This window comes from Wenyingzhuangia heitensis, from assembly GCF_011762155.1.
GTDB lineage: Bacteria > Bacteroidota > Bacteroidia > Flavobacteriales > Flavobacteriaceae > Wenyingzhuangia > Wenyingzhuangia heitensis.
The window spans coordinates 1-57,671 of the sequence record NZ_JAASQL010000006.1 but is presented as its reverse complement, the minus strand read 5'-3'; the positions used below and the strand labels follow the sequence as shown (position 1 = coordinate 57,671).

The 57,671-nt window shown below is 30.7% G+C and carries 47 protein-coding genes and 1 tRNA gene (1 of these 48 running past the window's edge); 24 read left to right on the top strand and 24 right to left on the bottom strand.

Features of this window, described 5'->3' with window-relative positions; translation table 11 throughout:
* The 4 genes from FHR24_RS14235 to guaB all read right to left on the bottom strand — a co-directional run.
* On the bottom strand, nucleotides 1-2,142 hold the 5' portion of the coding sequence (locus FHR24_RS14235) for a M1 family metallopeptidase (protein WP_167190405.1). Its footprint begins 330 nt before the window's first position; 2,142 of the gene's 2,472 nt are visible here — the first part of the coding sequence; the start codon lies at nucleotides 2,140-2,142; its stop codon lies off the left edge, out of view.
* A 3-nt stretch (nucleotides 2,143-2,145) separates the two neighbouring features.
* Entirely contained in the window at nucleotides 2,146-2,679 is a 534-nt protein-coding gene (locus FHR24_RS14230; RefSeq protein WP_167190402.1) for an adenine phosphoribosyltransferase, read from the bottom strand.
* Nucleotides 2,680-3,852: a GlmU family protein gene (locus tag FHR24_RS14225; RefSeq protein ID WP_167190399.1), complete on the bottom strand. Its 1,173-nt coding sequence runs from the start codon at nucleotides 3,850-3,852 to the stop codon at nucleotides 2,680-2,682.
* A gap of 126 nt (nucleotides 3,853-3,978) precedes the next feature.
* Complete coding sequence (guaB, locus tag FHR24_RS14220; protein ID WP_167190396.1) at nucleotides 3,979-5,442, bottom strand: IMP dehydrogenase; 1,464 nt, start codon at nucleotides 5,440-5,442, stop codon at nucleotides 3,979-3,981.
* Between the two features lie 150 nt (nucleotides 5,443-5,592).
* Between guaB and FHR24_RS14215 the strand changes: the two genes are divergently transcribed.
* Nucleotides 5,593-6,423, top strand: a complete 831-nt coding sequence (locus FHR24_RS14215; RefSeq protein ID WP_167190393.1) for a universal stress protein — start codon at nucleotides 5,593-5,595, stop codon at nucleotides 6,421-6,423.
* A gap of 137 nt (nucleotides 6,424-6,560) precedes the next feature.
* Nucleotides 6,561-7,394, top strand: coding sequence for a universal stress protein (locus FHR24_RS14210; protein WP_167190390.1), 834 nt, complete (start codon nucleotides 6,561-6,563; stop codon nucleotides 7,392-7,394).
* A 9-nt stretch (nucleotides 7,395-7,403) separates the two neighbouring features.
* Here the strand turns inward: FHR24_RS14210 and FHR24_RS14205 are convergent, their stop codons facing one another.
* The 4 genes from FHR24_RS14205 to FHR24_RS14190 are packed head-to-tail and all read right to left on the bottom strand — an operon-like array spanning nucleotide 7,404 to nucleotide 11,021.
* Nucleotides 7,404-8,687, bottom strand: a complete 1,284-nt coding sequence (locus FHR24_RS14205; protein ID WP_167190386.1) for a dicarboxylate/amino acid:cation symporter — start codon at nucleotides 8,685-8,687, stop codon at nucleotides 7,404-7,406.
* A gap of 14 nt (nucleotides 8,688-8,701) precedes the next feature.
* Nucleotides 8,702-8,827 carry a FeoB-associated Cys-rich membrane protein gene (locus FHR24_RS14200; RefSeq protein ID WP_167190383.1) on the bottom strand — a complete coding sequence of 42 codons (126 nt, stop codon included), beginning with the start codon at nucleotides 8,825-8,827 and terminating at the stop codon, nucleotides 8,702-8,704.
* The gene (gene feoB, locus FHR24_RS14195; protein WP_167190380.1) at nucleotides 8,827-10,791 is read right to left on the bottom strand and encodes a ferrous iron transport protein B; all 1,965 of its coding nucleotides are present in this window, start codon (nucleotides 10,789-10,791) and stop codon (nucleotides 8,827-8,829) included. Before feoB ends, FHR24_RS14200 begins: the two co-directional genes overlap by 1 nt.
* Nucleotides 10,788-11,021 carry a FeoA family protein gene (locus FHR24_RS14190; RefSeq protein ID WP_167190377.1) on the bottom strand — a complete coding sequence of 78 codons (234 nt, stop codon included), beginning with the start codon at nucleotides 11,019-11,021 and terminating at the stop codon, nucleotides 10,788-10,790. The genes feoB and FHR24_RS14190 overlap by 4 nt, the downstream gene beginning before the upstream one ends.
* Nucleotides 11,022-11,373: 352 nt before the next feature.
* Here FHR24_RS14190 and FHR24_RS14185 point away from each other — a divergent pair, with 352 nt between their 5' ends.
* From FHR24_RS14185 to FHR24_RS14170, 4 genes are all read left to right on the top strand, one after another.
* Nucleotides 11,374-11,721, top strand: a complete 348-nt coding sequence (locus tag FHR24_RS14185; RefSeq protein ID WP_167190374.1) for a hypothetical protein — start codon at nucleotides 11,374-11,376, stop codon at nucleotides 11,719-11,721.
* Between the two features lie 69 nt (nucleotides 11,722-11,790).
* Nucleotides 11,791-13,017: an imelysin family protein gene (locus tag FHR24_RS14180; protein ID WP_167190371.1), complete on the top strand. Its 1,227-nt coding sequence runs from the start codon at nucleotides 11,791-11,793 to the stop codon at nucleotides 13,015-13,017.
* Nucleotides 13,018-13,101: 84 nt separating this feature from the next.
* Nucleotides 13,102-14,520, top strand: a complete 1,419-nt coding sequence (locus FHR24_RS14175) for a di-heme oxidoreductase family protein (protein WP_167190367.1) — start codon at nucleotides 13,102-13,104, stop codon at nucleotides 14,518-14,520.
* A 1-nt stretch (nucleotide 14,521) separates the two neighbouring features.
* On the top strand, nucleotides 14,522-15,580 hold the full coding sequence (locus FHR24_RS14170; RefSeq protein ID WP_167190363.1) for an imelysin family protein: 1,059 nt from the start codon (nucleotides 14,522-14,524) through the stop codon (nucleotides 15,578-15,580).
* 87 nt (nucleotides 15,581-15,667) lie between these two features.
* Here FHR24_RS14170 and FHR24_RS14165 read toward each other — a convergent pair whose 3' ends face one another.
* The 11 genes from FHR24_RS14165 to FHR24_RS14115 all read right to left on the bottom strand — a co-directional run bounded on the left by FHR24_RS14165 (nucleotide 15,668) and on the right by FHR24_RS14115 (nucleotide 32,487).
* On the bottom strand, nucleotides 15,668-16,060 hold the full coding sequence (locus FHR24_RS14165) for a heavy-metal-associated domain-containing protein (protein ID WP_167190360.1): 393 nt from the start codon (nucleotides 16,058-16,060) through the stop codon (nucleotides 15,668-15,670).
* 19 nt (nucleotides 16,061-16,079) lie between these two features.
* Nucleotides 16,080-17,798 (bottom strand): efflux RND transporter periplasmic adaptor subunit, encoded by a 1,719-nt coding sequence (locus tag FHR24_RS14160; RefSeq protein WP_167190357.1) that lies wholly within the window; start codon nucleotides 17,796-17,798, stop codon nucleotides 16,080-16,082.
* Between the two features lie 4 nt (nucleotides 17,799-17,802).
* Entirely contained in the window at nucleotides 17,803-20,295 is a 2,493-nt protein-coding gene (locus tag FHR24_RS14155; protein ID WP_167190355.1) for a heavy metal translocating P-type ATPase, read from the bottom strand.
* 70 nt (nucleotides 20,296-20,365) lie between these two features.
* The gene (locus tag FHR24_RS14150) at nucleotides 20,366-20,929 is read right to left on the bottom strand and encodes a helix-turn-helix domain-containing protein (RefSeq protein ID WP_167190352.1); all 564 of its coding nucleotides are present in this window, start codon (nucleotides 20,927-20,929) and stop codon (nucleotides 20,366-20,368) included.
* On the bottom strand, nucleotides 20,929-22,146 hold the full coding sequence (locus FHR24_RS14145; protein WP_167190349.1) for a TolC family protein: 1,218 nt from the start codon (nucleotides 22,144-22,146) through the stop codon (nucleotides 20,929-20,931). The genes FHR24_RS14150 and FHR24_RS14145 overlap by 1 nt, the downstream gene beginning before the upstream one ends.
* Nucleotides 22,136-25,891: an efflux RND transporter permease subunit gene (locus FHR24_RS14140; protein ID WP_167190346.1), complete on the bottom strand. Its 3,756-nt coding sequence runs from the start codon at nucleotides 25,889-25,891 to the stop codon at nucleotides 22,136-22,138. The genes FHR24_RS14145 and FHR24_RS14140 overlap by 11 nt, the downstream gene beginning before the upstream one ends.
* Before the next feature lie 115 nt (nucleotides 25,892-26,006).
* Nucleotides 26,007-26,420, bottom strand: coding sequence for an HYC_CC_PP family protein (locus FHR24_RS14135; protein WP_167190343.1), 414 nt, complete (start codon nucleotides 26,418-26,420; stop codon nucleotides 26,007-26,009).
* A gap of 45 nt (nucleotides 26,421-26,465) precedes the next feature.
* The gene (locus FHR24_RS14130) at nucleotides 26,466-27,320 is read right to left on the bottom strand and encodes a YihY/virulence factor BrkB family protein (protein WP_167190340.1); all 855 of its coding nucleotides are present in this window, start codon (nucleotides 27,318-27,320) and stop codon (nucleotides 26,466-26,468) included.
* Between the two features lie 130 nt (nucleotides 27,321-27,450).
* Nucleotides 27,451-30,429 (bottom strand): glycoside hydrolase family 31 protein, encoded by a 2,979-nt coding sequence (locus FHR24_RS14125; RefSeq protein WP_167190337.1) that lies wholly within the window; start codon nucleotides 30,427-30,429, stop codon nucleotides 27,451-27,453.
* A 69-nt stretch (nucleotides 30,430-30,498) separates the two neighbouring features.
* Nucleotides 30,499-32,172: a hypothetical protein gene (locus FHR24_RS14120; protein ID WP_167190334.1), complete on the bottom strand. Its 1,674-nt coding sequence runs from the start codon at nucleotides 32,170-32,172 to the stop codon at nucleotides 30,499-30,501.
* Nucleotides 32,173-32,413: 241 nt separating this feature from the next.
* Nucleotides 32,414-32,487 (bottom strand) — tRNA-Arg (locus tag FHR24_RS14115).
* Nucleotides 32,488-32,736: 249 nt separating this feature from the next.
* Here FHR24_RS14115 and FHR24_RS14110 point away from each other — a divergent pair.
* The 4 genes from FHR24_RS14110 to FHR24_RS14095 all read left to right on the top strand — a co-directional run bounded on the left by FHR24_RS14110 (nucleotide 32,737) and on the right by FHR24_RS14095 (nucleotide 35,123).
* The gene (locus FHR24_RS14110; RefSeq protein ID WP_167190331.1) at nucleotides 32,737-33,678 is read left to right on the top strand and encodes a calcium/sodium antiporter; all 942 of its coding nucleotides are present in this window, start codon (nucleotides 32,737-32,739) and stop codon (nucleotides 33,676-33,678) included.
* A 67-nt stretch (nucleotides 33,679-33,745) separates the two neighbouring features.
* Nucleotides 33,746-34,165, top strand: a complete 420-nt coding sequence (locus FHR24_RS14105) for a hypothetical protein (protein ID WP_167190328.1) — start codon at nucleotides 33,746-33,748, stop codon at nucleotides 34,163-34,165.
* A gap of 44 nt (nucleotides 34,166-34,209) precedes the next feature.
* Nucleotides 34,210-34,653 carry a hypothetical protein gene (locus tag FHR24_RS14100; RefSeq protein ID WP_167190325.1) on the top strand — a complete coding sequence of 148 codons (444 nt, stop codon included), beginning with the start codon at nucleotides 34,210-34,212 and terminating at the stop codon, nucleotides 34,651-34,653.
* A gap of 65 nt (nucleotides 34,654-34,718) precedes the next feature.
* Nucleotides 34,719-35,123 carry a group III truncated hemoglobin gene (locus FHR24_RS14095; RefSeq protein WP_167190322.1) on the top strand — a complete coding sequence of 135 codons (405 nt, stop codon included), beginning with the start codon at nucleotides 34,719-34,721 and terminating at the stop codon, nucleotides 35,121-35,123.
* Between the two features lie 42 nt (nucleotides 35,124-35,165).
* On the opposite strand, the gene FHR24_RS14090 is transcribed toward FHR24_RS14095, so the two are convergent.
* Nucleotides 35,166-36,713: an SDR family NAD(P)-dependent oxidoreductase gene (locus FHR24_RS14090; protein ID WP_167190319.1), complete on the bottom strand. Its 1,548-nt coding sequence runs from the start codon at nucleotides 36,711-36,713 to the stop codon at nucleotides 35,166-35,168.
* Nucleotides 36,714-36,781: 68 nt separating this feature from the next.
* Nucleotides 36,782-37,897, bottom strand: coding sequence for a peroxiredoxin family protein (locus tag FHR24_RS14085; protein WP_167190316.1), 1,116 nt, complete (start codon nucleotides 37,895-37,897; stop codon nucleotides 36,782-36,784).
* Nucleotides 37,898-37,993: 96 nt separating this feature from the next.
* Between FHR24_RS14085 and msrB the strand changes: the two genes are divergently transcribed.
* From msrB to FHR24_RS14055, 6 genes are all read left to right on the top strand, one after another.
* Nucleotides 37,994-38,434: a peptide-methionine (R)-S-oxide reductase MsrB gene (gene msrB, locus FHR24_RS14080; RefSeq protein WP_167190313.1), complete on the top strand. Its 441-nt coding sequence runs from the start codon at nucleotides 37,994-37,996 to the stop codon at nucleotides 38,432-38,434.
* 1 nt (nucleotide 38,435) lies between these two features.
* Nucleotides 38,436-38,972: a peptide-methionine (S)-S-oxide reductase MsrA gene (msrA, locus tag FHR24_RS14075; RefSeq protein ID WP_167190310.1), complete on the top strand. Its 537-nt coding sequence runs from the start codon at nucleotides 38,436-38,438 to the stop codon at nucleotides 38,970-38,972.
* A 2-nt stretch (nucleotides 38,973-38,974) separates the two neighbouring features.
* Nucleotides 38,975-39,244, top strand: a complete 270-nt coding sequence (locus FHR24_RS14070; RefSeq protein WP_167190307.1) for a GNAT family N-acetyltransferase — start codon at nucleotides 38,975-38,977, stop codon at nucleotides 39,242-39,244.
* A gap of 11 nt (nucleotides 39,245-39,255) precedes the next feature.
* Complete coding sequence (locus FHR24_RS14065) at nucleotides 39,256-40,797, top strand: protein adenylyltransferase SelO (RefSeq protein ID WP_167190304.1); 1,542 nt, start codon at nucleotides 39,256-39,258, stop codon at nucleotides 40,795-40,797.
* A gap of 172 nt (nucleotides 40,798-40,969) precedes the next feature.
* Nucleotides 40,970-41,704, top strand: coding sequence for a hypothetical protein (locus FHR24_RS14060; RefSeq protein WP_167190301.1), 735 nt, complete (start codon nucleotides 40,970-40,972; stop codon nucleotides 41,702-41,704).
* Nucleotides 41,705-41,981: 277 nt separating this feature from the next.
* The gene (locus tag FHR24_RS14055; protein WP_167190298.1) at nucleotides 41,982-42,908 is read left to right on the top strand and encodes an aldo/keto reductase; all 927 of its coding nucleotides are present in this window, start codon (nucleotides 41,982-41,984) and stop codon (nucleotides 42,906-42,908) included.
* A gap of 1 nt (nucleotide 42,909) precedes the next feature.
* Here FHR24_RS14055 and FHR24_RS14050 read toward each other — a convergent pair whose 3' ends face one another.
* Both FHR24_RS14050 and FHR24_RS14045 read right to left on the bottom strand, forming a co-directional pair.
* Complete coding sequence (locus tag FHR24_RS14050) at nucleotides 42,910-43,767, bottom strand: hypothetical protein (protein WP_167190295.1); 858 nt, start codon at nucleotides 43,765-43,767, stop codon at nucleotides 42,910-42,912.
* 119 nt (nucleotides 43,768-43,886) lie between these two features.
* Nucleotides 43,887-46,520 (bottom strand): valine--tRNA ligase, encoded by a 2,634-nt coding sequence (locus tag FHR24_RS14045; RefSeq protein WP_167190291.1) that lies wholly within the window; start codon nucleotides 46,518-46,520, stop codon nucleotides 43,887-43,889.
* Nucleotides 46,521-46,644: 124 nt separating this feature from the next.
* On the opposite strand from FHR24_RS14045, the gene FHR24_RS14040 reads away from it, so the two are divergent.
* On the top strand, nucleotides 46,645-47,046 hold the full coding sequence (locus tag FHR24_RS14040) for a DUF1573 domain-containing protein (RefSeq protein ID WP_167190274.1): 402 nt from the start codon (nucleotides 46,645-46,647) through the stop codon (nucleotides 47,044-47,046).
* Nucleotides 47,047-47,109: 63 nt separating this feature from the next.
* On the opposite strand, the gene FHR24_RS14035 is transcribed toward FHR24_RS14040, so the two are convergent.
* Complete coding sequence (locus FHR24_RS14035) at nucleotides 47,110-47,367, bottom strand: hypothetical protein (RefSeq protein ID WP_167190271.1); 258 nt, start codon at nucleotides 47,365-47,367, stop codon at nucleotides 47,110-47,112.
* A 147-nt stretch (nucleotides 47,368-47,514) separates the two neighbouring features.
* Between FHR24_RS14035 and FHR24_RS14030 the strand changes: the two genes are divergently transcribed.
* The 7 genes from FHR24_RS14030 to FHR24_RS14000 all read left to right on the top strand — a co-directional run bounded on the left by FHR24_RS14030 (nucleotide 47,515) and on the right by FHR24_RS14000 (nucleotide 57,493).
* Nucleotides 47,515-48,723, top strand: coding sequence for a pyridoxal phosphate-dependent aminotransferase (locus FHR24_RS14030; protein WP_167190268.1), 1,209 nt, complete (start codon nucleotides 47,515-47,517; stop codon nucleotides 48,721-48,723).
* A 47-nt stretch (nucleotides 48,724-48,770) separates the two neighbouring features.
* The gene (gene proC / locus FHR24_RS14025; RefSeq protein WP_167190265.1) at nucleotides 48,771-49,568 is read left to right on the top strand and encodes a pyrroline-5-carboxylate reductase; all 798 of its coding nucleotides are present in this window, start codon (nucleotides 48,771-48,773) and stop codon (nucleotides 49,566-49,568) included.
* Nucleotides 49,569-49,662: 94 nt separating this feature from the next.
* A complete protein-coding gene (locus FHR24_RS14020) occupies nucleotides 49,663-50,559 on the top strand; it encodes a YitT family protein (protein WP_167190262.1) in 897 nt (298 codons plus the stop codon).
* Between the two features lie 125 nt (nucleotides 50,560-50,684).
* On the top strand, nucleotides 50,685-51,803 hold the full coding sequence (locus tag FHR24_RS14015) for an efflux RND transporter periplasmic adaptor subunit (RefSeq protein ID WP_167190259.1): 1,119 nt from the start codon (nucleotides 50,685-50,687) through the stop codon (nucleotides 51,801-51,803).
* Nucleotides 51,803-55,000 carry an efflux RND transporter permease subunit gene (locus tag FHR24_RS14010; RefSeq protein WP_167190256.1) on the top strand — a complete coding sequence of 1,066 codons (3,198 nt, stop codon included), beginning with the start codon at nucleotides 51,803-51,805 and terminating at the stop codon, nucleotides 54,998-55,000. Before FHR24_RS14015 ends, FHR24_RS14010 begins: the two co-directional genes overlap by 1 nt.
* Entirely contained in the window at nucleotides 54,981-56,303 is a 1,323-nt protein-coding gene (locus FHR24_RS14005) for a TolC family protein (protein WP_167190252.1), read from the top strand. Before FHR24_RS14010 ends, FHR24_RS14005 begins: the two co-directional genes overlap by 20 nt.
* A gap of 38 nt (nucleotides 56,304-56,341) precedes the next feature.
* Nucleotides 56,342-57,493: a tyrosine-type recombinase/integrase gene (locus tag FHR24_RS14000; protein ID WP_167190250.1), complete on the top strand. Its 1,152-nt coding sequence runs from the start codon at nucleotides 56,342-56,344 to the stop codon at nucleotides 57,491-57,493.
* The last annotated feature ends 178 nt before the right edge of the window (nucleotides 57,494-57,671 follow it).

The following is a 57,671-nucleotide window of genomic DNA, read 5'->3' as shown; positions in this document are numbered from 1 at the left end:
TTTAAGTAATGGAACATAAATAACATCTTTAATGTCGTTAGGTAATTTGTTAGCGTATTCTTTAGCTGTTTGCTTATCTACATAATACATGGCTAATAAACTATTTCCTTTTACTTTGGGAGATATACTTTCTATGCTTTCTTTAAAAATAGGCAAATACTCAACATTAATTAATTTTCCTAAAGTAGAAATTGCAGCTGCTGCAACATTAGGATTTTTATTTTTTGCTAATTTCTCTATTTTAGAAATGGTTTTCTTTTTTGTGTATTTAGCCGATAGATTAATGTTTTCTATTGCATATACTTGAATTACATCATAAGAATCTTCCATAGCTTCTTCAAATGTTTTAAAGACATCTTTTTCTTCTTGTTTGTCTTTTAATAACTCTAAAGCTTCTTTTCTATCTACAAAATGTTCTACGTTTTTATATTGGTAAATCAACTCATCTGTGGTTAATTCCGGTGTTTCAATTTCTGCTAATAACACATAGTCTGAATTTATTTTAATCAGTTTGATATCATCGCTATATGGAAAACCGAATGTTTTTTCTTTTTGATCTACAAACACTTTGTAATTTTGTTTCCCCTTTTTGGTATATACATCAATTGATAAAGGAAAATCAAATATTTTTTCTAACTGAGTAATTTTTACTTTTTGTTCTCCTGCTAATAAATCTTTTTCTAACGTTACTTTTAATTTTGGATGTCCGCTATTGTAGTACCATTGGCTAAAAAACCACATTAAATCTTCTCCTGTTACTTCTTCAAAAGCCAAACGCAATTGGTGTGCTTCTGCAGATTTAAATTTATTGATGGTTAAATAATGCTGTAAACCTGCAAAAAATTTCTGATCTCCTAAGTAGTTTCTTAACATATGCAAAATCATCCCTCCTTTGTTGTAGCTAATCACATCAAATACATCATCTTTTTTTGTGTAATTGTATCTTACCAAATGTTTTTCATAGTTTTCATTTAGTCTATCAGGGTTTTTATTTAAGTATGCATCTTTGGTTTTTAGCATATGCTCCTCTGCTCTATCTTTTCCGTACTTATGCTCTAACCACAAGTATTCTGAGTAATTTGCAAAAGATTCGTTAACTGTAATATTTGCCCAGCTTTCTGTAGTTACCAAGTCTCCAAACCAATGATGAAACAATTCGTGAGCAATTACGGTTTCCCAAGTATTTCTTTCAGACAATTCTCCTTTGCTTAACATAGCTTGCTCTGCATGTATTACAGCTCCAGTATTCTCCATAGCTCCACTTACATAATCGCGAACAATCATTTGACTATACTTATCCCAAACGTATTCTATTCCTGTTATTTTAGAAAAGAATTCAATCATTTCGGGAGTGTTTTTAAACAATTCAGCAGCAGTATCTTTATAAGAAGGCTCTACATAATAACTTACCTCTTTACCATTCCACTCTTCTTTAATCACTTCAAATTCTCCAACTCCTACAAAAAACAAATATGGAGCATGTGGTAATTTCTGTTTCCATACATCTGTTCTAGTACCGTTTGCATTTTCTTTCTGAGAAATTAACAAACCATTAGACAATGTTTTGTATTTGGCAGGAACTGTTAATGTAATTTGTTGGGTAGATTTTTGGTTGGGTTTGTCTATAGTAGGAAACCAAGCGCTATTTTGTTCAGGCTCTCCTTGTGACCAAATTTCTGTAGGTTTTGTTTTATCCAATCCGTTTGGATTTATAAAATACAATCCTTTATTGTCTGTAATGGCAACTCCTCCTTTATTCTGTATTTTATTAGGGTTTCCTTTGTACTTAATGTAAAGATTGATAGTGTCGTTCTTCGTATACACTTTGCTAAAATCAATATTTAAATGTTCTCCAGAATTGTAAAACTTTAAATCTTTATGATCAGATTTAACTTCGTAGATATTCATTTTTTTAGCATCTAATTGCAAACTATTAGCACTGTCAAAATGTGGTTTTAATTGGATCCATGCTTCCCCATCTACTGTTTGATCCTTAAAATTAAAACTTAAATCTAACTTTGTATCGATTAAATCAAACTCTTTGGTACTTGTTTTTCCATTATCATTGTATCTATAAATACGTTGAGCATTTGTATTTAAAACAATAACTAACAACAATGTAAATAATAAAATTCTCTTCATAAATTAATATTTAATTAATGATTTTGTATGTGTGTTAATTTTATTTAGGTGATCTATTCCTTTTAAAAATTCTAATTCTATAACAAAACTAAATCCCACAACTTTTGCTTTTTGTTGTATTAATTTAGCCGCAGCTATAGCGGTTCCTCCAGTTGCCAATAAATCATCGTGAATTAATACATTACTGTTAGGAGTAATTGCATCTTCATGCACCTCAATAGTTGCAGATCCATATTCTAAATCATAAGATTCTTTTATGGTTTTGGCAGGAAGTTTACCCTCTTTACGAATCATAATAAAGGGAACTTGTAGTTTTTGAGCTAACAAAATTCCAAATAAATATCCTCTTGATTCAATTCCAGCAACGGCATCAATCTCATCGTTTTTAAATTGATCTGCCATTGCAGCAACCAATTCATTCACCAATGTAGGGTTTAATAAAATTGGAGTAATATCTTTAAAAAGAATTCCTTCTTTTGGAAAATTAGGAACATCTCTAATTACTGATTTTATTTTTTCTTGTATAGATAAACTCATTTATTTCTTTCTGTATTTTTCTGTTAAAGTGTTTACGTGTTCTAAAATAGATATGTCTTGTTCTGAAATTTCTACATTAGACAATTCCATCATTTTTGTAGCTGTTCTTATGGCTTTTTTAAAAGTGTAAACGTCTATAATTTTATTTCCACTCCAACTAAAAGATGGAATAAATTTTTCGGGCAAATCAGATCCAAAAATATTGGCACTTACTCCAACAACTGTACCAGTATTAAACATGGTGTTTATACTTGTTTTAGAGTGATCTCCCATCATTAAACCACATAATAATTGGTTGGAATCTTCGTATATTTCATCTTCATAACTCCACAATCTTACTTTGCTGTAAGTGTTTTTTAAGTTAGAAACATTGGAGTCTGCTCCAAAATTACACCACTCTCCTATTATGGAATTTCCTAAATAACCTTCGTGACCTTTGTTAGAATTTGCAAAAAGGATGCTGTTTTTTATTTCTCCACCTACTTTACAATTTGGACCAACAGTAGTAGCTCCATATATTTTGGCTCCCATTTTAACCAAAGCTTTTTCTCCTAAAGCAAAAGGACCTCTTATTAAGGCACCATCTAAAACAACAGCATCTTTCGCTATATAAATTGGACCTGATGATGCGTTTAAAACACAAGGATTAATTACAGCTCCTTCTTCTATAAAAATATTTTCTTTATTAATAGCTTGCACAAATTCTGGAATATCAGCAGAAATTTCATCAGCTGTAAGCATTTCAAAATCTTGTCTTATTGCCAAATCATTTAACAAAAATAAATCCCATTTATGCTCTATTGCTTTTACTCCCTCAATTTCAATAACCTCATATGTTGAAAAATCAATCTCTTCTTGATCCCGAGTACTGTAAAAGGCAATCATTTCATCATTACAAAAAACAGCTTGATTTTGCTTTAAGCTTTTTACCGCTTTAAAAAACTCCATATTAGGAAGATATCCTGCATTTATAAAAATGTTTTCTTCCATTTCTAACATTGGATACTTGTTTTCTAAATAATCTTCGGTTAATGTAGTGGTTGTTAGTCGTAAAAATCGTTCCCATTTTTCACGAATAGTCAAAATTCCAATTCTAATATCTGCTACAGGTCTTGTAAAAGTAAAGGGCAACAACGCATCTCTAAAAGCACCATCAAAAAGTATGTAATTCATAGTTTTAAATAATAAACGGGGTTAATTTTCTGTTTAATTTTTCAATTTTTTTTAAGGCTAAAAGATATAAAAAAACCACCTAACAATAATTGTAGGTGGTCTTGTTTATTTTATGTTGTAAATATCTTATCTAGAGTAGTTTGGGGCTTCTTTAGTGATCGTAACATCATGCGGATGACTTTCAGCAATTCCCGAAGCTGTAATTCTAACAAACTCAGCATTCTTTTGATCTTCTATAGTACCTGCACCACAGTATCCCATACCTGCACGTAGCCCACCAATAAACTGGTGCATTGTTTCGTACAACTCTCCTTTGTAAGGCACACGACCTTCAATCCCTTCTGGAACTAATTTTTTACTGTTGTCTTCATCTCCTTGAAAATATCTATCCTTAGAACCTTTTTTCATCGCTTCTACAGACCCCATTCCTCGGTAAGATTTAAATCTTCTTCCGTTAAATAAAATAACTTCACCAGGAGCTTCTTTAGTTCCTGCTAATAATGAACCTAACATTACAGAATCTGCACCTGCAGCTATTGCTTTAGGAATATCTCCAGTATAACGAACACCACCATCTGCAATTACAGGAACACCCGTTCCTACTAAAGCTTCGGCTACTTGCATAACAGCAGATAATTGAGGGTAACCTACACCTGCAACTACACGTGTGGTACAAATAGAACCAGGTCCTATTCCTACTTTTACACCGTCTGCTCCAGCAGCTACTAAATCTAAAGCAGCTTTTGCTGTTACAATATTTCCTGCAACAACATCTAAGTTAGGATAAGCCTCTTTTACTTCTTTTAACTTATTCAAAATATTTACAGAATGACCATGAGCAGAATCTAAAACAACAGCATCTACACCCTCTTTTACCAAAGCCGACACACGTTGTAAACAATCATCTGTTACACCAATTGCAGCCGCAACTCTTAATCTACCGTATTCATCTTTATTTGCTTCTGGGTTTTCTCTTACTTTAACAATGTCTCTAAAAGTGATTAATCCTACTAATTTAAAGTTATCATCAACAATAGGTAGTTTTTCTACTTTATTGTCTTGCAAAATAACTTCTGCTTCTTTTAAAGAGGTACCCGCAGAAACCGTTACCAGTCCTTTAGCAGTCATTACTTCAGCAATTTTTCTTTTACTATTTTTTTCAAAACGTAAATCTCTATTGGTAACAATCCCTTTTAAAACACCTTCGGCATCTACCACAGGAATTCCACCAATTTTGTGCTCACTCATTAATAAGTTTGCATCCATTACTGTTTCTTGAGCAGTAATAGTTACAGGTTCTAAAATCATTCCAGCCTCAGAACGCTTTACTTTTTTAACTTGTTTAGCTTGTTCTTTAATAGACATGTTTTTGTGAATCACACCTATTCCACCTTCACGTGCAATGGCAATAGCCATTCTTCCTTCTGTTACGGTATCCATAGCAGCAGAAATAATAGGAGTATTCAAAGGAATATTCCTAGTGAATTTTGATTTTATTGAAACAGTGTTAGGTAAAACTTCTGAATAAGCTGGGACCAATAATACATCATCGTAAGTAAGTCCTTCAGAAATAACTTTATAAGTAGACATTTGCAATTAGTTATGATTTAATTGCATGCAAATATACAACATTTAAAACGATTCAAACTAAAGGAATTTAAAGAATTTTAATATGTTAAACCTTTGGGTATCAATATGTTTTTTAGTAACTTTAATAAGGACTCTAACACACATCAAATTATGAAAAATATAATTATACCTGTAGATTTTTCAAAATATTCCGAATTTGCACTAAAAACAGCATCTAAATTGGCAAAAAAACACAAAACTAAATTGATATTAGTTCACATGTTAGAAATGCCAACAGGATATTCTGATCACGATAGTAATTACGGAAAAACACTTGTTTTTTTAATTAAGTACGCCGAAAAAAAAATGGAAGCTTTTTTAAAAAAAGAATATTTAGAAGGTGTTACTATTAAAGTTATTATCAAACATTTTACCTTGTTTCAAGAAGTTGGTAACCTTGCTGCTGAGCAAGATGCTTCTTTAATTGTGATGGGGTCTCATGGAATTAGTGAACACAACGATACTTTTTTAGGTTCTAATACCGAAAAAGTGGTTAGAAGCTCTCCTATCCCTGTCTTAATTGTAAAAGAAGAAGTTGAGAGTGTTGATTTTGAAAAATCGGTCTTTGTAAGTGATTTTAAAATGGAATCTATAGAAGCCTATAAAAAAGCTCAAATGTTTTATAAAACTTTGGGTATAAAACCTACTTTATTGTTTATTAATAAACCTGACGGTGGATTTGTGTCTACAAATGAAATGAAAGCAAGGTTTGAAAACTTTTTAATGAAGGCTGATGGAAATTTAGATAATTTATCAAATTTTGATAATTATGATGATTACACAGTTGCTGCTGGTGTTAAATATTATGCAAATGAAAATAACATTTCTTTAATTTCTGTAGCAACACATGGTAAGTCTAGTTTGTCCAAATTTTTTAACAAAAGTATTTCTTTAGACATTGCTAACAAATCTACAAGACCTGTACTTACCGTTTTAATTTAAGGAATCCCTTATATACTTCTAAAAGTCTTATTTCTATGATTAGAAATAAGGCTTTTGTACTTTAATAGGTTGCCTATTCGTTATAATCTTACTATTTTTGCAAACTTGTTTAATAATTATCAAACTTTTTTAAAGTAATGAAAAAGATTATAGTACCTATTGATTTTACCGAATATTCTGAATATGCTTTACAAACTGCAGTTTCTGTAGCTGAAAGACACGATATTCATATTACTTTAATTACAATGATTAGAAACCCTGCTTCTTTTTCTGAAGAGACAATTACAGATTCTAAAGATAATTTTCTTTCTATACAACAAGCAGAATTAAAAATGAAAGAATTCGTAAATCAGGATTATTTAAAAAATGTATCTTTTGATTATGTTATCAAACATTATAGAATTTTTAGTGAATTGGGTGGCTTTGCAGAAGATTTAAAAGGAGATTTAATTATAATGGGGACTCTTAGCTCTAATAGTCTTAAAGATTTTTTCTTAGGTTCTAATACTGAAAAAGCAGTTAGAACAACCGAAATTCCTGTACTAGTTGTAAAAGAAACTGAAAAAGAAATTGATTTAAAAAAGACATTATTTGTAAGTAATTACAGATCTAAAGCTGTGGTAGCTTATAAAAAGGCAATGAAAATTTTTAATGCTCTAAACATAAAACCAACCTTATTGTTTGTAAATAAATTTGGAGATAAATTTTTAACTCCTGAAGCTATTAAAGAAAGAATTGAAGAGTTTTTATTAAAAGCAGACGGGAATTTAGACAATTTAAGTTCTTTTAAAAGTATTGATAGTAAATCTGTAGGAAGAGGAACTCATACTTTTGCAGCGGAACACCATATTGGTTTTATAGCCATGACGACTCAAGAAAAAACGAGTATTGGAAAGTTCTTAAAAAAGAGTAAGAAATTTAATTTATCCGATAAAAACAATTATCCTATTATGAGTGTGAAAATGGGCTAAATAATAATGCTAACCCTTTTTACGTTCCATTTTAGATACAATCAAAGCAACAGTTGCATCACCTGTTACATTAATAGTTGTTCTTAACATATCTAAAGGTCTATCTACCGCAAAAATTAAAGACAATCCTATAGGTAATAACTCTTTAGGAAAACCAATAGTATCTAACACAATTAATAGCATAACCATACCGGCACCAGGAACTGCCGCAGAACCAATAGAAGCTATTAAAGCAGTAACTATTATGGTTAGCTGATTGCTAACAGTAAGCCCTTCTGGCCACAAAACCTGCATAATAAAAACGGCTGCTACTGCCTGGTACAAACTGGTTCCATCCATATTTATAGTAGCCCCAACAGGTAATACAAAACTAGAGACTTCCTTTTCTACCCCCAAATGCTCTTCTACCCTTTCCATAGTAACAGGTAAAGTAGCTGCACTAGAACTTGTGGAAAAAGCTAATAATTGTGCAGGAGATATATTTTTTAAAAACCATAAAGGTGATTTTTTTACAACAATAGAAATACACAAAGCATAAAACACAATCATTAATAACAAACCTAAAACTACAATTCCGGCATATTTTAACAAAGCGATTAACACATCTACATCATCTGAGTTTACGACTACTGTAGCCAATAAAGATAGAACCGCATAAGGAGCAAAAAGCATAATAATGTCTATCATTTTTAAAATGACATCATTTAAAGAATCAAAAAAATCTTTTAAAGGCTTGGCTTTTTTTTCGTCTATAAGCAACATACAAATTCCTAAAAACAATGTAAAAAAGATAACTTTAAGCATACTTTTGTTATCAGACATTGCTTCTACAATGTTACTTGGAATAATATCTACTACAAATTGTAAAGGTCCTTGTAATCTCTGATTTTGTGCTTCGGACAATTTACTCTGCACACTGGCATTGTTTATATAATTGCTTTTTAAAGTTTCTACAGTTTCATTAGAAATACCATCTCCCGGTTTAAAAAAATTGGCCAAAGAAAGCCCTATGGTAATGGCTACAATTGTAGAAAAAATGTATAAAACAATGGTTTTTATCCCCATTGATTTGAACTTAGAAATATCTTTTAAATCAGAAATACCTTTAATTAAAGATCCCATTATTAAGGGGATGGCTATTAATTTTAACAGTTTTACAAAAATAGTTCCAAAGGGTTGAACCCAATCAAGTATAAATTGCTTCCCTCCGTTTAATTGAGAACAAATGAACCCCAAAACAATACCTAGTACAAGGCCTGCTATTATTTTCCAATGCAATGCAATTTTTTTCATTTGTGTCTATTTAGCTAACATCCACAACCATCGTTTCCACAATTTTTATTGTTTTTAGATTTGCGAATAAATTTAGTATACAAAAACCATAAAGCTCCTGCTACTACAATAATAGTTAATATGTTTTGAATCCACATCATTAGCTAAGTGTTTGATAAGCAATTAATGCTGTAATGTATGCCAAACCAGACATGACAAACATTTGAATTAAAGGCCATTTCCATCCGTTAGTTTCACGTTTTACAATAGCAATAGTACTCATACATTGCATTGCAAAAGCATAAAATAATAAAATAGAAACTCCTGTTGCAAAAGAATATACTGGTTTTTTAGTGTCGCTAAACACTTCATTTCTCATTCTTTCTTTTATGGTAGATTCTTGCTCGTTACCCACACTATATATAGTTGCCAAAGTTCCTATAAAAACCTCTCTAGCGGCAAAAGAAGTAATCACAGCTACTCCAATTTTCCAATCGTATCCTAAAGGTTTTATTACAGGTTCTATAAACTTTCCCATTACACCAATATAAGAGTGTTCTAATTTGTAAGATGCAATTTCTGTTTGTTGTTTTTCATCGCTATAATTAGGGTGATTGTTTTGTATATGTTCTGTAGCATTTTGCATTTCATTTCCAGGACCATAAGATGCCAGTACCCATAATAAAATAGAGATGGCTAAAATAATTTTACCCGCTTCAAATACAAATGCTTTGGTTTTTTCTATTACGTTATACGCTACGTTTTTAAACAAGGGTAATTTGTAGTTGGGCATTTCTACCACAAAATAAGATTTAGAAGCTATTTTTAATACTTTGTCTAAAATTGCTGCCGCTATAATTGCTGTAAAAAAACCTAATAAATACAATGCCATCAATACTAGACCTTGTACATTAAAACTTAAAAAAGTAGCTTCTGCAGGAATGATAAGGCTTATAATTATGGCATAAACAGGCAAACGAGCAGAACAAGTAGTAAATGGAGTAACTAAAATAGTAATTAAACGTTCTTTCCAACTTTCTATATTTCTGGCTGCCATAATAGCTGGAATAGCACAGGCTGTTCCAGAAATTAAAGGAACAATACTTTTTCCGCTTAGTCCAAAACGTTTCATAATTCTGTCCATTAAGAACACAACACGACTCATATAACCACTTTCTTCTAAAAAGGAAGTAAATAAGAATAAGAAAGCAATTTGTGGAATAAAAATAACAACTCCTCCTATTCCAGGAATAATTCCTTCGGCCAATAAATTGGTAAATATTCCTTGAGGCAAATGTGTTCTTGTTAATTCTGACAAAGTTGCAAAAGTACTGTCTATAAAATCCATTGGAATTTCGGACCAGCTAAATAAAGCTTGAAAAACCATAAATAAAATTCCAAAAAATATTAAATACCCATAGATTCTGTGTATTAGAATTCTATCTAAAAAAGTACGAATATCTTTTGCGTTTTGTGGATCTTGGGTATATGTTTTTTCCAATGTTTTTTTTAGAAACTGATACCTCCTAACCGTTTCTAAATGATGTTTTTTCTTTTCGTCTTTTGCAAACTTAGACAACACCGTTTCTTGTTCTATAAAACAAGGTTTTGTACTTACTGTTTTGTAGGATGCTATTAACTTTTTTAAATATGAAAGTCCTTTGTTCTGTTTAGAACTTACCAAAGCTATTTTAGTTTCTAATAAAGACTCTAGTTTAGGAATGTCAATATCAATTCCCTTTAACGTCATTTGATCAGCCATGTTTATGGCCAAAATGGTAGGCAAACCTAAATCTTTAATTTGTGTAAAAATAAATAGATTACGTTTTAAATTTTCTATATCTACCACCACTACAACTAAATCGGGATAGTTGTCATTGTTTTTATCAGAAAGTACTTTTACAGCAACATCTTCGTCCATAGAACTAGCGTTTAAACTGTAAGTTCCGGGCAAGTCAATTATTTCGGCACTAGTATTTTGGTCTATTTTAGATATACCTGTTTTTTTATCAACCGTAATCCCAGGGTAATTCCCTACTTTTTGATTTAAACCTGTTAATCTATTAAATAGTGATGTTTTTCCTGTATTTGGATTTCCTATTAAAGCTACTCTAATATCGCTCATAATTTTTCTACTAAAATTTTTGAAGCCACTTCTAATCGAATTGCTAAATAAGTTCCACTAATATTTAAATAAATAGGATCTTGCATAGGAGCTCTTTGTAAAACCTCTACATAATTTCCTTCTATGCATCCCATTTCTATAAGTTTTAAAGGAACATCAACCTCTGTAAATGATTTGATAATGGCTCTTTCCCCTCTTTGTAAGTCTGCAATTGTGTTCGCTTTTGTCATTCAATTCTATATTTATAAGGGTAAATCCCTTATCCGATTGTTTTAAAACAATCAATCATCTCTTTTAAAATAAGACTCTAAACATTCTTTTTTACGCTTACCACTTTTTTTAAAAGGAAAAGCCAAAGATATAAACTATTTAGATTTATTTAAAATAAAAGACTCCCTATTTTACTCACATTATTATTTATATATACAAAAAGCCTCCTAAGTAAATTAGAAGGCTTATCCAGAAAACAAAAACAATTTTATCTTATAATATACATGACCTTTTGTATAAAGATGTTGCAAATATATTTATTTTTATTGATTCTAAATAAAAATAAATACTATTTTTGTTAAAAAATAATTCATGAGAACTTTAGAAAATATTTATCAAAACACATTAGGAACTAGTTACAAACTATATCATCAACAAAATAAGCCATCTATTGCTTTAGAAATTAATCAAATATCATTTTTAATAAACAATCAAGAACTTAAAGCATTTGTAAACTCTACAGAATCAATTATAAATTATCACAGTCAATGTACTTGCCCACCAGATCTAGAAAACAAAATGGTTATTTACCAGGCAAAACAAACAGAAATTAGAATGATCTTAAGTTACAATCAATTAATACAATTAAAAGATCTATTAAAAGGGACTCATTTTAAATTATCTATGGATTCAATTTTACATAAATATAAAATTAACTAACATTTATTTTAAAACAATCTAAATAAATATATATTTGCAATATAATTACATTTAATAAATCTAAATAAAATGAATTTCAATTATTTAAAATTAATTACAAAATCTAGCTTATTGGTCGTATTGGCTTTTACAAGTTGTAATAATGATGATGACAATACCAACAATAGTTTAGAAACAAGTAAAACAGACTTTGTAAGTACTTATGCAAATATTGCAGCTACAAACTACAACGACTCTTATACTTCTGCTTTAGAAATGCAAGTTAAAATTGATGCTTTTTTAGAAACACCTACAGAAACTGCTTTAGAAGAAGCTAAAGAAGCTTGGTTGTACGCTCGTGATTTTTATGGTCAAACGGAAGCTTTTAGAGAAGCGAATGGACCCATTGACAATGAAGATTTATTAGCTTCGGAAGGACAAATTAATGCTTGGCCTTTAGATGAAGGTTATATTGATTATGTTTTTGACTCACAAAATCATAGTTATGTAAACAATGGATTAATTGGTGATGATTCTTTTGAAATTACTGAAGCTAATTTAATTAGTAATAACGAAACTCCTAATGATGATTCGATCTCTGTAGGATGGCATGCTATTGAATTTTTACTTTGGGGACAAGATTTAAATTATAATTCAGAAACTCATCAAGCAGATAATTATGCGGAATCTGGGAACAGACCTTTTACAGATTACACTACTGCTGATTTTGCTACAAGAAGAAGTACTTATTTAAAAGTTGTAACTAATTTATTAGTGAACGATTTAAAAGATTTAAGTGATACTTGGGCTACAGGAGGTTCTTACAGAGTTACTTTTAGTGCTTTAGATACAGATGTAGCTTTAACAAACATTTTAAACGGTGTTGGATTTATTTCTAATGGAGAAGTTGCTTTAGAAAGATTAGATCCTGCTATTGATGAAGGTCAAGAAAATGAACATTCTTGTTTTTCTGACAATACAAATCAAGATATGTGGGCAAATGCTACAGGTCTTAACAACGTAATTACAGGTTCTTATACAGCTAAAGACAAATCTTTGGTTTCTGGAACTTCATTAATTGATTTGGTAGCAGAGTATGATACCGAAATCTCAGTAAATTTACAAGCAAAAGCGGCTGATGTAATTACAAAACTAAATGCATTGTTAGCATTAAATAAAAACTTTGATGAAATTATTAGTGAAGAAACCCTAGGTTCTAACGGACCTGCAGGACAATTATCTTCTGCTTTAAAAACACAAGGAACAGCGGTTGCAGATGCTGCCACTGAATTAGGAATTAGTATCACGATCAACTAAAGATTTAGTAGTAATACCTATTTGAAATTAATATCAAACTGAAGCTATAAATAGCTTCAGTTTTTTCGGTTTAAACACTTAACAATGAATAAATTTTTAAAATTATTAATATCAATCCTTTTAATTGGATGTACTGCAGATACCGATTCTATTGCTAACAAAAATGAATACGTAGAAAAATATTATGAACAAGGGGAAGAAAATTTAGTCTCTGAATTATCTGTAGAAGCTTTTACAGCAGACAAAGCTTTTGGTAGAGCCATACCAGACTTAACTGAATTAGAACTTTCTTTTTTTGGAGTGGGAAACGCTATGTTTGATCAAAGTTGGGTCTCTGCTCCTGCCACCACTACCTCTAGAGATGGATTAGGGCCTTTATTTAACGCTAGAGCTTGTAGTGCCTGTCATTTAAGAGATGGTAGAGGAAAACCAATGTTAGAAAATGCTGCTAGTTCTAATGGTTTTTTAATTAGATTAAGTGCCGGAAATAGCTTAACAGAAGGTCCTATTGCTTTTCCAAACTATGGAGACCAATTGCAAGATAATTCTAATCTTAGTTTTGATAACGAAGGAACCATTAACGTAGCTTTTGAAACTAGTAAGGGAACTTATACAGATGGTAGTTCTTATGAATTAAGAAAACCAATATATACCATTACAAATTCAAACTATGGAGCCATTTCCGGAACAGAACAATCTCCAAGAGTGGGACAACAAGTAATCGGTTTGGGTTTTGTAGATGCTTTAAGCGAAGAAAGTATATTGGCAAATGCTGATGAAAACGATAGTGATGGTGATGGAATTTCTGGAAAAGCTAATTATGTTTGGAACGTAAAAGAACTAAAATTAACCATTGGTAAATTTGGATGGAAAGCCAATCAACCTACTTTAGCTCAACAAATAGCAGGTGCTTTTAATGGTGATATGGGGCTAACTTCTTCTATTTTTCCTAATGAAAATTGTCCACATGGAATGGATTGTTCTGAATTGTCTAACGGTAATAATGAAGGAGAAACAGTAGAAGTTCCAGATACTCAGTTTGATAGAATTTTAACTTATCAAGCAGCACTTTCCGTTCCTGTTAGAAGAAACTTTAAAGATGAAAATGTATTAAGAGGAAAGCAATTGTTTACAGATTTATCTTGTATAAAATGCCACGTAAACAATTTTACGACTAGTAAATCCCCTACACTATCTCAGTTAAACGGAATACAAATTAAACCTTATTCAGATTTTTTATTGCATGATATGGGAGATGATTTAGCAGATAATAGAGGTGATTTTTTAGCCAACGGAAATGAATGGAGAACACAACCTTTATGGGGATTAGGGTTGATTGAATTGGTGAACAATCACACTTTTTTATTGCATGATGGTAGAGCCAGAAATATAGAAGAAGCTATTTTATGGCACGGTGGTGAAGCTGAACAGTCCAAACAAAAATTTATAAATCTAGAAAGCTCTAAAAGAGAGCAATTATTAGCTTTTTTAAACTCTTTATAAAATGAAAAAAATATTTTTAAGCATTGTAACAATATTATTAACTGTTATTGCTTGTAAAAATGATGACACACAATCTTTAGATGCTTTTTATGAAAATTATTATGAGGTAAATATACTTCCTACATTAACCAATTTTAAATCAGAAATTGAAACACAGATAACCTATACACAAGAATTTAAAGAAGCTAAAAACTTAACCAATTTAGAAAAACTTCAAAATCAGTGGAAAACTACTGTTAATGCATATGCATTAACAAGAGTTTACAATTTTGGTAAGGTAAAAAATTTATTTTATGACGTAAACATTTACAACTTTCCTGTCAACACAACAACTATAGAAAATGTGATTGCTAAAAAAGAGGTAGCAGACATAGAAAGTTTTGCTACAAAAAGTAGTACAATAAAAGGACTAGGAACTTTAGAATATTTATTATTTAACAATCAAGATACCAACAAAGCACTTACTCTTTTGGAGAATGATGATTTTAGAGTTGATTATTTACTTAGCGTTAGTCAAGAAACCCTAAATCAAATAAACTCTTTAATTAATTTTTGGGAAGATGGATACAAAACAGAATTTTCAACTTCTAACGGAAAATCTTGTACAGACAATGCACGTTGCTTAGCATTTAATCAAATTATTAATGTATTAGATGTAAACAAAGTAACCAAAATAGGGAAACCTGCTGGCTTAGAAAAATCAGACAATATTGATCCTACTTTATTAGAAGCTTATAGAAGTCAATTTTCTTTAGAGTTGATAAAAGCTAGTTTACAAGAAGTAGAACGAGTATATAGTAGTAGTGATGTTAATTTTAAAAGTATTGTAGATGATATTGATACAACTAAAGAATTATCCAAACAAATAGCACTTAATTTTGCAGATGTTTACAGCAATATAGATGCAATTTCTACTAGTTTGTATACAGCTGTTACAGAAAATAATACGAAGGTAGAAACGTTGTATAATTCTTTTACAAAATTAAACAATCATTTCTCCGTAGATGGAGCAAGTTTATTATCCGTAACAGTATTACCTACAGATAATGATGGAGACTAAAGAATGAATTTTCTTACTAAAATTTGTTACAAAAATAGCCCTACAATAATACGTACTGTAGGGCTATTTTTTATTGTAATAAAACTATTATTGATTCATTTCCATTTTAGAACTGTATTGGCAACACCCCGGTAAATTGGTGTAATTTTCTTGGTTTCTTTTTTTCTTATCAGTATCATAACCTGAATCTGCAATTGCGTTATGAACTGCCATAACGTTCGTTTTAGAAGCATCAAAAGAAATAGCTATTTTTTTCTTCTTCACATCCCAATTAGCACTAGTAACCCCTTCTACACTATTTGCAGCTTTTTCAATAGTCATTTTGCACATAGCACAATTCCCTCTTACACCAAAAGAAATATCAGTTGTTGCCAAGGTATTTGTAGTCTCTGTTTGAGCATTATCTTTTTTAGCTTCGTTTTTACAACTTACCAAACCTACAACGGCTAACAATGCAACACTTAAAAATATTTTTTTCATCTTATTATATATTTAATTTTTATTCTATTATTTGTTTTACTTCTCCACAGGTTAACATTTTCTTACCAAAATAAGGATTTAGAACCTCTTTATTATTGCTCAGCCAAAATGCTCCTTTATTACTATTAGACATTGGACAGTATTGTTTGTATACTTTTTCTTGAACTCCAAATTTTTCTACCGCATTAATAAACGCTTTAGATAACTGCTTAAAGTAGTTTCTCTGCTTGTTTATTTCTTTGGATTTCAATATTAAATCCAACGTAATTTCTATTTCCTTTTTAATAAAGTTCCATTGTTTCTGAGTTTCATTATTTGTCAATAACTCTGTATTTATCTTACTTAAATTTTCTAATAATATTTTAGATGTTTTTAAAACTGTTTTAGGATCGTCTTTAACCAAAGCATTTTTTATAGTTAAATAATCTTTATAAATTGTGTTTAATTGATGCTTAAATTCTAAAGAAACTTCAATTCTTTTAGAATTATATATATCTGTATTTTTTGTTTTCTCTTTAGGATTCATCATAGATTTTTTGCCTTGTAATTGTGCAGCAGCATCTACAGTAAATGTTCCGTTAGTTACAATTTCATCTCCTACAGACACTCCTTTTAAAATTTGATAAAAAGCTCCCATTTTATTCCCTAATACAACTTCTTTCATTTCAAACAAAGGTTCGTTTTTATCCATCTTTTTATAAATAATAGATCGCTTACCTGTCCAAAGTACTGCAGATGCAGGAATATTTATTTCTTGTGCTTGCTTGGTTTGATGAATTTTTAAAGTTCCCTCTACAAACATTCCTGGTTTAAAAGTTTCTCTTTTATTAGATAAAACAACTCTTAAACTTACGGTTCTTGTTTGTGAATTTAATATAGGATCTATAAAATCTACAATTCCTGCAAACTCTCTATTAGGATAAGTAGTAGATGTTATTTTTATTTTTTGTCCTTTTTTAAAGGTACTGATTTGATTTTCATAGACATCAAAATTTGCCCAAACAGTTGTTAAATTAGCCACCTTAAAAATAGGCATTCCATCCATAATATGAGCTCCACTACTTACTGCTATTTCTGAAACGACACCACTAACATGTGAATAAATAGTGAAATTGGTTTTTACTTTTCCTGTCTTTAAAACTTCGTCTAATTCGGTTCCGTGAATTTTTAAATTTTTAAATTTTGTATGTACAGCTTTATACAATTCAGGTTGTGTTTCTTTTAAAGAATAGGCAGTAATTAATTCTTGCTGTGCGGCAACTAATTCTGGAGAATATACCATTGCAATTTTTTGACCTTTTGTAACCTTTTCACCTAAAGAGGTTATATACAACTCTTCTATTCTACCGTTAAAATGAGCTGGCTGTATTGCTGTTTTATCAGCATTAATATTAATTTTTCCAGATAAATTTATCTCACTTACCTCGGCTGTATTGTTTGTTACAAGAGTTGTTTCAATATTTGCCAAAGCCATTGCATTTTCTGTCAATTTAAATTGATTGGTTAGTAAACCTTGAGTATTTCTGTCTACTGGAGTTAAATCCATTCCACAAATTGGACAATTGCCAGGTTCACTTTGCATAATTTGAGGATGCATAGCACAGGTCCATAATTGCTTTGCAACTGTTTCTTTAGAATGCTTATGAGTCAATTCTTTTGAGGTTAAATCTCCAAAAATCCACCCCAAAAAAAACATTCCTACAACTAGTAAAATGATATAAATTATATATTTTTTCATTTTGTTAAATCTTACTATTTTTTAATCTTAAGGCATTTGCTATTACAGAAACCGAACTAAAACTCATAGCCAATGCAGCAATCATAGGAGATAATAAAATTCCGAAAAATGGAAATAATATCCCTGCTGCAATAGGTACTCCTAATGAATTGTATCCCAAAGCAAAAAATAAATTTTGTTTGATATTTTTCATAACCACATTGCTTAAATTCATAGCCTTTACAATTCCTTCTAAATTTCCGTTTACCAAAGTAATCATAGCACTTTCTATAGCCACATCTGTTCCTGTTCCCATAGCTATACCTACATCACTTTTTGCCAATGCAGGAGCATCGTTAATTCCGTCACCTGCCATTGCAACTACTTTTCCTTTTTTCTGTAATATTTCTATATAATTTAATTTATCCTTAGGTAACATACCTGCTTTAAACTCTGTTAAATTTAATTCTTTAGCCACAGCTTTGGCAGTATTGTAATTATCCCCCGTTAACATTATTACATCAATTCCCTTAGTTATAAGTTCTTGAATAACTTTTGCGCTACTTTCTTTGATTTTATCAGCAATAACGACAGCTCCTATCAATTTATGATGAACGGCCAGATAAGAAACTGTTTTACCTTGTTCTTGATAAAAAGCAACTGTGTTTTCTATTTCTTTAGATAGTTTTACATTTTCGGTTTCCATCATTTTAAGATTACCCAAAACTACTTTTTCTTCCTGTATAATAGCCTCTACTCCTTTACCTGTAATAGCACTAAAATGACGGCTTTTTAAAATATTAATATCTTTAGAATTTCCGTAAAGTACGGTTGCTTCTGCCAAAGGATGTTCACTATTTATATTTAAAGAAACAATGTATTGTAAAACCTCTTCTTCATTAAATTCCTGATCAAAAGAAATTACTTTTTCTACAGTTGGTTTTCCTTCTGTTAAAGTCCCTGTTTTATCTACAATTAAAGTATTTACAGTATTTAATTTTTCTAAAGAGGCTGCATTTTTAATTAACACTCCATTTTTAGCTCCTTTTCCTACACCAACCATTATAGACATAGGTGTAGCCAATCCTAAAGCACAAGGACAAGCTATAATTAATACGGCAATGGCATTTACAAAAGCATATACATAAACAGGTTCTGGTCCAAAAAGCACCCATATACAAAAAGTAAACAGCGCTACAAAAACAACTATAGGCACAAAATATTTAGATACTTTGTCTGCTAATTTTTGAATGGGAGCTCTACTTTTACTTGCACTGTTAACCATGTGAATAATCTGAGAGAGTAAAGTATCTTTTCCTACTCTTTCCGCTTTCATCAAAAAAGTTTGATTTCCATTAATAGTTCCGCTATTTACTTTGTCTTTAATTATTTTTGTTACAGGTATTGGTTCTCCTGTAATCATAGATTCATCTATCGTAGTTTCTCCTTCTGTAATGGTTCCATCAACAGGTATTTTAGTTCCTGGTTTTACTTTTAAGATATCATCAACTTTAATTGCATTAATAGAAACTTCTTCTTCATGACCATTAACCATTTTAATAGCTTTGTTTGGAGCTAATTTTAACAGTTCTTTAGTTGCTGAATTTGTTTTACTATGAGCTCTAGCTTCTAAAACCTGCCCCATTAGTACTAATGTTAAAATGACTGTTGTTGCTTCAAAATACACGTGTACAGTTCCTGTTTCCGCTTTAAATTGGGAAGGAAATACATTTGGAAACACAAGCCCAAAAACACTAAACAGCCATGCTACTCCTGCACCAATTCCTATAAGAGTAAACATATTTAAATTCCACGTTTTGATACTTTTATACGCACGTTCAAAAAAGATCCAAGTAGCATAAAAAACTACGGGGACAGAAAGTGTAAACTGAATCCAATTCCAATAATTTTGAGTGAATACTTTGTATAATGGATTGTTCGGAATCATATCGCTCATTGCAATAAAAAAAACAGGTAGTGTAAAACCTACAGCTATCCAAAACTTATTTAAAAGTGTTTTATAGTTTTTTTCTTCTGTAGTAGTATCTGGTTTTTTAGGCACTAAATCCATTCCACAAATAGGGCAATCTCCTGGTTCATTCTTAACCACTTCTGGATGCATAGGACAAGTATATTCTTCTGAATGTAAAATCTCCAAATTTTGTTCTTCAACCAAATCCATTCCACAAACAGGACAGTCTCCAAATTTGTTATATGTTTTTTCTCCTTCACAGTGCATAGGACAGTAAAAAACACCTGTTCCTTTGCCACTAGCACTCGTTTTTATTTCCTTAGGTTGATGAGTTTTTGTAGGATGAATACCATAACGTTCTCCTTCATTTTTTAAAGCTTTTTGAAAAGTTTCTAGCGCAATATGCTTTTCCATTTCTATAAGTGCCTCTGCTTTATTTAAATCTACATGAACACTAGAAACTCCATCTACTTTAGCTAGAGTTTTTTCTATATGACTACGACAACCATTACAAGACATTCCGTGAATATGATATGTATGTTTCATTTTTTTAATTTTAAGAGTGTTAAAATTACCTTTCTTGCTTTGTTTTAACTTGTATGATTACGGTTCTTATTTATACAATTTTGTCTAACGTTTTTCGATTCCAGTTTTTAGTCGTTTTATAAGTGGTCATAGAAAAACCGGTTAACAATTTAAATTGCTTAGCCAAATGACTACTGCTTTTGTAATTTAAACTATACGCAATTTCAGAAAATGATAACTGTCCCATTTGAATCAATTCTTTTGCTTTTTCTATTTTTAAATAAATCACATATTTTTCTATCGTGACTCCAACATTTGTACTAAACATTTTACTAAGTACAGAATATTCTTTATGCAACTTTGTAGCTATATATTCTGATATTTTCACATCAAAACCAGTTTGAATTGTTATTCTGTCTTGTAACAATTCTTTCATTTTTTCTACCTGTAAATCTGTCTCGTTGCTTGCTATTTCAAAACCATTTGTAATAATGATGTTTTTAAAAATAAGCAACTCTTTTTCTGAAGTTATATTAACAACCACTTCTCCCAGGTCTACTTTGCTAAAAGAGATAGAAGCATTGTTAAATTCAGTACGCAACACCTGTTTGCATCTATCACAAACCATGTTTTTTATATAAAATATTTTTTCCATCACTTTACTAAATAATTAATGATTGATGATTGTATATAATATTTTTTAATAGCTTCTATTTGATTAATTTGAAACTTTAATTGTAGTTCTTGAATTTCTAAAATAGCATTAAAATCAATTGTTCCTGTTTCATAATTTTTCCTTAAAATTTCTTCTGCTTTATGAGCTTGATCATTATTCTTAGTCTGAATATTATATGTAATTCTAGCTTCTTGCCTACCTTTTGTGGCTTTGTCTAACAACGTTTCTAACTTGTTAAAACGCTCTTGTTTTTCCAAACGAATCTCTTTTTGTTTTAATTCATTTTGCTTGCTAGTAGATCTGTATTTTTTATTAAAAATAGGAATAGATATAGACAACAATGGCATTACAACATCCTTACCATTGTCAACAACATTTAAACCTGTAATTCTTTCAACATTAATATACTCTAATCCAAAACCAATTAAAGGGTGACTTTCTTTTTGATTTAACAATTCTGATTGTTCCACAGAACTATACAATTTATCGTACTTTAATAATTCTGGATGAATGCTTAAATTATCTAGTAATAATTCCTCTTCTATTTGTGGAATTTGGAGTTTATCAAAAGGAGTAATTTTTATAGACTTGTCTCTATTTAATAGATTATTTATATAGGTTTGTTCCGATAAAAATTGTTGTTCTAATACTTGTTTTAATTGCTCAATATCATTAATTCTCATCTGCAATTTTAACACATCTACTACCGATGCTTTTTCTATCTCTACAGCAGTTAACGCTAGTTTTTTATAAGTATGTAATAAATTTATGTTTAGAACAAATACTCTTTGTTTTTGTTGATTTGCATACAAATTATAATAAGCTTGAGATACAGATGTAATCAATTTTCTTTTTGCAATTACAATATCTTCAAACTTTGTGTCAGCTAAGGAGTTTGCATAATTTTCTCTAGCAGTAATAGTTCCAAACCAAGGTAACATTTGTTTTGCCGATAATTTAAAACGTTGAGTTCCCGTTTTTGTCTCGGGCTCTCTTATAAAATACCCAACACTAAAATCTGTATTTGGCAAGGTATTTACTTCTTTTACTTTTTCTGTTTGAATTTGATGTTGTAATTCAAATTTTTGTATTAGGGGATTGTTCCTTAAACCAATTTCTATCAAATTACTTAGAGATTGTGCTTTAGAAACCCCAAAACTTAAAAAGCAGATGACAATTAATATCTTATTTTTCATTTTTACTTCTTTTCATTTTTACTTCTTCTCTCCAACTATACAACACAGGCACTATAAAATAAGAAGTAATATCTATAACCATTCCCCCAAAAATGGGAATTGCCATCGGAATCATAATATCACTTCCTTTTCCTGTAGATGTTAACACAGGTAATAATGCCAAAATAGTAGTTACCGTGGTCATTAAGCAAGGTCTTATTCTTTTTTGAGCTGCAAGTAAAGCTGTGGTTCTAATTTCTTTTTGTGTAGATGGTTTTTCTCTTTTAAAAGATTGCGTTAAATAAGTAGCCATTACCACACCATCATCTGTAGCAATACCAAATAAGGCTATAAACCCAACCCAAACGGCCACGCTTAAATTGATAGTTTTTATATTAAAAAGAGTTCTTATGTTTTCTCCAAACAGTTCAAAGTTTAAAAACCAATTTTGTCCGTACAGCCAAATCATGATAAACCCACCTGCAAAAGCAACCGATATTCCTGTAAAAACCATTAAAGAGGTGCTAATAGATTTAAATTGAAAATATAGAATTAAGAAAATAATCCCCAATGCTAACGGCACTACTACAGACAATGTTTTTTCTGCTCTTAATTGATTTTCATACGTTCCTGTAAACTGATAATTGATTCCTTTAGGAATTTTTAACACTCCACTTTTTATTTTTTGTTGCAACAAATCTTGAGCATTTTCTACCACATCAACCTCTGCATAGCCTTCCAACTTATCAAACAGTACATATCCAACCAAAAAAGTATCTTCACTTTTTATTACTTGCGCTCCTTGCTCATAACGAAATGTTACTAAATCTCCCAAAGGAATTTGACCTCCATTAGCTAAGGATACATATATATTTTTAAGAGTTTCTGGATGGTTGCGCAACTCTCTAGGATAACGAACTCTTACACCATAACGTTCTCTCCCTTCAACCGTTTGTGTTAATGGAACTCCACCAATAGCAACCTTTAAAACATTTTGTACTTCTTGAATAGAAACTCCATATCTAGCAATTTTTTCTCTATCAATATCTATAAGTAAATAAGGCTTACCAACAATTCTATCCGCAAAAACGGCCTCTGTTTTTACACCTTCTACTTGTTTTAGAATTTCTTCTAATTGCAAACCAAAGGATTCGATTTCTTTTAAACTTTGTCCTTTAACTTTTATTCCCATAGGTGCTCGCATTCCTGTTTGTAACATAATCAAACGAGTTTCTATAGGTTGTAATTTTGGTGCTGATGTAATTCCAGGTAATTTGGTAACTCTTGCAATTTCTTTCCAAATATCATTGGGTGATTGTATTTTAGGTCTCCAATTTCTATAATACTCCCCTTTTTCATCTTCAATTAATTGTTGATGTTTGACAGAAGTGAAAATTGAATTTTTTGTTTGATTAGGATTGGCAATCAAACGTCCATCTTTTAATTCAAACAAGCCATTATTATCAACTTTATAACGCTGTCTTTTTCCTTTATCGTTACGCATGAATTCTGATTTGTATTGAATCATATTTTCATACATAGATAAAGGAGCTGGGTCTAAAGCAGATTCCGTTCTCCCCGCTTTTCCTACAACAGTTTCTACTTCTGGTATAGTTGCCACTGCCATATCTAACTGCTGTAACACTCTTTTGTTTTCAGCAACTCCAGCATGCGGTAAAGATGTAGGCATTAGTAAAAAAGAACCTTCGTTTAAAGAGGGCATAAATTCTTTTCCTGTATTTCTTAAAATTACAATTCCGAAGATTAAAATTGTAATTGGAAATATGAAAAACAGCGCTTTATTTGCCAATGCCCATTGTAAAATTTTAGAATAATAAATTCTAAAAACAGAAAAAATTCCTAAAATTCCAAAACAGAAAATTGAAACAAACAGAAAATTGACAAAAACACCTCTATCAAACCCCAAAGGCCTCCAATATTCTGCCAATAAAAATATTACAGCAAATGATGCTATACATACATTAACAGTGTTTTTATGAATTGTAATATAAAACTGATATATTTTTACCCTAAATATAGTTTCTGCTACTTGTATAAAAAACAAACCATTTAGACCAAAAGTAATTAGCACAATTCCCAACCAAAAACCTTTAACAACAACAAAAATTCCTACAGCAACTAATATTAGTTGAACCACAAAAACAAATTGCTTTTTAATTGTTGTTTTTCTAAATAAAAAAGCAGCAAAAGGAGGAATTAAAAACAATGCAATACCCAAAGAAGCTGTTAAAGCCATTGTTTTGGTAAAAGCCAAAGGCCTAAACAATTTCCCTTCTGCACCTACCATAGTAAATACAGGTATAAAACTAATAATGGTAGTCATTACAGCAGTAACAATGGCTCCAGACACTTCGGAGGTAGCGTTATAAATAACATCATTTATAGGTAGTTTTTGCCCCTTTTCTTGTTCGTCATCTAAATGACGAATCATATTTTCTGCTAAAATAACACCAACATCTACCATTGTACCAATGGCAATGGCAATACCAGACAAAGCCACAATATTAGCATCTACTTTAAAAATTTTCATGGTTACAAAAACCACCAAGACAGCTACGGGTAACAAACCAGATATTAACAAAGAAGCCCTTATATTAAAAACCATAACAATAATTACCAAAATGGTAATTAGTATTTCTAAAATTAAGGCTTCATTTAGAGTGTCTAACGTTTCTTGAATCAATTCTGTACGATCGTAAAAAGGAATAATGGTTACTTGTGAAATTCTACCATCTGACAATGTTTTGGATGGTAAGCCTCCTTTTAATTCAGATATTTTAGTTTTTATATTGTTAATTACTTCCATAGGGTTGGCACCATACCTAGCCACTACAACTCCACCAACAGCCTCTGCCCCTTCCTTATCTAATAGTCCTCTACGAACTGCGGGACCTAAAGAAACTTTAGCTATGTCTTTTAATTTAATAGCCGTAAACTCTATAGAAGACACTATTGCATTTTCTAAATCATCAATAGATTTTATGGTTCCCAAACCACGTACTAAATATTCTACCTGATTAACTTCTAAAGTTTGTGCTCCAATATCTTGATTGCTTTCTTTTACGGCCTTTACAACTTGATTGAGATTGATATTGTATTGTCTCATTTTTTCAGGATCCACGTCTACCTGATATTCTTTTACATAGCCACCTACAGATGCTACTTCGGAAACCCCACTTGCGGAGGACAACGCATATTTTACATAATAATCTTGAATACTACGTAGTTCTTGTAAATCCCATCCGCCAGTAATATTTCCTTGCTCATCTCTACCCTCTAAAGTGTACCAGTAAATTTGTCCCAAACCCGTAGCATCAGGTCCTAATGTTGGCTTTGCGTCTTTGGGTAATAAATTAGTTGATAAGGAATTTAATTTTTCTAAAATTCTGCTTCGAGACCAATAAAAATCTACATTTTCATTAAAAATAACATAAATACTAGAAAAGCCAAACATAGAAGAGCTACGAATGGTTTTTACTCCTGGAATCCCTAACAAAGAAGTGGTTAAAGGGTACGTTATTTGATCTTCTATATCTTGCGGAGATTGTCCTTCCCATTTTGTAAATACAATTTGTTGATTTTCTCCAATATCTGGAATTGCATCAACAGCAACAGGATTGCTAGGTAAAAAACCTGTATTCCATTTAAAAGGAGAATTTACTGTTCCCCAACCTATACACAAAACAAGCAGTAACAAGGCTACTAATTTGTTTTCTATTAGAAATTTTATGCTTTTATTTAGCATGATTTTTAAATTTTAATTGACAGATGTAGATGTTAAAAAACATCAAATACAATAACAAATCCTTACAATGTATTAAGACACATTATAGGATTAAATAAGTTTATTAAATAAAAAATCAAATTAAATAAGTTTCGTCTAGCTTATAGATTTGCTTGCTAACGAGTGGCGGAAAATATTTTTTGTGAGATGTGTTTTCCTTATTTACGTCTTGAAACAAATTTAAATAAGCAACTACAAAAGAGGTAATAAATATTTGTTGATTTAAAGAAGTTTTAGCAGCTATTTGTTGTAAATCATCTTGACCAGTAAGAGTGATTTGTTTGTCTGTACAGCAATTACCCATGTCGACAACACACTCTTTTAAAGGAGTTTTTGACATTTGCATAGCACAAGCTTCTGCTTTTTTAAAAATAGAAGAATCCATTAAGGTATCTCCACAATAATGCATATCTACAGTAAAAGACATCGTAGAAAACAAAACTACGATGGCCATTAATAAAGATGTTATTTTGTGAAATACTTTTTTCATACAAAACAAAGGTACATATTTTTAGCAGTAAAAAACAAAGGCTTATTAATTTCTCTTCAACATAGTTTCTGAATACACTTTGGTAAATTCAGCTCCAAAAAATAAAATAAGACTAGAATAAGACACCCATAATAATATTAAAACAATAGAGCCTGCAGCACCAAAAGTAGATTCAGGATTTAGTGTTCCAAAATAAATTCCCAAAGCAAATTTACCAATATCAAAAAGTAAACTTGTTACAAATGCACCTAACCAAACATGTTTCCATTTTAGTTTTACATCTGGTAAAATTTTAAAAATCAACCCAAATAAAACAGTAATAATCCCTAGTGATAATATAAAATTAATAAGATGGATTGCACTTAATATAAAATCTGAAAAATTTGCTTCTATCCAGTTACTTAGTCCAGATATAATAGTGGTAACAACCATAGATATTAATAATAAAAAACCTATAATTAAAACCAAACTCAAAGAGAAAAGTCTATTTTTTATCATTTTAAAAAAACCTGTTGTTTTGGTAATTGGTACCTCCCAAATTGTATTTAAAGCTTTTTGTAAAGCAATAAACAAACCCGTAGCACCATATAAAAGTGTGGAAATTCCCACTATAAAAGCCAAAGTTGTTTGATCTTCTATTACTGCATTTTTTATAATAGTTTGAATACTTTCTGCGGAATCTCTTCCTAGTACAGAGCTTATTTCTATTAATATTTTGTTTTTTATGGCTGTTTTATCATAAAACAAACCTGCTGTTTGTATTACAATAATTAACAAAGCAGGAAAAGAAAATAAGGCATAATAACTAACTGCTGCACTTAATTGAAATGGATCATTTTTTAACCAATTCTTGTAGGTTTCAGTAATAATTTTAATATTTTCTTTAAAACGAATGCTCATAAAATTTTAGTAGAGTTTTAAATCCTTAATAATTATTACAATACTATAAAACTAATTGTACTATTTAGTTGATTAAAAACAAAAAAGGAAAGCTTTCGCTCTCCTTTTTCACAAAATTTGGAAATAACAACTATACTAATTCCGCATTATTTAACAAAACACTCTCCATATTAAATTCAAAAGTATAATCAATATCTATAGTAATAGTTGATACGTTATCTATTATTTTAGTTACTATTTTTTGATTTTCTTCATCATAATAAAAAGCATTTTTGGTTGCTTTCTCAACCTTTTCTTTTGTAGATTCTTTTAATTGTTTTCCGTTAATGGTAATTACTGCTTGATTGCTTTGTACTCCCAAAAATGAAACAAAGAAATATGATTCTAACGGAGTATAATTATTATGCGCTCTATTAAAAGTAAGATTTCTACCTGTTTGAGTTTTGGTAGCCTTTACCTCTGTAATTCGATAAGCTTCTTCTTCTTCAAAATTGGTAGAAACTTTATCATCTTGGTACAATTGGTAAGTCGTTACATTGTTAACCTCTTTACTTGTTGGATAAATAAAGAAGTTTAAATAATTGGCTTTTTCTGCATCTACAAATTGTGTCAATTCACGAATAGGCAAAATTGCTCCCTCTCTAATATATACTGGCACCAAATCTAAAGGTACGTACCAAGAGTACGCTTTACCACCTTGTGTAGGTTGTGGTAACGCAGCACCATTTACATCAAAAACAAACCAATTGTTTTTGTTGGGTAAATAAACATCTTTGTTCCAGTTTTCATCGGTTACAGGAGCAACCAGCACATCTTTCCCTAAAAAGAATTGTTGATCTGCATAATTAAAAACATTAATATCATTTGGCTCATTTATAAATAAAGCTCTACAAATTGGCAATCCATTTTGTGTACTTTCAAACATATAATCATAAAAAACCTGCAATAATTGGTAACGCATGTTTATATATTTTCTACAATTTGTAGGTACAGGCTCACCATAATAAAAAGGCTCTTGAAAACTTTTATTATATCCATCGTAATGATTTCTATACCAAGGCAAAAACGCTCCAGCAGTCATCCAACGTGTAAATAACTCGTATTGTGTTACTTTGTGTGTTCCGTTTTCTGACACACTTCCAGATCCGCCAGCAAAACCACCTATATCACATCCTGAAATTGGCAACCCACTCAAACCAATATTTAATACTTCTGGAATGTTAATTTTTAAGAAATCCCAACTACTTGCAGAATCTCCAGTCCAAATTCCGGCATAACGATGTACACCTGCAAAACCACCTCTAGAAATAATAAAATTTCTTTTTTTGTAGTTATAACTTCCTACAGTAGCTTCATCTTTCTTTAATTTTGTCAGTCCTTCATAAGTTGCTGTAACTAAGTTTAAAGAAAATGAGTTGTGGATTTTTGCATTAGGTTGATATTGATTTGTCACCTTATCATACATTTCTAAATCTAAAGGAAGAGATTTTACAGCCGTATCATTATCACTATTAGCCACCAAAGCAGGACAGGTCATGTCTTGCCAAATCATATCTAAACCTTTGCTTAATAAATACTTGTATTGTGCTCCCCAATACTCTTTTACAGATTCAATTCCTAAATCCATATAATACCCATAAGTTCCTAAATTATTTTGTCCTTGTGGATGTCCTGGTGATGGATAATTTTTAACATATGGATTATAAGGTTTTCCTTGGTAATAAGTATCAGAACCATAACTTTCTTGAGCCATAAAAATTTTAGGATTTTTACCTTCATCATATCGTGTATTCCAAATAAATGCTTGTGGATATGGAGAAATATCCCCTTCACTACTATCTGTTAATGGAGGAACGGTGTTGGGTAGATAATTGCTTTCCATAGCACTGTTTACATTTAAATCTACCAAATTATCACGAGTAGGATATCCTTTGTAACCTTCATCTCCTGGTTGTTTCCCTGTCTCGTCATATGGATTAGCTGTAATAATTCCTGTAATATTTGTACTACATTTAAATCCTTCATTATGTAAATTTTCAAACATATCTCCTACATTTGGAAACTTTACTTCACTATTGGTAAAGGTTCTGTAATTGTCTTGAAAATCAACATCTATATGCAATCCATCAATTGGAATATTTGCATCTCTATAAGCTTTGGCAATTCCTTCTAATTTTTCACGATCAAAATATCCGTAACACCCTTGTTGGTATCCTAAAGCATACATGGGTGGCATGGCAGAAGCTCCCGTAAGTTTAGAGTATTGAGAGATGACACTAGAAGCCTCATTTTGACTACCATCTTTGGTAGAACCAATCATAATATAATAATCTAACTCCCCGTATAAAGCTCCAAAATAATACTTACCATCCATATCAGAATAATCATTAGCTCCCATGTTAAAGTAAGTTTGAGATACATTATCTAAATACACACCATAAGCGTATTTAATAGCGTTTTCTCCTTTACCAATAGCCAAACAGTATGGCATAGAATTGTACAAGGGACTTGACGGATTTAAAGGACCACCTGTGTTATCATCTGGTACCACTCCACCATCTAGATAAGAAAAGTTATCATAATTAAAGAAAGTCATTGTGTTCTCTTTCTTATCTAAAATTTCTCCTGCTTTTTCTCCAAAACCAAAATAACTTTCTGTTGTAGGAGCTTTTTTTAAGTTAGCTACCGCTTCATTACTAAACACTATATTTTTGCTGTAGGTATCTTCGGTAATTACCTTTCCATCTTTTTGAACAGATATTCCATAAGGAGCCAAACCAACAAAAATATCTAACTGACCAGTAGTAATATGTAAAGTCCCTCCGTTGTCTGGTAGTTCTATATAGTTTACAGATACATTTCCTAAATTTCTGTTTACCACAGCATAAGATTCATTTCCACTGTAATCGGGATTAACCACAGGTTTAAAACGTACTCTTATAGCTGTTTCTGATAAAAATGAAATCTTAACTTGATATCCATTTTCATTAATTAACAACAAATCTTTATTGTTATTACTAAATAGATACTCTTTAATAGCACCTATTTGATTCCACCCCTCTAAATTGGGTTGAAATTCATTTACTTGAATAAAATCGAATTGTGACATAGCTTTTCTTTTTTTTGATGAATTTTTTATAAAAAATGAGCCTTCAAAAAATTTGAAGGCTCGTAATCTTTATTTATTTTCTGTTGATGTTGGTAAAAAACTTGGTTTTTGATTTAGCAACCAACTAAAATCTGCAGATGAAGGTCTGCTATTAAATACAGGAGATTTAGTTCCGTCTGCATTTAAAGTATAATCTGTAGCAATGTTACTAGAAAAATGACATCCAATACAGCTTTCTGTACCATATATTAATTGATGACTGTTTGATGTATCATACCCAACTGGGTTACTATTCATTTGAAAATAGGCAGGTTCATTGGTCATATAAACATCAAAACCAGAAGTAGCATTGGTAGTCGTGTTTCCTAAAGTATCTTGATACACTACCTTATAAGGAGAATTTTTATCTTTTCTTTGCAAATAAGTTTGTACAACCTGCTCATTATTCCCTACAATAGTACCTCCCTGAAAATACGTTTCCATAATCATGTTGGTTAAATAAACAGGAGTTGGTTTTCCTCCAGATTTATTAGTTACAGCCTCAGGCAAAGTATAAATAGTGTCTTTAACAGCTCCTCCTGTATTTCCATATGTATATGGCTTGGCAGATGGATCTGTTGGCCATTGTGTACCAATTTGTTGATAGTATTGTAGTTTAGAATTTGCATTTTTTAACAAAGCCTGAACATTTAAATTCAGCTCTTTAGTAGCTCCAGAAATAGGATCTATACGTTGTATTTGTGTTCTAAAAGGTTTTCCTTCTGCTTTTAACCTAGTCGTGTCTGGAAAAACGTTTACGGGCTCTATAGAATTAGAATTGTGATAGGATGCTTTTAAGGGTTTACCATCTACAACCTCTAGTTCATTTACTTCTAAATTATCTACATGTTCAAAAGTAGTCCATATCCATTGCGGTGAAGATTCCGTTTTTGATGAAATATGCATACCTACCATTCCTACTTTTTTCTTTTCATAATTTCCTTCAATAGAGGAAATCACATATCCTTCTGTAGTAAAATAACGAGACTCAATATCTGATTCTTCTAAAATTTTCCAAGCAACTTTAATTTCAAAAACTCCTTCTTGTTTTCTTGCTCCTTCAGGAAAAGTAACATTTCCTACGTTTTTAGAAAATTGAATTTGTCCATCGTAATTGTACAATTCGTTCTTTACAATATAATCAAACTCAATTTCATTCATTCTAACCTCATAACGAGTAATGTTTCCATTTTGATCCCAAATAGGCCCTGTAAATGCCTGGTCTATTTCGTCTTCTATATCTTGGTTTTTAAAATCTACAAATTTGTTTGCTCTGAATAAGATTTTTTCATTGTTATAGTTTTTAGGAATAGTAAAGTGGTTTGGAGGGTTAAACGTTCCCCAAGGACTTGGTGCTTGTCCATTGGGTCTAAAAACTTCATAACTTTCTTTCCATTCAAACCACTCTGGATCTCCATTGTCAGAAATATTTGCTTGTGGGTTGCCCTTTGCATCTAAAGGCCAGTTTAAAGAAATAAACCATTGCCAAGATAAAATTTCAAACAAACGTTGTACTTGTGTAAACTCTCCTTTTGTTGTTAATTCTGTTTGTAATTTCCTATCAACATCCCATGGTGTTTCTACAGTTAAGGGAGTAGGAAAATTTAAATAAGAGGTTTTTTGTGATTTTTTTTCTTTACACGAGAATAAAAATGTTACTGTAACTATAGTACACAGTAAGGATTTAGAAATTGTTAGTTTCATAGCTTAATTATTTTTTAGTTATACTAAAAATAATCAAATTACAAGACGTTTTAAACCCCAAGACGCTAATTCACAAGAAGTTAACCTAAAATTAACATTTGTACGTAGTTTTAAAAAATTGTAAACATTATTTAATTTTAATTAAGATTTAATTGTACCATAAGTATCTAGTATAAATTAAACACATAAATTTAGGAGCATAAAAAAACTCATCATAAATTAATATGATGAGTTTTGCTTGTGACCTCGGAAGGATTCAAACCTTCAACCTCTTGAGCCGTAATCAAGTGCACTATTCAGTTATGCTACGAGGCCTATTGCGGGTGCAAATATACAGGTTTATTACAATGTAACAAAATATTTTTCTTTTTTTTAAAGAGAATTTTTTGTGATATAAAATCTCCAATAAATCAATATTTTTTGAAACTTATTTGCTTTGCTCAAATCCAATTCTTTACGACATAAACAAGGACAAATAACCTTGTTTATTTTTGCCAATATTCTAAAAATTCTTTTTTTCATCATCTTATTATTAAGACTATATTCGCATTAAATTTAAGAAAAATGAATTTATTCTATATTATCACTGGATTAGTGGTCTTAATTTTTGGAGGGGATTGGTTATTAAAAGCTTCTGTTGCTATCTCTATGAGGCTAAATATATCTAAGATAGTAATTGGTATGACTGTAGTTTCTTTTGCTACATCTGCACCAGAATTAATTGTTAGTATAAAATCTGCTTTAGATGGTTTTCCTGATTTAGCTTTGGGAAACGTAATAGGATCTAACATTGCTAATTTAGCATTTGTATTAGGAATCACGGTTTGTTTAAGTGCTATTACCGTTGATCAATCTTTTTACACTATTGATTGGCCTGTAATGATGGCTGCCTCTATCCTACTCTATGCTTTTATTGGTTTTGATGGAGTTCTAAATCGCTATGAAGGAATTATTTTAGTGGTATTGTTACTTTTATTCATAATCTATTTATTACGTGTGCAAGGAAAAAAAATAGCTCAGGAAATAGATATAGAATTAGATACCAAACTAATCTCGTTAAGCAAAACTATTTTTTATTTAACCCTTGGTGGTCTAGGCCTTTGGGGAGGTTCTGAATTATTGATTAAAGGAGCTATTGGTTTGGCAGAACAAGTAGGCATTAGCGAAAGAGTTATTGGAGTTACCATTGTGTCTATAGGTACTAGTGTTCCAGAGTTAGCAGCATCAATTATAGCAGTAATTAAAAAAGAAAAAGCAATTTCTATAGGTAATTTAATTGGTTCAAATATATTTAATATTATGGCTGTATTAGGAATTACATCCATTATAACTCCAATTAAAGTGGGCGATACCCAAATTATAACAAACGATATTTTTTGGATGTTAGGAATTGCATTTATAATTCTTCCTTTGTGTTTTATTCCTAATAAATTAAAATTTGGTCTAAAAGAAGGTTTGTTACTTTTAAGTTGTTACGTTCTTTTTATTTACAAAACTGTATTTTAAGTATTGTTTTATTCTTAATCATTTTTTAGTACATTTAATTAATTGGTTAGCTAAAATTAATTTTACTATGATTAAGTATGAATATTTTAATAACGGAAAATTATTAATTGTAAAATATACTGGGAAAATAAGCAAACCCTTACTTTCTTCTTTTTTATCCTTTCTTTTTAGAGAAGTAGATATATCTACTCTCGAAAATATTGTTGCGGATTACAGAGATGCAGAAATGGACTTTTTAGCAAAGGATGCACAAGATATTATAAAAACAAGAACGGAAAAAGCAAATAAGGATCATTATAAAATCAAAACTATATTTCTTGTTAAAGGACCTAAAGAGACAGCTATTAGTATCCTGTTTTCAATTGCTTTAGAAAAATCTCCTGTATTTATTTATTCAACCTCTGATCCTTGTTTAAAAAAAATATCTTTGAATATGTCTCCTGAAGAATTTGATTTTAAAATAAAAAACCTAAAGCATAGTTATTAGAAAGTCATTTTTTATGTAGATTTATGTTATAAATACTTCTTTCTATGATAAGCTATGAATATTTAAATAACGGTGAAGTATTATTTGTTACCTATAATGGGCCTGTAACAAAACTAATATTGTCCTCATTTTTAACATTTCTTTTTAAAGAAACAGACGTATCCAAATTAAAAAACATTCTTGCTGATTATAGAAAAGCTCAAATAGATTTTACAGGAAAAGAGGTAACAGAACTTATACAACATAGAATTCAACTTGTAAAAAAAGCTAACATTACGCACTCAAACATAACCTCTATATTTCTTGTAAACAGTCCTAAAGAAACAGCAATTATCGTTCTATTTTCTATGGCTTTAAGAAACAAGGCTCTTTCTTTTATTTACTCTACCAACGACCCTTGTTTACAGAAATTATCTTTAGACCTTACACCCAAAGAGTTAGATCTAAAATTAAATAACCTTAAATATTCTTATCAACACAAAAATTAATTTATTAGTTTAAATGATGATATTTTTCATGTTACAGAAAACACTTTTATGTTATTTTTGCTTATATGAAAACAGATATTAAAAACAGAGAAGATGTAAACAAATTAGTTTGCAGTTTTTATGACAATATTAGAGTTGATGAACTATTAGGTCCTATTTTTAATCATATGATTGCTGATGATGAATGGCCTGCACATTTAGAAAAACTAACAGATTTTTGGGAAACCAACTTATTTGGAATTCCTAAATTTAAAGGCAGTCCTACTCAAAAACACATACAAACCGATGCTGCTTTTGATCATGCTATAAATCAAGTACATTTTGATAGATGGTTATCCATATGGAGTAAAACCATTAACAGTTTGTATGAGGGAGACTTGGCTACTAGAGCTCAAATGGCTGCTCATAATATTGCACAAATTCAGAATATGGTGATAAGAAGACAAAAACCTAAACACAAAAAAGAGTAGCCATGGCTACTCTTTTTTGTGTTGTATTGTATTGTTATCATTCTACCAGTCTATTGGCCTGTAGTCTTTTAAGAATTTACCACACCAATGTTTTCCCGTATTAATTCCATCAAACAAAGGATCTATTACTCTGGCTGCTCCATCCACAATATCTAACGGAGGTTGAAAATCATGTAAATCAACTTTCTTTTTAGACAATTCTGCAGGATCCTCATCTGTAACCCAACCTGTATCTACAGCATTCATATAAATACCATGTTTTGCTAAAGTAGAGGCAGATGTATGAGTTAGCATATTTAAAGCCGCTTTTGCCATGTTGGTATGCGGATGTCTATCTTCTTTTTTAAAGCGATAAAACTTTCCTTCCATGGCAGAAACATTAATAATATGTTTTTTACCCGTATTTTCTTTCTTCATTAACTCTGCCAAACGATTGATTAATACAAAAGGGGCTACCGAATTTACCAACTGTACCTCTACCATTTCGGTAGTTTCTATTTGTCCTATTTTTAAACGCCAACTATTGGTTTTACGTAAATCTACTTGTTGCAAATCAGCATCTAGTTCACCTTCAGGAAAAACTTCACTTGTAGCTAACGAATTGTCAAAACTATAAGGTATCTGAGATAATTTTGCCGAAGCTCTTAATCCCACTCCTGGTTGTTCTCCATGCCAAGTTACAGGGGCATTATTTTTAGTAGCAACTACACTTCCACTTAATTGATTTAATTCTTGTAAACAACTGTAATGGTCGCTTAACAATTCTTGTGCATTTACAGGTAAAGCTGTTAATGGTTTTTCTTCATTCTCCATTAAATGCGTATAAAAACCTGCAGGTCTACGCACTGTTTGTGCTGCGTTGTTTATTAAAATATCTAATCTATCGTATTTTTGTTCTATATAATTACAAAAAATCTCTACACTAGGAATATGTCTTAAATCCAATCCATGAATTTTTAGACGATGTCCCCATTCTTGAAAATCATCTTCTTTGGCAAAACGAATTGCTGAATCTGCGGGAAAACGCGTGGTTGCAATCACTGTAGCTCCAGAACGTAACATCATTAATGTTATATGATATCCTATTTTTAAACGAGAACCTGTCATAATAGCAACTTGTCCTGTTAAATCTGCTTCCTGAAAACGTTTTGCATAATTAAAGTCACCACACTCCGTACACATACTATCGTAAAAGTGATGTAGTTTGGTAAATAAAGCTTTACATACATAACAATTTCTTGGCGATTCTAATTCTGGAATGTCGTCTTTTTTTACCTCTGTAAAAGTTAACATTTTAGGAGCTTCAAAAACAGCCGCTTCTCTAGCAGAACGTATTCCTGTTTCTTTACGTGCATGTTTTTCACGCTCACGTTGTTTACGTTTGGTTGCTTTTTTAGCATCCTTTCTTCTTCTATCTTGCTCCTCTTTAGTGGGTCTACTTAGCAATCCTGCTACTTTCATTAAAGCAACACGTTGTTCTTCGGGCATTTCAAAAAGCTGATCGGTATTTCCCAACAAAGACTCCAATGTATGTATACATTGTTTTACTTCTTTGTTGTTTACTGTGTTTTGTTTAGAATCTTCTGACATAGATATTAAAAATGGAATGCAAAGATACTATATTTAGTTCTACTACTAATTGATTGTAACTCTTTTAACTATTCTATACTTGTTAAATTATTATCTACTTTATTTATAATTGTTTTTGTATCTCTACTTCCCAATCCGTAAGTAACATAGCTAACGGTTCCTTTATTATCTATAATTAATGTAGCAGGATATCTATTAATTTCAAAACGATCTGCGTACCACCTTGCAGCTCCTGCCACTTGATAATTTATTCCAGTCTTTTCTTTAAATAATTCCACATCATAAGGATCATCTAAAAACAAACTCAAAACCAATACATTTTTATTTCCTTTATAATGTTCTTGCATTTCATTTAAATAAGTAACGGCATTTTTACAAGCACCACTTTTTACGTAAGAAAAATTTAAGATTATTTGTTTCCCTATCCTTTTTTTAGAATCAACTTTTAGTTTATCTAAGGTTTTTAATTTTAATCTAGGAGCTTTTTCATTTAAATATTTATACTTTACATTACTAATAGATTTTTTTCCATCTATTTTGTATTCTTTCCATTCTTCTTTTGTGTAAATTGTATAATTCTTTAAACTAAATACACTTTTGGGCAAACGCACATTGTTTATTTTTTTAGCAACATATTTACCTCTTCCATATTTTTTAGAGTAAAAAGGATACTCTAATACAAAACCTTCAATATCAAAATTTTCACAATACTTTAGTCCTATTTTTTTAGTACTATATACTGTAGACGGTACTCCATTTAATATTACAATGTATTCATCACAAGCTAAGCCTTCAATTTCTTTTGTGTGTGTTTGCTTTTCTGCTTTTAGTTTACCTTTTTCAAAATCATAACTAACAGCTCTTTTGTAGTTATTACTATTTGTACACACATATAATTTCTGTTCATTGTAGTCTAACAGTTTATTGGTGGTGTATTTTAATTTAGTTCTAGGACTAAAATCTTTAATCAACATAAAATCCTTATTAAAAGTCACAACTCTTTCATTGGGGAAATATTGTTTTTCGTAAGAATTTAATTGTTTTTCATAAACCACCTGATAAGTAATAGAAACTTCATTTTGCAAACGATTTGCACTTTCATATTTCCACGGATTTTCTTGAGCACCTACAGTACTTACAACAAACAGCAATAACAAAATTACTGAAGTATAATTTTTTTTCATTTCTTTTTTTTTGACAATATATATAATATTTATATGCTAATCAATCTCTCTGTAAGCTTTTCTATACCTTTGTTACTAAAGATAAAAACAACGCATATGCTTACTTGGAAAGATATTATTCATTTTACAGTAAAAGGAAATCCAATTCCTACAAAAAGAGTAGAAAAATCTGCTGAGGAATGGAAAGAAATTTTAACTCCAAAACAATTTCAAATCACCAGATTATCAGGTACCGAAATGCCTCATACGGGAGCTTATTGTACAAGTCACCAAGCTGGAATATACAATTGTGTTTGTTGTGGGAACGAGTTGTTTGATTCTTCTATTAAATTTGAATCTGGTACAGGATGGCCTAGTTTTACACAACCTGTAAGAAACAATGCTATAAAATATATCAAAGATGAAACACATGGTATGGTTCGTGTTGAAGTACAATGCAACAATTGCGACAGTCATTTAGGACATATTTTTCCTGATGGTCCAGAACCTACAGGCTTGCGCTATTGTATAAATTCAGAATCTTTAATTAAAAAATAATATGGCAAAAATAGAACAAGCAACTCTAGGAGCAGGATGTTTTTGGTGTGTAGAAGCTTTTTTTAACGAGGTTAATGGAATATTAAAAGCAACATCTGGCTATAGCGGAGGAAACGTTCCTGGTATACCAACATATCGTGAAATTTGTTCTGGTTTAACAGGACATGCAGAGGTTATTCGTGTTGAGTTTGATGCAGACATTATTTCTTTTGAAGAAATTTTATTTATGTTTTACACTGCACACAATCCTACCACATTAAATAAACAAGGTGCCGATGTAGGAACTCAGTACCGTTCTGTTGTTTTTTATCACGATGAAATTCAGAAACAAATTGCAGAACAAATCACACAAGATGTTCAACAATATTTTAAGGATCCTATTGTTACAGAAATTAGTCCGCTAATTAATTATTTTGATGCAGAAGACTACCATCAAGGGTATTACAAACAAAACACTGAACAAGGATATTGTGCCATGGTAGTGGGTCCAAAATTGAATAAATTAAGAGAGTTACATACCTCTAAATTAAAAAGTTAAAATTGGAAATAGAACATCAAAAAGAGAAAAATAGATATGTTTTAAACATTGATGGTGCTATTGCTAAAGTAGAATATAGCATCAAAAATGATTTAATGTATTTAACCCACTCCGAAGTACCTGCAAGTTTAAGAGGTCAAGGAATTGGAAAAAAACTAGTAGAAAAAACCTTTACAAAATTAACACAAGAAGGTTTTAAAGCTGTTGCTGTTTGTAGTTATGTAAAAGCAATTGCACAACGTAGCCAAAAATGGAAAAATATTATTTCCTAATATAAAAATCTATGAAATTAAACATACAAGATACCTTTACAAGCGAATTACCTGCAGATAGCAACCTAGAAAATTTTACCAGACAGGTAGAAAATGCTTGTTATTCTTTGGCTACACCTATAAAAACTAAAAATCCTAATCTACTGCATGTAAATACGGAAGTAGCAAAACAATTAGGCTTTTCTGATGAGGATCTAAAATCTAAAGAATTCACTAAGTTAGTCACAGGAAATACCGTGTATCCTAATACCGAACCTTACGCTATGTGCTATGGTGGACATCAATTTGGAAATTGGGCAGGTCAGTTAGGAGATGGTAGAGCTATTAATTTATTTCAAGTAAAAACAGACAAATCTTACACTTTACAACTAAAAGGAGCAGGTAAAACACCTTATTCTAGAACAGCAGATGGTTTGGCCGTATTAAGATCTTCTATTCGCGAATATTTATGTGCTGAAGCCATGTTTAATTTAGGAGTGCCCACTACCCGATCTTTATCTTTGTCTCTTTCTGGTGATGAAGTTTTAAGAGATGTTCTATACAACGGAAATCCTGCCTACGAACCTGGTGCTATTGTAGCAAGAGTTTCCGAGAGTTTTATCCGTTTTGGAAGTTTTCAGATTTTTGCTTCTAGAAACGATAAAACAACGTTAGCCGCATTGATGAATTATACCATTCGTCATCATTTTCCTAATTTAGAAGAAAATAGTAAAGAAGATTACATAAAATTATTTCAAGAAATTGTAAACGCTACCGTAACAATGATTGTGCATTGGCAACGTGTTGGTTTTGTACACGGGGTTATGAATACAGATAATTTATCGGTTTTAGGATTGACTATTGATTACGGACCTTATGGTTGGTTAGACAATTACGATCCAGATTGGACTCCAAATACTACAGATAGTCAAAACAGACGTTATCGTTACGGACAACAACCTAATATTGGTTTATGGAACCTATATCAATTAGCCAACACTTTTTATACGTTGACTGAAGATGCCAAACCTTTGGAGGAAGCTTTAAATAGTTATAAAACACAGTTTGAGGAACAAAATTTAGCCATGATGTGTGCTAAAATTGGAATTGAAACTCCTAACAAACAAGATTACATTTTAATTCAATCTTTAGAAACCAATTTAAAGTTGATAGAAACTGATATGACTATCTTTTTTAGACTTTTGGCTACTGCTGATAAAATTGAAGATTGTTTAGATGCTTTTTACACTCCCGAACAATTAAAAGGAGAAACTTTAACAGAGTGGCAAGTTTGGTTTGATCAATATTTTACAAGATTAGCAAGTGAAAATATTTCTAAAGAAGAGAGAATTGCTAAAATGAATACTACAAACCCAAAATACGTATTACGAAATTACATGTCTCAATTAGCTATTGAAGCCGCTGAAGAAGGAGATTATAGTTTGATAAATGAATTGTACAATCTAGTACAAAAACCATATGATGAACAACCCAAAAATGAAAAATGGTTTGCCAAAAGACCTGATTGGGCTAAGAAAAAAGTAGGTTGTTCGATGCTTAGTTGTAGTAGCTAATTTGCGCAACTACAACAAAACAACAAAGAACTAGAACATATGTACAATCCCTTTAAAAACAAGACTCACAAACTACTTAACACCTCTAAATTCACTGTTATTTTAAGCATAAATATTGTTGTATATTCATAAGAATTATAACTTTGACATAATTAACCAACATAAATAATTTATGAAAACACAAAAACAATATTTAAAAAGAGTAATTACAACTGTATTAGCCTTGGCTACTTTTTCTTTTGCATCTGCACAAAAAGACAAAGTATCTTTTGCAAACAGAACAGCAAGTGTTGAAAACGCAAAACCTTTAACTTTTGAAGTTAACTATAAAGCATCAGAGGACAGAGAAATTAACATAGAGCTAAAAGACTTTAAACAAAACAAATGGATTGCTGGTAAAACAGTAAAAGTTGAAAAGGGAGAAGGTACTACTAAGGTAAAAGTAAACACCAAAGGACAATTTGAAGATGGTAGTAACTACACCGTAATTCTTACTATTAGACCTGTAGGAAGTACATGGAAAGAAACCATTTCAAAAGACGAACTTAAACCTTTTGCTATAGGAAATGATGTAAACAATGGTGTAATTACAGAGGACAAAGTATCTTTTATTGAGGGAACTGGTAAATTAACAAACCCTAAATTATTAACTTTTGAAGTAAAATATGCTGCTACAACAGATAGAGAAATTTCTTTAGAGTTAAAAAATGCAAAAACAAACAAATGGGTTGCTGGTAGAATTGTAAAAATAAACAAAGGTGCTGCTACAACAACTATTAAAGTTTTTCAAAAAGAAGGATTTGAAAAAGGAGATGACTATATGGTAAATGTTTCTATTAGACCTACAGGTTCTACTTGGAAGGAAACAATTAACAGAGAAACTATAAAACCTTTTTCTATTAAATAAGGTTTTATGTAACAAAGTAAAAAGAGGAGTTATTCAATAGAATAACTCCTCTTTTTTTATGTAATTACTTTTGTATTACATGTTATAACATCTACAAAACAATTCCATAAACATTGGTACACTTCATCTGGATCAAACTCGTATAAAAGCATAAAATTCCCCAATACCAATAAATGTTTTATATGATGACAACAACCTATTTTTTAAAATTCAGAAAAGAACCTTTATTAAATTTAATAACTCTACTTGTTTTATTTTATTTAAGTATTTTTATTCTATGACAAAAATAGGATTGGGCTTAGCAGCTTTAGGTAGACCAGAATACATTAACATTAGAGAAAACAAGGATCTAGACAAGAGCGAAAGTAGTTTTAAAAAAAATGCTTTTGATATGTTAGATACTGCTTATTCCATAAATATTCATTATTTTGACACAGCTCCTTCTTATGGAAAAGGGGAAGAATTTTTAAAAGAATGGCAAAATAAAAACAACCACACCAATACTGTTTTAGCTACAAAATGGGGGTATACTTATGTTGCTAACTGGGAGTTAGGTTATAAAGGTGCACATGAAATTAAGGAACATAGTATTGAAAAATTGATAGAACAATGGGAAACATCTAAAGTAATGATTCCTGCATTAAAAGTATATCAAATACACTCTGCAACCTTAGAAAGTGGCGTTTTAGAAAACAACAAAGTTTTAAAAAAACTTAGTGAAATTAAAAAAGAAACGGGTTTACAAATTGGATTAACAACCAGTGGTCCAAATCAAGAAATTGTTTTAAAAGAAGCTGCTAGTATTAAAATAAACAATCAATTTTTGTTTGATGTTTTTCAGGTTACCTACAACGTATTTGAACAAAGTACATTTAATACTTTAGTTGATTTAATCAGAAAAGGAAAAAACATTGTGATTAAAGAAGGAATTGCAAACGGACGAATATTTAAAAACACTCCTACTCTTTTAACGGATTTGGCCCTAAAACACAATGTGGGTATAGATGCTATTGCTTTGCGTTTTATTATAGATTCTTTACAACCTTATATTGTATTAAGTGGTGCTTTTACAAAACATCAATTACAAGAAAATTTAAAATGTTTAACGATTAAATTAACTAGTGATGAACTTAAAACCTTATCTACATTAGAAACAAAAAAAGAAACGTATTGGAGTGAACGTAAAGAGTTGTCTTGGAATTAATTTATGGAACTACAATAGTTCCTTTTAAAGATAATTCTACGGGTATGTAACCAATATCTTTCACATATTTATTGGTAATATCATCATAAACAATATACCCTAAGTTTTCATTAAAATAAAGATGAAATAGAGCTGTAGTACTGTATACTCCTTTTACAGTAGCATTTGTTGTAAACACATTAACTTTACCCTGGCTTGTGGGGATTACATTTGTTAAGTTTGTTAACGTAGTACTAAAAATAGTGCTTGTAGAGTTATCAGGGCTTTTTATATCTACATAATTTGTAGTTCTTAATGTGACTCTTATAGGATAATTACCTACATTTTTCCAAGTATCAATTTCCAAACCATTATAACTGGTTTTTACTTCTGTATCTGGTATTGTAATATTGGGATTGTTAAATAAAATAGGTCTTTCTGTATCTACAATTATTCTATATGTTTTAAACAAAGAACTCTCTGAATTTGAAACTTTAAATTCAACAATGTTTGGAAAACTAAAATCAATACTTTCTCCTGTTTTGATGGAGTATTCTTTAAAAACATCGTTATTTATTCTATATTCAATTTTACTTCCTAAATAGGTAATTGCAGGAGTTAAATCCGTAAAATCTACAGAGATTGGAAATAAGCAAATGACCAAAGAATCTACAGATTGAAGATTAGAACCAACAACTAGATCTATGTTGGTGTAAGAAGAGTTGTCTTTTGCCAACAATTCAAAATTGGTTATTGACAAAGATTCTAGAACCTCTTCTGTACTACTGTCTTTAAAACGATCATCAGAATCACATCCTATCCATATTGTTGAACAAGCTATTAATAAAGTAACAATTTGTAATTTATACCTAATTCCCATTTCTTAAAAATACATAGAGAATCATAACAATGTGTTAAACTTATATTATGATTTAATCATCATAAAAAAAGTCGAAAGTATAAACTTTCGACTTTTTTAAATGTTAAAAAATAAATGCCTTAAACCAAAGAACTTAAACTTGCTTTAATAGTTTCTATTTTAGACAAAGCATCTGCTTCTTTTTTACGTTCACTAGCAATTACTTGTTCTGGAGCGTTGTTTACAAAACGTTCATTAGACAACTTCTTCTGAACCGATTTTAAGAAACCTTCTGTATATTTTAATTCTTCGTTTAATTTAGCTACCTCTGCCTCAATATCAATAGCTCCTGCCATGGGTACAAAGTATTCATTAGCTTGTACACGAAAACTTAAAGCACCGTCTACAGAAGTATCTACATAAGATAAGTCTGCAATATTACACATTTTTGTAATTACAGCATCAAAGTCTTTACTTGTATTGTTGTTGTTTAAAACAGCCAAATCAATCGTTTCTTTAAAAGAAATGTTTTTGTCTTTTCTAATGGTTCTAACTCCTGAAATTACTTCAGATGCTACTTCAAAACCTTTGATAATTCCATTATTATAAGCAACAGATTTAGGATAGCTAGCTATAACTAAAGCTTCATCTGGAGTTCTATCAGAAATTAACTGCCAAATTTCCTCTGTTAAATGAGGCATAAACGGATGTAATATTCTTAAATTATCTTCTAAAATGGTTATTACCTCTTTAAAGGTAACAGCATCCATTGGAGTTCCATAAGTTGGTTTGATCATTTCTAAGAACCAAGCACAAAAATCTTCCCAAACTAATTTGTAGATACTCATTAAAGAATCGCTCAAGCGATATACTTCAAAATTAGCATCTACTTCGGCCAATGTTTTTTGAAACTTTGCTTTGTACCAGTCAATCGCTATTTTAGAAGCTTCTGGTTGTATTTCTGTTTCAGAAATTTCCCAACCTTTAATCAACTTAAAAGCATTCCAAATTTTATTAGTAAAGTTACGTCCTTGCGCACATAAATCTTCATCAAACATTAAATCGTTTCCTGCTGCTGCAGATAACAACAACCCAACACGAACACCATCGGCACCGTATTGTTGCATCAATTCGATAGGATCTGGAGAGTTTCCTAAAGATTTAGACATTTTACGTCTTTGTTTGTCTCTTACAATTCCTGTAAAATACACATTGCTAAATGGTTTTTCTTGTCTAAACTCATATCCTGCAAACACCATTCTGGCAACCCAAAAGAAAATAATATCTGGTCCTGTAACCAAATCGTTGGTTGGATAGTAATAATTAATTTCTTCGTTTTCTGGATGGTTAATTCCATCAAAAACAGAAATTGGCCATAACCAAGAAGAGAACCAAGTATCTAAGGCATCTTCATCTTGTTTTAAATCTGCAACTGTTAACGCATTGTTTCCAGATTTTTCTTTAGCCAATGGCAAAGCCTCTTCTAAAGAAGTTGCTACTACAAAATCCTCTACTCCATCTGCATAGAAAAAAGCGGGAATTTGATGTCCCCACCACAATTGACGAGAAATATTCCAATCGCGAATATTTTCTAACCAATGACGGTATGTGTTGTCATATCTTTTAGGATACAACTTAATTTCTTCATCTTTTAAAACTGCATCTAAAGCAGGTTTTACCATGTCTTCCATGCGTAAAAACCACTGAGCAGAAATTTTAGGCTCTATAACAGCCTTTGTTCTTTCAGACGTTCCTACTTTGTGCATGTGCTGTTCTACTTTTACCAAAGCACCTAATTCTTCTAATTCTTTGGTAATTTCTTTACGAACTACAAAACGATCTTTACCGTTGTAATGCAATCCGTTTTCGTTTAAAGTAGCATCATCGTTTAAAATATCAATCACTTCTAAACCATGCTTTTCTCCTATCAATTTATCATTTTGATCGTGAGCTGGAGTTATTTTTAAACATCCCGTACCAAACTCAATATCAACATATTCATCTTCTATAATAGGAATCACTCTATTGGCAATAGGTACAATTACACTTTTACCTTTTAAATGACTATATCTCTCATCATTAGGATTGATACAAATAGCGGTATCTCCCAACAACGTTTCAGGACGTGTAGTGGCAATGGTTACTACTTCTTCTGACCCTTCTATTTTGTAATTAATATGATAGAAGTTTCCTTGCTTTTCTTCAAAAATCACTTCTTCATCAGACAAAGTGGTTTTTGCTTCTGGATCCCAATTTACCATACGATATCCTCTATAGATATCTCCTTTTTTGTACAAATCAACAAAAACTTTGGTAACAGCTTCACTTAAATCTGTATCCATGGTAAATTTAGTACGCTCCCAATCACAAGAGGCACCTAGTTTTTTAAGCTGATCTAAAATTATTCCACCGTGTTTATCTGTCCATTCCCAAGCGTGCTTTAAAAATTCATCACGTGTTAAGTCTTCTTTGTTAATTCCTTCAGATTTTAACTTGGCAACTACTTTTGCTTCGGTAGCAATAGATGCATGATCGGTACCAGGTACCCAACAAGCATTGTAACCTCTTAAACGAGCTCTACGAATCAATACATCTTGAATGGTATTGTTAAGCATGTGTCCCATATGTAAAACTCCCGTTACGTTTGGTGGCGGAATTACAATTGTATAAGGTTCTTTATCGTTTGGTGTGGAATGAAAATAATCATTTTTAATCCAGTAATCATACCATTTTTCTTCTACTGCTGTAGCATTATATGTATTCGGAATACTCATGTGTTGATTTTATTAAATAATCAGGTGGCCAAAAATACAAATATCATTTAGGACTAAAAAAAAATTACGGTATAGTTATTGAATGTTGATTATAAAATTTAATTTTATCAAAAATTTAATCAACATGAGAAAATTAGCACTTATTATTTGCATGGCTTTGGCTCCAATGTTAACTTTTGCGCAACATGCTAACGCAGCAAAGGAAAGTTCTTTAAAGCCTGAAATGAAATTTGAAACGGAAGTAATAGATTACGGAAAGGTAAAACACAACGCTGACGGTGTCCGTTTTTTTAGATTTAAAAACGTAGGAAGCGCTCCTTTAGTAATTCAAAGCGTAAAAGGTAGCTGTGGATGTACCGTACCTACAAAACCAGAAGAACCAATTATGCCTGGTAAAACTGGAGAAATTAAAGTAAAATATGCTACTGATAGAGTGGGTAGATTTTCTAAAACCGTAACTATTGTATCTAACGCTACAGAACAACCTAAGGTTGTTAGAATTAAAGGAGAAGTTTTAAAAGACTAAATTTTATATTCTTAAATTCATAAAAAAAGCCACTTTTAAAAGTGGCTTTTTTTATGAAGTATATTAAACACAATCACAACTAAAAAAGTCATTAGAGTAATACGGTGAAAGTTCTTTATCTACACTATGTATTCTCTCTATGGGAATTTCTATTCCACTTTTAAGAATTACTATTTCGGCACCTTCTTCTTTTTTAATTCTAGTGATTAAATCAATAATTGTTTTTCTGTTTCCTAAAGAATCAAAAAACTTAATTTCATTTTGTGGTTTGCTTCCTGCTTCTACTAAAAGTATAGAAGAGTATTTTGATGAGTTTTGCATGTTGTTTCTGTCAATAGTCGTGTGGATGGTTAAAACCCAACAATTTTACAATTGATTTTAATCAATTACAATAACCCTAGTTCTATGCTATAAAAAACTAAGAAATTCGTACTTTTGTTCCCCTTAAAACATAAATAAAAATATACAATGCTTAGAGTTTCTAATAAAGGTCGTGCTATTCCTGAGTCTCCAATTCGTAAATTGGTTCCTTATGCAGAAGCCGCCAAGAAACGTGGTACAGAAATTTTTTATTTAAACATTGGACAGCCTGATATTAAAACTCCAAAAGTTGCTTTAGATGCAGTCCGTAATATAGATATGGAAGTATTAGAATATTCTACATCTAATGGTTCTGAACAATACAGAGACAAGTTGGTCGCTTATTACAAAAAACACCGTATTAATATTACCAATGAACAAATATTAGTAACCACTGGTGGTTCTGAAGCTTTGTATTTTACCATTGCTAGTATTACAGATCCACAGGATGAAATTATTATTCCGGAACCTTTTTATGCCAACTACACTAGTTTTTCTATTGCTGCAGGAGTAAAAGTAGTTCCTATCAATACGAGTATGGAAGATGGCTTTGCTTTGCCTAAAGTAAATGAATTTGAAGCCTTAATTACACCCCGAACTCGTGCTATTTTAATTTGTAATCCAGGAAACCCTACAGGAACTCTATATTCTAAACAAGAAATTAGAGAACTAAAAAAATTGGTTGTAAAGTACAATCTATTTTTAATTGCTGATGAGGTGTATCGTGAATTTGTATATACAGATGAAGGACATTACTCTATTATGGAAGAAAAAGGAATGGATATGAATGCCATTATGATTGATTCTACATCTAAAAGATATAGCATGTGTGGTGCTAGAATTGGTTGTGTTATTTCTAAAAATCCCGAATTGATTAGTACAGTAATGAAAATGGCACAATCTAGATTATGTCCACCAACCATTGCTCAAATAGCTGCAGAGGCCGCACTAGACACACCACAAAGTTATTTTGATGAAGTAAAAGAGGAATATATAGGACGTAGAAATGTTATTATTACAGAACTAACTAAAATAGAGGGTGTACATGTAGTAAAACCAAACGGTGCTTTTTATTGCTTGGCAGATTTGCCAGTAAAAAATGCAGAAGATTTTGCTCGTTGGATGTTAGAAAGTTATGACAATAACGGACAAACCGTAATGGTAGCTCCCGCAAGTGGTTTTTACTCTACTCCTAACATTGCTCAAAATCAAATTAGAATTGCTTACGTTTTAGAAAAAGAAAAATTAATACGTGCTGTTGAAATTTTAAAAGATGGACTTATAAAGTATAGTAACAGCATCGCTTTAAATCAATAAAACAATTATTTATTCAAAAAATTGAATGAATATAAAAATCTAAAAAAATGAAAAAAATAGTTGTAATTGGTGGTGGAAACATGGGTTTCACCTACGCAGAAGGAATATACAATGCAAAAATTGCGAACATTGAAATTATTGACAAGTCTGACGACAGGGTTACTGAAATTAATGGAATGAATAAAATGAAAGCATCTACAACATATGATGCTTTAAAAGATGCCGATATTATTTTCTTAGCTGTAAAACCACAGATTGCTCCGTTGGTTTTTGCTGATATAAAATCTATTGTAAATGCAAACCAATTATTTGTTTCTGTAATGGCAGGAATGACGATTGAAACCATTCAACAAGGATTGGAAATTGACAAAGTAATTAGATGTATGCCTAACCTACCTGCTTCTATTCAATTAGGGATGACCACCTATGTAGGATCTAAAGAAGTAGCAAAAGAAAACTTAGACTTGGTAGGAAGTATTTTAAAATCTACAGGAAAAGCTTTTGAAGTTGAAACTGAGGACATGATTGACAATACGACTGGAATTTCTGGAAGTGGATCTGCTTATATTTTCTACTTTATGAATGCCATGGCCGAAGCTGCAGAAGATTTTGGTTTTTCTAGAGAAGAAGCCAAAACATTAACAGCTCAAACTTTTGAAGGAGCTGTAGAACTGTATAAACAAAACGACATTTCTTTAGTAGAATGGATGAACCGTGTAGCCTCTAAAGGAGGAACTACCCGTGCTGCCTTAAACAACTTTGATAGTAACAACGTTCACAACCTAATAAAAGAAGGAACCGTTGCTTGTGTAACAAGAGCCAAAGAGTTAGCTGCAGATAAATAAGTTCAAAAACCCTTTTTTATCATATACAAAACCCTTTGCCATTGCAAAGGGTTTTGTATTTTTAGAACCAATCAATCCATATAAAAATTTTAATATGAACACCTCCCAAATTAACAAAGAACATTCAAGTTTTATAACTAATTTAAAATGTAATATAAAAGATGCTCTCTTAATTATTATCGGAATTTTTTCAGCCTCATTTGGCTTTAAAGGATTTTTGTTAACCAACGACTTTATTGATGGTGGAGCCACAGGAATCTCATTATTAATTACAGCCGTTTCTGGAATTCCTCTCTATATATTAATTATAGCTGTAAACCTTCCTTTTATTTTTATGGGTTATAAAACCATGGGGAAACAATTTGCCATAAAAACATCTTTAGCTATTGCTGGATTAGCCCTTTGTGTAGCAACAGTTTCTTTTCCTAATGTAACCAATGATGATTTATTGGTCGCTATTTTTGGAGGTTTTTTCTTGGGTGCCGGAATTGGATTGGCTGTTCGTGGTGGTGCTGTTATTGATGGAACTGAAATATTAGCAATTTATCTTAGTAAAAAGTTTGGGACTACTATTGGAGATATCATCATTTTAATTAACGTAATTATTTTTTCTATTGCTGCTTATTTATTATCTATTGAAATTGCTTTATACTCTATGATTACCTATATGGCAGCATCCAAAACTTTAGATTTTATAATAGAAGGTATTGAAGAATATATTGGAGTAACCATTATAGCAAATAAAAGTATTGAGATTAAAGAAATGATTACTTCTAAATTAGGAAGAGGTGTTACTGTTTATAACGGAAAAGGAGGTTATGGAAAAGAAGGAGAATCTAGCAAATATGATATTTTATATACGGTAATTACAAGACTAGAATTAAGTAGATTAAATAACGAAATAGATAAAATAGACTCCAAGGCTTTTATTGTAATGAATAGTATTAAAGATATTAAAGGAGGAATTGTTAAAAAAAGACCCTTACATTAAATCACAAAAAAATAATATTAATTATTAAAACGGCAAGATAATTGATAATTAAAACCATTTATTGTTATTTATAATAATAACAAATAAATTTATAAATTTAATATTCTAATTTCTATACTAAACAAATGCGAAAAATTATTCTATCCACTATAGGTGTCTTGTTTATTATTGGTTGTGTTCTACTTTCTAAAAACATAATAGCTAATAAAACAAAACCAAAGCCTATTGTAAAAAAAACAATTAAATCTGTATTTATAGACACTGTACAAAACACAGAAATACCCATTGTAGTACCAGCAAACGGTAGTCTAGTAGCTAAAGAGCGTATAGAGTTATATGCAGAAGTACAAGGGGTTTTAAAACTTGGAAAAAAATTATTTAAAACAGGTGAAGTTTATCAAAAAGGAGAAACATTAATCCAGATAGATGCAGGTGAATTTAAAGCAAATGTACAAGCTTCTAAAAGTTTGTTATACAATAATATTGCTGCTATTATGCCCGACTTAAGACTTGATTTTCCAGAAGTATATCAAAAATGGCAAGATTATTTAAGTAATTTTAACATGGAAAAACCTGCTCCTGCCCTACCCAAAATGGATTCAGAAAAAGAGAATTATTTTATTGTAGGTCGTGGTATTGTAAGCAGTTATTACAGTCTTAAAAATTTAGAGCAACGTTTGTCTAAATATAAAATAACAGCACCCTTTACAGGTATTTTAACCGAGGCTTTGGCTACTGAAGGAAGTTTAATCAGAAGTAATCAAAAATTAGGAGAATTTATCAACCCGTCTATTTATGAAATGCAAGTTTCTATTAGTAAATCTTTTGCTAATATTTTAAAGACAGGAGAAAAAGTTGCTTTGACTAACTTAGATAAAACCGAAAATTATGAAGGTGTTATTACCAGAATTAATGGAAGTATAGATCCTACTACACAAACACTATCCGTGTTTATAGAAGTGAAAAATGCCGATTTAAAAGAAGGTATTTATTTAGAAGCATTAATTAATGCCAAAAAAGTAAACAACGCTATAGAGTTAAATAGAAACTTATTATTAGAGGGTAATGAAATTTTTAGTGTTGTTAACGGTAAACTTGAAAAAATAGCAGTTTCTCCTGTTTATTTTTCAGACACCAAAGTTGTACTACAAAACATTGCAAACGGAACCGTTATTTTAAGCAGTCCTATTTCTGGTGCTTATGCAGGAATGTTGGTAAAACCTTTTAATAAGACCGAAGAATAATGAAAAAAATAATTAGTTATTTCATAAAATATCACGTAGCGGTAAATGTTTTTATCCTTGCGTTTTTTGTATTCGGAATTTTTGGAATTAGTTCTTTAAAATCTTCTTTTTTTCCATTAGTAGACTCTAAAATAATCAACATAAATATTGTTTACCCTGGTGCTGCTCCCCTAGAAATTGAAGAAGGAATTGTATTACAAATAGAAGACAATTTAAAAGGATTAGAAGGTGTAGACAGAGTAACCTCTATTTCTAAAGAAAACAGTGGTAGTATTACTGTTGAAATAGAAAAAGGAGAAAACATAGATTTTATGCTTTTAGAGGTAAAAAATGCTGTGGATAGAGTTCCTAGTTTTCCTACAGGAATGGAACCTTTAATTGTCTCTAAACAAGAAGAAATTAGACAAACTATTTCTTTTGCCTTAAGCGGAAAAAACGTTCCTTTAGTTACTCTAAAGCAATTGGCTAGAACTGTTGAAAATGACTTAAGGGCTATTGATGGTATTTCTCAAATTGACATTACAGGATACCCTGAAGAAGAAATTGAAATTGCCGTTAACGAAACCAATTTACTAGCTTATAATCTTACTTTTTCTGATGTTGCCAATGCAGTAAGCAACTCTAATATTTTAACAACAGGTGGTGAAATTAAAACCGATGTAGAAGAATATTTAATAAGAGCCAACAATAAAGCTTATTATGGTGATGAGTTGTCTAACACCATTATTAAAGCTACAGCTGACGGAAAAGTTATTCGTTTAAAAGACGTGTCTATTGTTAGAGATCGTTTTGAAGAAACCCCAAATGCTACTTATTTCAATCAACAATTATCAGTTAATATTTCTGTAACTAGTACCAATAGCGAAGATTTAATTTCTGCTGCAGACAAAGTAAAAGAGTATATAGAAAATTACAATCAAAAAAATGAAAATGTACAAATAGACATTGTTAATGACATGTCTAAAACATTGGTACAGCGTACTGAGTTACTTACCGAAAATGCCATTGTAGGTATGATTTTGGTTTTGGTCTTTTTATCTTTATTCTTAAATACTCGTTTGGCTTTTTGGGTAGCCTTTGGTTTGCCTGTAGCCTTTTTAGGAATGTTTATTTTTGCTGCTCAGTTTGATGTAACCATTAATGTATTGTCTCTCTTTGGAATGATTATCGTAATTGGTATTTTGGTAGATGATGGTATTGTAATTGCCGAAAACATTTATCAACATTATGAAAAAGGAAAAACACCTATACAAGCCGCTATTGATGGAACTATGGAAGTAATTCCACCTGTTGTATCTGCTATTATTACTACACTTTTAGCCTTTTCTTTGTTCTTATTTTTAGATAGTAGAATTGGAGAATTTTTTGGTGAAGTTTCTGTAATTGTAATTTTAACATTGATTGTTTCTTTAGTAGAAGCCTTAATAATTTTACCCGCACATTTAGCACATTCTAAAGCATTACAACCACATATAAAAGAAGAAAATCCATCAAAACTAAAACAGTTTTTTGGAAAAATGAGAAGCATCAATAAGTTGGGAGACCGATTAATGATCTTTTTAAGAGATAAAATTTACAGTCCGACTTTAGATTTTGTTTTAAAATTTAAAATATTATCCGCAGCTATTTTTATTGGTTTGTTAATTTTAACCATGGGTTCTATTATGGGAGGAATTATTAAAGTAACGCTGTTCCCTAGAGTTGCAAGTGATAGCGCTACCATAGAATTAGAAATGCCTGCAGGTACTAACGAGAAGACTACAGACTCTATTATTTCTTTAATAGAGGAAAAATCTTTTATTGTAAATAAAGAACTTACCGATAAATATTTAAAAGGAACAGACAAACAATTGTTTGAAAACACCATCTTAAGATTTACAAGTAGTTCTAGTGCAAAATTAACCATCAATCTACTACCAGGAGAAGAAAGACCCGATGAAATTAAAGCCTTTATGATTACCAATAGATTAGAAGAATTGGTAGGTCCCGTGGTAGGTGTAGAAAAATTAATTTATGGTTCTGGAGGAAACTTTGGAGGAAGCCCTGTTTCTGTATCATTATTAAGTAACAATATTGATGAATTAAAAGCTTCTAAAATTGAATTAAAAGCCTATTTAGAATCTAACCCTATTTTAAAAGATATTGAAGACAATGATCCTGTTGGAATTAAGGAAATCCGTATTCAATTAAAAGAAAATGCTTACCTACTTGGTTTAGATTTAAAAACGGTAATGGCACAAGTTCGTTCCGGTTTTTTTGGAGTTCAAGCACAACGCTTTCAAAGAGGTCAAGATGAAATTAAAGTTTGGGTTCGTTATGACAGAGACAACAGAAACTCTATTAATGATTTAGACAAAATGCGTATTGTAACATCAACAGGAAAAAGAGTTGTTTTTAAAGACATTGCTACCTATAATATTATTCGTGGAGAAGTTGCCATTAATCATTTAGAAGGACAAAGAGAAATTAGAGTGTCTGCAGATTTAAAAGACCCTACTGCTAGTAACACTGATATTTTAGATGATATTAGAACTAATTTTATTCCAAAACTGCAAGAAAAGTACCCAACTATTTCTGCTTCTTTTGAAGGTCAAAATAGAGAAGCAAGCAAATTATCTTCTTCTTTAAGCGTAGCAGGTCCTATTATTTTATTACTAATATACATTACCATTGCATTTACGTTTAGAAGCTACAGTCAACCGTTATTATTGTTACTGTTAGTTCCTTTTAGTTTAACAGCTGTGGCTTGGGGACATTGGCTTTTAGATTTTCCAGTAAATATTTTATCTCTATTAGGTATTATTGCTTTGATTGGTATTATGGTAAATGATGGTTTGGTATTGATAGGAAAATTTAATACCAATTTAAAAGAAGGGATGAAGTTTGATGAAGCTTTGTTAGAGGCAGGTAAATCTAGATTTAGAGCTATCTTTTTAACCTCTTTAACTACTATTGCAGGACTGGCACCTTTATTATTAGAAAAAAGTAGACAAGCTCAGTTTTTAAAACCCATGGCTATTTCAATATCATTTGGTATTGCATATGCTACTATACTAACCCTTTTAGTCTTACCACTATTTTTGTCTTTTAGCAATAGTATTAAAAAGAATGTAAAATGGTTAGCAACAGGAAATGATGTAACTAAAGAAGAAGTAGAACGCGCAATAAAAGAAAAAAATGAAGAAGACGAGCATTAATACATATATATACATTGCATTTGCTTTTAGCATTTCTACCCTAAAAGCACAAGAGGTTTTAACCCAAAAAAAAGCCGTAGTCATTGCTTTAGAAAGTAATTATGGTATTAAAATGGTAAACAATAATGTAGCTGTAGCCAAGAATAATTCTGATATTTTAAATTCAGGTTATTTACCTACGTTAACAGGAAATGCCGGAGCCAACACTAACTTAAATGATACCGAAGCAGTGTTTTCTAATGGAGATGTGACTAATTTAGAAGGTGCTAAAAGCTCCTCTTACAACGCATCTTTAAACTTAAACTATACGCTGTTTGATGGATTGGGTAGAGAATACAATTACAAAAAATTACAAGAAGAGTATAAATTATCAGAATTACAAGCTAGAGAAACGATAGAAAACACGATTCTTCAGTTATTTTCTTTATACTACAATGTAGCTTTGCTAAAAGAAAACACATCAACATTAACACAAAGTTTTGAAATTTCTAAAGAAAGAACCAAAAGATCTGATTATCAGTTTGAGTATGGTCAAAACACAAAATTAGAAGTGTTAAATGCACAGGTAGATGTAAATAATGATAGCATACAATTGATGCAAATTGATCAGCAATTAAGTAATGCCAAGCGTAACTTAAATGTAATTTTAGGAAATACACTTCGTACTAATTACGATGTAAACACCCAAGTAGATTTTAGTTTACAGTTAAAAAAAGAGTCCTTATTTACCCAAGCAAAAGATAGAAATATTGCTTTGCTAAAGGCAGATAAAAACATTGCTATTAAAAAATTAGAAGCCAAAATAATAAAATCTGATTTTTTGCCTACGTTAGGTTTAACAGGTAGTTATGGTTGGTCTAAAAACAACAACAATGCAGCCTCTTTTTTAACCACATCTACCAATACAGGATTATCTGGAGGGTTAAGTTTAAGTTGGAATTTATTTGATGGTAAAAATTATTCAGCCGCTAAAAACACCAAGTTAGCCGTAGAAAACGAAAAACTATCCAAACAAAATATTTTAATAGAGATTGAAAGAGATTTTAACAATGCTTGGGAAGATTATCAGAATAAATACAAAATTTATCAAGTACAAGAGTTAAATATAAAAACGGCTCAAAATAATTTTGACAGAACACAAGAAAAATTTAAGTTGGGGCAAATAAATTCTATCGATTTTAGACAAGCACAACTTAATTTATTAAATGTGCAATTAAACAAAAGTCAAGCAAAATACGAAGCTAAATTGGCAGAATTACAATTGTTATTTTTAAGCGGAGATTTGTTAAATCAACAGTTTTAACAACTGAAAAACAAAAAATTAGTCAGCAATTTTTCTTATTGAAAGCTGTAAAAAAGACAATTATTACTATAGATATTAGTAAACACAAAAGACAAAGTGTATACACTTTGTCTTTTGTGTTTGACTATGATACTAAGGAGCTTTGCAGAAAAACAGGAGCTTTATGGAATGTTACCAAAAATGTTTGGTACTACCCTATAAATGCAATGTCTAAAGAAAAGTTAGTTTCTATTTTTAAAGACAAAGCCGATTTAAAATTTAGTCCTGTATTTAAATCATCCGTTTCTAAACTTAACTTATCTCCTATTAAAACTCAATTAAATGATGTGCAAAAAAATCATTTAAACAGCTTTTATACTTATTTAAAAGGAAAAAGATTTAGTGATAGTACTCTTAAAACCTACAGTTATTTGGTTGCAGAATATATTGTAAACAAAGATCAAAATACTCCAATAGACCTTAGATCTATAGAAAAACATGCAGAAGATTACATAGTTCCTAAGAATAGTTCTATTAGCACGCACAGACAGTTTATTAGTGCTATGAAACATTATTTACTATTTATAAATTCTGAAACTAAAATTGATTTTAACGCTTTAGCTCCCAAAAAAAGCAGGATGTTACCAAATGTACTATCAAATAACGAAGTATTAGAACTGATAAGAGTTACCAAAAATTTAAAACATAGAATTTGTATTGCATTAATCTATTCCTCTGGATTAAGAATTGGAGAATTACTTAATTTAAAAATAAGAGATTTAGATATTGACAGAAAAATGTTAAAAGTAGTAAGTGGCAAAGGTCGTAAAGACAGATATGTACCTATTGCCAATGTTATGATGCCATTATTACATAATTATTTAAACACGTACACACCACAAACCTATTTAGTAGAAGGAATTAATGAAGGTAAACAGTACACACCTATGTCTATTCGAAAATTTTTAAAGACAAGTTGTATGCAAGCCAATATAACCAAGCGTGTAACTCCGCACACATTAAGGCACAGTTACGCTACTCACTTATTAGAAAACGGAACTGATATTCGTTACATTCAAGAACTTTTAGGGCATGCAAGACCCGAAACTACAATGGTGTATACACATGTAAGAAGTCAGGATTTACAAAAAATAACGAACCCTTTAGATTTAATTGTAAAACAACTTGAACAACGAAATAAAATTAATTAAATTTAACCAAAAAAGAAACCTAAATAGTATCGATAACCCGCAATTGACATGCAAAAAAGATACCTTTAGTGTTGATATAACTAGTTGTAGTAAATTATGAAAAAAATAATACTGATACTCTTAATTATAATTGGAAATGAATCCTTTTCTCAAAAAATTGTACCTAAAATCATAAAAC

Bases quoted from the DNA above. Each gene is read 5' to 3' on its own strand.
- FHR24_RS14230 (WP_167190402.1), bottom strand. From the start codon at position 2,679: ATGAGTTTATCTATACAAGAAAAAATAAAATCAGTAATTAGAGATGTT.
- FHR24_RS14225 (WP_167190399.1), bottom strand. From the start codon at position 3,852: ATGAATTACATACTTTTTGATGGTGCTTTTAGAGATGCGTTGTTGCCC.
- guaB (WP_167190396.1), bottom strand. From the start codon at position 5,442: ATGTCTACTTATAAAGTTATTTCTGAAGGACTTACTTACGATGATGTA.
- FHR24_RS14215 (WP_167190393.1), top strand. From the start codon at position 5,593: ATGAAAAATATAATTATACCTGTAGATTTTTCAAAATATTCCGAATTT.
- FHR24_RS14210 (WP_167190390.1), top strand. From the start codon at position 6,561: ATGAAAAAGATTATAGTACCTATTGATTTTACCGAATATTCTGAATAT.
- FHR24_RS14205 (WP_167190386.1), bottom strand. From the start codon at position 8,687: ATGAAAAAAATTGCATTGCATTGGAAAATAATAGCAGGCCTTGTACTA.
- FHR24_RS14200 (WP_167190383.1), bottom strand. From the start codon at position 8,827: ATGATGTGGATTCAAAACATATTAACTATTATTGTAGTAGCAGGAGCT.
- feoB (WP_167190380.1), bottom strand. From the start codon at position 10,791: ATGAGCGATATTAGAGTAGCTTTAATAGGAAATCCAAATACAGGAAAA.
- FHR24_RS14190 (WP_167190377.1), bottom strand. From the start codon at position 11,021: ATGACAAAAGCGAACACAATTGCAGACTTACAAAGAGGGGAAAGAGCC.
- FHR24_RS14185 (WP_167190374.1), top strand. From the start codon at position 11,374: ATGAGAACTTTAGAAAATATTTATCAAAACACATTAGGAACTAGTTAC.
- FHR24_RS14180 (WP_167190371.1), top strand. From the start codon at position 11,791: ATGAATTTCAATTATTTAAAATTAATTACAAAATCTAGCTTATTGGTC.
- FHR24_RS14175 (WP_167190367.1), top strand. From the start codon at position 13,102: ATGAATAAATTTTTAAAATTATTAATATCAATCCTTTTAATTGGATGT.
- FHR24_RS14170 (WP_167190363.1), top strand. From the start codon at position 14,522: ATGAAAAAAATATTTTTAAGCATTGTAACAATATTATTAACTGTTATT.
- FHR24_RS14165 (WP_167190360.1), bottom strand. From the start codon at position 16,060: ATGAAAAAAATATTTTTAAGTGTTGCATTGTTAGCCGTTGTAGGTTTG.
- FHR24_RS14160 (WP_167190357.1), bottom strand. From the start codon at position 17,798: ATGAAAAAATATATAATTTATATCATTTTACTAGTTGTAGGAATGTTT.
- FHR24_RS14155 (WP_167190355.1), bottom strand. From the start codon at position 20,295: ATGAAACATACATATCATATTCACGGAATGTCTTGTAATGGTTGTCGT.
- FHR24_RS14150 (WP_167190352.1), bottom strand. From the start codon at position 20,929: ATGGAAAAAATATTTTATATAAAAAACATGGTTTGTGATAGATGCAAA.
- FHR24_RS14145 (WP_167190349.1), bottom strand. From the start codon at position 22,146: ATGAAAAATAAGATATTAATTGTCATCTGCTTTTTAAGTTTTGGGGTT.
- FHR24_RS14140 (WP_167190346.1), bottom strand. From the start codon at position 25,891: ATGCTAAATAAAAGCATAAAATTTCTAATAGAAAACAAATTAGTAGCC.
- FHR24_RS14135 (WP_167190343.1), bottom strand. From the start codon at position 26,420: ATGAAAAAAGTATTTCACAAAATAACATCTTTATTAATGGCCATCGTA.
- FHR24_RS14130 (WP_167190340.1), bottom strand. From the start codon at position 27,320: ATGAGCATTCGTTTTAAAGAAAATATTAAAATTATTACTGAAACCTAC.
- FHR24_RS14125 (WP_167190337.1), bottom strand. From the start codon at position 30,429: ATGTCACAATTCGATTTTATTCAAGTAAATGAATTTCAACCCAATTTA.
- FHR24_RS14120 (WP_167190334.1), bottom strand. From the start codon at position 32,172: ATGAAACTAACAATTTCTAAATCCTTACTGTGTACTATAGTTACAGTA.
- FHR24_RS14110 (WP_167190331.1), top strand. From the start codon at position 32,737: ATGAATTTATTCTATATTATCACTGGATTAGTGGTCTTAATTTTTGGA.
- FHR24_RS14105 (WP_167190328.1), top strand. From the start codon at position 33,746: ATGATTAAGTATGAATATTTTAATAACGGAAAATTATTAATTGTAAAA.
- FHR24_RS14100 (WP_167190325.1), top strand. From the start codon at position 34,210: ATGATAAGCTATGAATATTTAAATAACGGTGAAGTATTATTTGTTACC.
- FHR24_RS14095 (WP_167190322.1), top strand. From the start codon at position 34,719: ATGAAAACAGATATTAAAAACAGAGAAGATGTAAACAAATTAGTTTGC.
- FHR24_RS14090 (WP_167190319.1), bottom strand. From the start codon at position 36,713: ATGTCAGAAGATTCTAAACAAAACACAGTAAACAACAAAGAAGTAAAA.
- FHR24_RS14085 (WP_167190316.1), bottom strand. From the start codon at position 37,897: ATGAAAAAAAATTATACTTCAGTAATTTTGTTATTGCTGTTTGTTGTA.
- msrB (WP_167190313.1), top strand. From the start codon at position 37,994: ATGCTTACTTGGAAAGATATTATTCATTTTACAGTAAAAGGAAATCCA.
- msrA (WP_167190310.1), top strand. From the start codon at position 38,436: ATGGCAAAAATAGAACAAGCAACTCTAGGAGCAGGATGTTTTTGGTGT.
- FHR24_RS14065 (WP_167190304.1), top strand. From the start codon at position 39,256: ATGAAATTAAACATACAAGATACCTTTACAAGCGAATTACCTGCAGAT.
- FHR24_RS14060 (WP_167190301.1), top strand. From the start codon at position 40,970: ATGAAAACACAAAAACAATATTTAAAAAGAGTAATTACAACTGTATTA.
- FHR24_RS14055 (WP_167190298.1), top strand. From the start codon at position 41,982: ATGACAAAAATAGGATTGGGCTTAGCAGCTTTAGGTAGACCAGAATAC.
- FHR24_RS14050 (WP_167190295.1), bottom strand. From the start codon at position 43,767: ATGGGAATTAGGTATAAATTACAAATTGTTACTTTATTAATAGCTTGT.
- FHR24_RS14045 (WP_167190291.1), bottom strand. From the start codon at position 46,520: ATGAGTATTCCGAATACATATAATGCTACAGCAGTAGAAGAAAAATGG.
- FHR24_RS14040 (WP_167190274.1), top strand. From the start codon at position 46,645: ATGAGAAAATTAGCACTTATTATTTGCATGGCTTTGGCTCCAATGTTA.
- FHR24_RS14035 (WP_167190271.1), bottom strand. From the start codon at position 47,367: ATGCAAAACTCATCAAAATACTCTTCTATACTTTTAGTAGAAGCAGGA.
- FHR24_RS14030 (WP_167190268.1), top strand. From the start codon at position 47,515: ATGCTTAGAGTTTCTAATAAAGGTCGTGCTATTCCTGAGTCTCCAATT.
- proC (WP_167190265.1), top strand. From the start codon at position 48,771: ATGAAAAAAATAGTTGTAATTGGTGGTGGAAACATGGGTTTCACCTAC.
- FHR24_RS14020 (WP_167190262.1), top strand. From the start codon at position 49,663: ATGAACACCTCCCAAATTAACAAAGAACATTCAAGTTTTATAACTAAT.
- FHR24_RS14015 (WP_167190259.1), top strand. From the start codon at position 50,685: ATGCGAAAAATTATTCTATCCACTATAGGTGTCTTGTTTATTATTGGT.
- FHR24_RS14010 (WP_167190256.1), top strand. From the start codon at position 51,803: ATGAAAAAAATAATTAGTTATTTCATAAAATATCACGTAGCGGTAAAT.
- FHR24_RS14005 (WP_167190252.1), top strand. From the start codon at position 54,981: ATGAAGAAGACGAGCATTAATACATATATATACATTGCATTTGCTTTT.